Annotated in this window: 51 protein-coding genes (1 of these 51 running past the window's edge); 27 read left to right on the top strand and 24 right to left on the bottom strand. The window is 60.3% G+C overall.

All coding sequences use genetic code 11. From position 1 onward, the window contains the following. Positions 1–325 precede the first annotated feature (325 nt). Entirely contained in the window at positions 326–1,525 is a 1,200-nt protein-coding gene (tyrS, locus tag BT125_RS06585) for a tyrosine--tRNA ligase (RefSeq protein WP_072405743.1), read from the bottom strand. 213 nt (positions 1,526–1,738) lie between these two features. Between tyrS and BT125_RS06590 the strand changes: the two genes are divergently transcribed. Then, a complete protein-coding gene (locus BT125_RS06590) occupies positions 1,739–3,157 on the top strand; it encodes a peptidoglycan DD-metalloendopeptidase family protein (RefSeq protein WP_072405744.1) in 1,419 nt (472 codons plus the stop codon). Between the two features lie 3 nt (positions 3,158–3,160). Beyond that, a complete protein-coding gene (locus BT125_RS06595) occupies positions 3,161–4,252 on the top strand; it encodes an anhydro-N-acetylmuramic acid kinase (RefSeq protein WP_072405745.1) in 1,092 nt (363 codons plus the stop codon). Positions 4,253–4,320: 68 nt separating this feature from the next. Here BT125_RS06595 and erpA read toward each other — a convergent pair whose 3' ends face one another. Further along, a complete protein-coding gene (gene erpA / locus BT125_RS06600; RefSeq protein WP_003177727.1) occupies positions 4,321–4,671 on the bottom strand; it encodes an iron-sulfur cluster insertion protein ErpA in 351 nt (116 codons plus the stop codon). Positions 4,672–4,777: 106 nt separating this feature from the next. Then, positions 4,778–5,812, bottom strand: coding sequence for an N-acetyl-gamma-glutamyl-phosphate reductase (gene argC, locus BT125_RS06605; protein ID WP_072405746.1), 1,035 nt, complete (start codon positions 5,810–5,812; stop codon positions 4,778–4,780). 134 nt (positions 5,813–5,946) lie between these two features. On the opposite strand from argC, the gene hemJ reads away from it, so the two are divergent. The 6 genes from hemJ (at position 5,947) to coq7 (ending at position 10,390) form a co-directional block, all read left to right on the top strand. Then, positions 5,947–6,378: a protoporphyrinogen oxidase HemJ gene (gene hemJ / locus BT125_RS06610; RefSeq protein WP_003206117.1), complete on the top strand. Its 432-nt coding sequence runs from the start codon at positions 5,947–5,949 to the stop codon at positions 6,376–6,378. 35 nt (positions 6,379–6,413) lie between these two features. Then, a complete protein-coding gene (locus BT125_RS06615) occupies positions 6,414–7,382 on the top strand; it encodes an NAD(P)H-dependent flavin oxidoreductase (protein WP_072405747.1) in 969 nt (322 codons plus the stop codon). A 51-nt stretch (positions 7,383–7,433) separates the two neighbouring features. Further along, positions 7,434–8,396: a DUF805 domain-containing protein gene (locus BT125_RS06620; RefSeq protein WP_072405748.1), complete on the top strand. Its 963-nt coding sequence runs from the start codon at positions 7,434–7,436 to the stop codon at positions 8,394–8,396. A gap of 62 nt (positions 8,397–8,458) precedes the next feature. Beyond that, entirely contained in the window at positions 8,459–9,247 is a 789-nt protein-coding gene (locus tag BT125_RS06625) for an SDR family NAD(P)-dependent oxidoreductase (RefSeq protein ID WP_072405749.1), read from the top strand. Positions 9,248–9,328: 81 nt separating this feature from the next. Then, positions 9,329–9,667 (top strand): histidine triad nucleotide-binding protein, encoded by a 339-nt coding sequence (locus BT125_RS06630; protein ID WP_072405750.1) that lies wholly within the window; start codon positions 9,329–9,331, stop codon positions 9,665–9,667. A gap of 75 nt (positions 9,668–9,742) precedes the next feature. Further along, complete coding sequence (gene coq7, locus BT125_RS06635) at positions 9,743–10,390, top strand: 2-polyprenyl-3-methyl-6-methoxy-1,4-benzoquinone monooxygenase (RefSeq protein ID WP_060740380.1); 648 nt, start codon at positions 9,743–9,745, stop codon at positions 10,388–10,390. A gap of 132 nt (positions 10,391–10,522) precedes the next feature. Here the strand turns inward: coq7 and BT125_RS06640 are convergent, their stop codons facing one another. Beyond that, positions 10,523–10,945 (bottom strand): OsmC family protein, encoded by a 423-nt coding sequence (locus BT125_RS06640; RefSeq protein WP_003206127.1) that lies wholly within the window; start codon positions 10,943–10,945, stop codon positions 10,523–10,525. Positions 10,946–11,177: 232 nt separating this feature from the next. On the opposite strand from BT125_RS06640, the gene crp reads away from it, so the two are divergent. Further along, on the top strand, positions 11,178–11,822 hold the full coding sequence (crp, locus tag BT125_RS06645; protein ID WP_003206128.1) for a cAMP-activated global transcriptional regulator CRP: 645 nt from the start codon (positions 11,178–11,180) through the stop codon (positions 11,820–11,822). Here the strand turns inward: crp and BT125_RS06650 are convergent. From BT125_RS06650 to BT125_RS06665, 4 genes are read right to left on the bottom strand one after another with little or no spacing between them, the layout of a single operon-like run. Then, on the bottom strand, positions 11,819–12,520 hold the full coding sequence (locus BT125_RS06650) for a lipoate--protein ligase family protein (protein WP_072405751.1): 702 nt from the start codon (positions 12,518–12,520) through the stop codon (positions 11,819–11,821). The genes crp and BT125_RS06650 overlap by 4 nt on opposite strands. 3 nt (positions 12,521–12,523) lie before the next feature. Continuing rightward, positions 12,524–13,360, bottom strand: a complete 837-nt coding sequence (gene trpC, locus BT125_RS06655; protein WP_072405752.1) for an indole-3-glycerol phosphate synthase TrpC — start codon at positions 13,358–13,360, stop codon at positions 12,524–12,526. Beyond that, positions 13,357–14,406, bottom strand: coding sequence for an anthranilate phosphoribosyltransferase (trpD, locus tag BT125_RS06660; RefSeq protein ID WP_072405753.1), 1,050 nt, complete (start codon positions 14,404–14,406; stop codon positions 13,357–13,359). The genes trpC and trpD overlap by 4 nt, the downstream gene beginning before the upstream one ends. Before the next feature lie 9 nt (positions 14,407–14,415). After that, positions 14,416–15,009, bottom strand: coding sequence for an aminodeoxychorismate/anthranilate synthase component II (locus BT125_RS06665; protein WP_060740375.1), 594 nt, complete (start codon positions 15,007–15,009; stop codon positions 14,416–14,418). A 409-nt stretch (positions 15,010–15,418) separates the two neighbouring features. Here BT125_RS06665 and estP point away from each other — a divergent pair, with 409 nt between their 5' ends. Then, positions 15,419–17,326, top strand: coding sequence for an esterase EstP (gene estP / locus BT125_RS06670; RefSeq protein ID WP_072405754.1), 1,908 nt, complete (start codon positions 15,419–15,421; stop codon positions 17,324–17,326). A 171-nt stretch (positions 17,327–17,497) separates the two neighbouring features. Here the strand turns inward: estP and trpE are convergent, their stop codons facing one another. From trpE to BT125_RS06720, 10 genes are all read right to left on the bottom strand, one after another. Then, positions 17,498–18,979, bottom strand: coding sequence for an anthranilate synthase component I (gene trpE / locus BT125_RS06675; protein ID WP_072405755.1), 1,482 nt, complete (start codon positions 18,977–18,979; stop codon positions 17,498–17,500). 70 nt (positions 18,980–19,049) lie between these two features. After that, complete coding sequence (locus tag BT125_RS06680) at positions 19,050–19,868, bottom strand: phosphoglycolate phosphatase (RefSeq protein ID WP_072405756.1); 819 nt, start codon at positions 19,866–19,868, stop codon at positions 19,050–19,052. Beyond that, a complete protein-coding gene (rpe, locus tag BT125_RS06685; RefSeq protein ID WP_060740371.1) occupies positions 19,865–20,539 on the bottom strand; it encodes a ribulose-phosphate 3-epimerase in 675 nt (224 codons plus the stop codon). Before rpe ends, BT125_RS06680 begins: the two co-directional genes overlap by 4 nt. Before the next feature lie 78 nt (positions 20,540–20,617). Then, positions 20,618–21,766 (bottom strand): iron-containing alcohol dehydrogenase, encoded by a 1,149-nt coding sequence (locus BT125_RS06690; RefSeq protein WP_072405757.1) that lies wholly within the window; start codon positions 21,764–21,766, stop codon positions 20,618–20,620. Between the two features lie 203 nt (positions 21,767–21,969). Next, a complete protein-coding gene (locus BT125_RS06695; protein WP_072405758.1) occupies positions 21,970–22,794 on the bottom strand; it encodes an ABC transporter permease in 825 nt (274 codons plus the stop codon). A gap of 14 nt (positions 22,795–22,808) precedes the next feature. Continuing rightward, entirely contained in the window at positions 22,809–24,056 is a 1,248-nt protein-coding gene (locus BT125_RS06700; protein WP_072405759.1) for an ABC transporter permease, read from the bottom strand. Positions 24,057–24,257: 201 nt separating this feature from the next. Beyond that, the gene (locus tag BT125_RS06705; protein ID WP_072405760.1) at positions 24,258–25,301 is read right to left on the bottom strand and encodes an ABC transporter substrate-binding protein; all 1,044 of its coding nucleotides are present in this window, start codon (positions 25,299–25,301) and stop codon (positions 24,258–24,260) included. Between the two features lie 49 nt (positions 25,302–25,350). Beyond that, positions 25,351–26,475, bottom strand: a complete 1,125-nt coding sequence (locus BT125_RS06710; protein ID WP_072342484.1) for an ABC transporter ATP-binding protein — start codon at positions 26,473–26,475, stop codon at positions 25,351–25,353. Positions 26,476–26,824: 349 nt separating this feature from the next. Continuing rightward, positions 26,825–27,454, bottom strand: a complete 630-nt coding sequence (locus tag BT125_RS06715; protein WP_003177702.1) for a response regulator — start codon at positions 27,452–27,454, stop codon at positions 26,825–26,827. Between the two features lie 121 nt (positions 27,455–27,575). Further along, complete coding sequence (locus BT125_RS06720; protein WP_072405761.1) at positions 27,576–29,972, bottom strand: PAS domain-containing sensor histidine kinase; 2,397 nt, start codon at positions 29,970–29,972, stop codon at positions 27,576–27,578. A 74-nt stretch (positions 29,973–30,046) separates the two neighbouring features. Between BT125_RS06720 and BT125_RS06725 the strand changes: the two genes are divergently transcribed. Further along, positions 30,047–31,039 (top strand): alpha/beta hydrolase family protein, encoded by a 993-nt coding sequence (locus BT125_RS06725; RefSeq protein ID WP_072405762.1) that lies wholly within the window; start codon positions 30,047–30,049, stop codon positions 31,037–31,039. Positions 31,040–31,216: 177 nt separating this feature from the next. On the opposite strand, the gene BT125_RS06730 is transcribed toward BT125_RS06725, so the two are convergent. Genes BT125_RS06730 through BT125_RS06740 form a run of 3 tightly spaced genes read right to left on the bottom strand, consistent with a single transcriptional unit; the run spans position 31,217 to position 33,679 of the window. Then, positions 31,217–31,984, bottom strand: coding sequence for a TerB family tellurite resistance protein (locus BT125_RS06730; protein WP_072405763.1), 768 nt, complete (start codon positions 31,982–31,984; stop codon positions 31,217–31,219). 1 nt (position 31,985) lies between these two features. After that, positions 31,986–32,657, bottom strand: coding sequence for an N-acetylmuramate alpha-1-phosphate uridylyltransferase MurU (murU, locus tag BT125_RS06735; RefSeq protein WP_072405764.1), 672 nt, complete (start codon positions 32,655–32,657; stop codon positions 31,986–31,988). Continuing rightward, the gene (locus BT125_RS06740; RefSeq protein WP_072405765.1) at positions 32,654–33,679 is read right to left on the bottom strand and encodes an aminoglycoside phosphotransferase family protein; all 1,026 of its coding nucleotides are present in this window, start codon (positions 33,677–33,679) and stop codon (positions 32,654–32,656) included. Before BT125_RS06740 ends, murU begins: the two co-directional genes overlap by 4 nt. Before the next feature lie 130 nt (positions 33,680–33,809). Between BT125_RS06740 and BT125_RS06745 the strand changes: the two genes are divergently transcribed. The 11 genes from BT125_RS06745 to BT125_RS06795 all read left to right on the top strand — a co-directional run bounded on the left by BT125_RS06745 (position 33,810) and on the right by BT125_RS06795 (position 47,899). Continuing rightward, positions 33,810–36,608 carry an LPS-assembly protein LptD gene (locus BT125_RS06745; protein ID WP_072405766.1) on the top strand — a complete coding sequence of 933 codons (2,799 nt, stop codon included), beginning with the start codon at positions 33,810–33,812 and terminating at the stop codon, positions 36,606–36,608. Beyond that, on the top strand, positions 36,589–37,905 hold the full coding sequence (gene surA / locus BT125_RS06750; protein ID WP_139271692.1) for a peptidylprolyl isomerase SurA: 1,317 nt from the start codon (positions 36,589–36,591) through the stop codon (positions 37,903–37,905). Before BT125_RS06745 ends, surA begins: the two co-directional genes overlap by 20 nt. Next, a complete protein-coding gene (pdxA, locus tag BT125_RS06755) occupies positions 37,902–38,891 on the top strand; it encodes a 4-hydroxythreonine-4-phosphate dehydrogenase PdxA (RefSeq protein ID WP_072405768.1) in 990 nt (329 codons plus the stop codon). The genes surA and pdxA overlap by 4 nt, the downstream gene beginning before the upstream one ends. Continuing rightward, positions 38,888–39,706: a 16S rRNA (adenine(1518)-N(6)/adenine(1519)-N(6))-dimethyltransferase RsmA gene (rsmA, locus tag BT125_RS06760; protein WP_072405769.1), complete on the top strand. Its 819-nt coding sequence runs from the start codon at positions 38,888–38,890 to the stop codon at positions 39,704–39,706. The genes pdxA and rsmA overlap by 4 nt, the downstream gene beginning before the upstream one ends. A gap of 116 nt (positions 39,707–39,822) precedes the next feature. Then, positions 39,823–40,203: a Co2+/Mg2+ efflux protein ApaG gene (gene apaG, locus BT125_RS06765; protein ID WP_053125932.1), complete on the top strand. Its 381-nt coding sequence runs from the start codon at positions 39,823–39,825 to the stop codon at positions 40,201–40,203. Further along, positions 40,203–41,078 (top strand): symmetrical bis(5'-nucleosyl)-tetraphosphatase, encoded by an 876-nt coding sequence (locus BT125_RS06770; RefSeq protein WP_072405770.1) that lies wholly within the window; start codon positions 40,203–40,205, stop codon positions 41,076–41,078. The genes apaG and BT125_RS06770 overlap by 1 nt, the downstream gene beginning before the upstream one ends. A gap of 32 nt (positions 41,079–41,110) precedes the next feature. Beyond that, positions 41,111–41,440, top strand: a complete 330-nt coding sequence (glpE, locus tag BT125_RS06775) for a thiosulfate sulfurtransferase GlpE (protein WP_072405771.1) — start codon at positions 41,111–41,113, stop codon at positions 41,438–41,440. Between the two features lie 299 nt (positions 41,441–41,739). Further along, entirely contained in the window at positions 41,740–43,662 is a 1,923-nt protein-coding gene (locus BT125_RS06780) for a PrkA family serine protein kinase (protein WP_053125937.1), read from the top strand. 113 nt (positions 43,663–43,775) lie between these two features. Continuing rightward, positions 43,776–45,047, top strand: a complete 1,272-nt coding sequence (locus tag BT125_RS06785) for a YeaH/YhbH family protein (RefSeq protein ID WP_003206179.1) — start codon at positions 43,776–43,778, stop codon at positions 45,045–45,047. Beyond that, positions 45,044–46,609: a SpoVR family protein gene (locus tag BT125_RS06790; protein ID WP_072405772.1), complete on the top strand. Its 1,566-nt coding sequence runs from the start codon at positions 45,044–45,046 to the stop codon at positions 46,607–46,609. Before BT125_RS06785 ends, BT125_RS06790 begins: the two co-directional genes overlap by 4 nt. Positions 46,610–46,672: 63 nt before the next feature. Further along, positions 46,673–47,899, top strand: a complete 1,227-nt coding sequence (locus BT125_RS06795; protein WP_072405773.1) for a multifunctional CCA addition/repair protein — start codon at positions 46,673–46,675, stop codon at positions 47,897–47,899. A 139-nt stretch (positions 47,900–48,038) separates the two neighbouring features. Here BT125_RS06795 and folK read toward each other — a convergent pair whose 3' ends face one another. After that, the gene (gene folK / locus BT125_RS06800; protein ID WP_072405774.1) at positions 48,039–48,557 is read right to left on the bottom strand and encodes a 2-amino-4-hydroxy-6-hydroxymethyldihydropteridine diphosphokinase; all 519 of its coding nucleotides are present in this window, start codon (positions 48,555–48,557) and stop codon (positions 48,039–48,041) included. Then, positions 48,548–48,901: a dihydroneopterin aldolase gene (gene folB, locus BT125_RS06805; protein WP_039590767.1), complete on the bottom strand. Its 354-nt coding sequence runs from the start codon at positions 48,899–48,901 to the stop codon at positions 48,548–48,550. The genes folK and folB overlap by 10 nt, the downstream gene beginning before the upstream one ends. Positions 48,902–48,975: 74 nt before the next feature. On the opposite strand from folB, the gene plsY reads away from it, so the two are divergent. Then, positions 48,976–49,545, top strand: a complete 570-nt coding sequence (gene plsY / locus BT125_RS06810) for a glycerol-3-phosphate 1-O-acyltransferase PlsY (RefSeq protein ID WP_060740351.1) — start codon at positions 48,976–48,978, stop codon at positions 49,543–49,545. A gap of 8 nt (positions 49,546–49,553) precedes the next feature. Here the strand turns inward: plsY and tsaD are convergent, their stop codons facing one another. Then, complete coding sequence (gene tsaD / locus BT125_RS06815) at positions 49,554–50,579, bottom strand: tRNA (adenosine(37)-N6)-threonylcarbamoyltransferase complex transferase subunit TsaD (protein ID WP_072405775.1); 1,026 nt, start codon at positions 50,577–50,579, stop codon at positions 49,554–49,556. 199 nt (positions 50,580–50,778) lie between these two features. On the opposite strand from tsaD, the gene rpsU reads away from it, so the two are divergent. The 4 genes from rpsU to BT125_RS06835 all read left to right on the top strand — a co-directional run. Then, positions 50,779–50,994 carry a 30S ribosomal protein S21 gene (rpsU, locus tag BT125_RS06820; protein WP_002551877.1) on the top strand — a complete coding sequence of 72 codons (216 nt, stop codon included), beginning with the start codon at positions 50,779–50,781 and terminating at the stop codon, positions 50,992–50,994. A gap of 478 nt (positions 50,995–51,472) precedes the next feature. After that, a complete protein-coding gene (dnaG, locus tag BT125_RS06825) occupies positions 51,473–53,431 on the top strand; it encodes a DNA primase (protein WP_072405776.1) in 1,959 nt (652 codons plus the stop codon). A gap of 67 nt (positions 53,432–53,498) precedes the next feature. Next, complete coding sequence (gene rpoD, locus BT125_RS06830) at positions 53,499–55,346, top strand: RNA polymerase sigma factor RpoD (protein WP_060740348.1); 1,848 nt, start codon at positions 53,499–53,501, stop codon at positions 55,344–55,346. A 126-nt stretch (positions 55,347–55,472) separates the two neighbouring features. Then, a protein-coding gene (locus tag BT125_RS06835) for a bifunctional diguanylate cyclase/phosphodiesterase (RefSeq protein ID WP_072405777.1) crosses the window boundary here: on the top strand, positions 55,473–57,671 show its 5' portion. The gene runs 1,545 nt beyond the window's last position; 2,199 of the gene's 3,744 nt are visible here — the first part of the coding sequence; it begins with the start codon at positions 55,473–55,475; the stop codon falls past the right edge of the window.

The following is a 57,671-nucleotide window of genomic DNA, read 5'->3' on the forward strand; positions in this document are numbered from 1 at the left end:
AGAAATCTTCAAAGTTTCGCTTCGGAAACCTCAACAACTTCAACCACTTGCGCTTCCGATCTCTCGTTAGCGGGAGGCGAATTCTACAGCGTTACTCGCTGCTGTCAACACCTCTTTTTCACCGCTTTCGACCGAGAAGATCGAACCGCCGATAGAGCCAAACAACACCGCCCTACCTGCTCCTTCCGGACTTCGATGAACTGAAGCCCTGCACCTTCGAAACCTACTTAACTCGTTGAATCTCAAGGAGTTTTCCGTTTCGACTGCGCCGGAAGTGGGGCGAATTATAGACTTCCAGAATCTGCCGTCAACCCTTAATTTCGCTTTATTCAGATTTCAGCGTGATACGTGCGAAAGCCTTCTTGCCGGCCTGGCATACATGAGTAGAGCCCAGCTCATATACATAGGCGCGATCCACAACCTCACCATCTATGCGCACACCACCCGAACCCAAGAGATCTCGCGCCACTGCCGCATTCTTGACCAGGCCAGCCTTATTGAGGACCGCCGCAATTGGCATATTCTCGGCAGCAGTCAACTCGATCTCTGGCAGATCATCCGGCAGCTCGCCATCCTTCATACGATTACCCGCCGCACGATGGGCATTGGCCGCAGCCTCCTCACCATGGAAACGCGCAACGATCTCTTCAGCCAGCTTGATCTTGATGTCCCGCGGATTGGCCCCGGCCTCTACATCAGCACGGAACGCATTGATCTCATCCATGGACCGGAAGCTCAACAACTCGAAGTAACGCCACATCAGCACATCAGGAATGGAGACCAGCTTGCCGTACATGACGCCTGGCGCTTCCTGGATGCCCACGTAGTTGCCCAACGACTTGGACATCTTCTTCACGCCATCCAGGCCTTCCAGCAATGGCATGGTCAAGATGCACTGCGCCTCCTGACCATAACCACGCTGCAACTCACGCCCCATCAACAGGTTGAACTTCTGGTCGGTACCGCCCAGCTCAACGTCCGCGCGCAACGCGACCGAGTCATAACCCTGAACAAGCGGGTAGAGGAACTCATGGATGGCGATCGGCTGATTGGTTGTATAGCGCTTGTCGAAATCATCGCGCTCAAGCATGCGAGCCACGGTGTATTGGGACGTCAGGCGAATGAAATCCGCCGGCCCCATCTGATCCATCCAGGTGGAGTTGAATGCCACCTCGGTCTTGGCCGGATCAAGAATCTTGAAAACCTGAGTTTTATAGGTCTCGGCGTTATCGAGAACCTGCTCGCGGGTCAGCGGCGGACGAGTAGCACTCTTGCCACTCGGATCACCAATCATCCCGGTGAAGTCACCTATAAGGAAGATGACCTGATGCCCCAGATCCTGGAACTGGCGCAGCTTATTAATAAGCACGGTATGACCCAGGTGCAGATCGGGCGCCGTCGGATCGAAGCCAGCCTTGATGCGCAGCGGCTGCCCGCGCTTGAGCTTTTCGATCAGCTCGGACTCGACCAACAGTTCTTCCGCACCACGTTTGATCAGCGCTAGCTGCTCTTCAACCGACTTCATAACAGACCCGTAAGGCTCAGATTCAAAGGGCCCCAACCATACAAGATCGCGCACCAAATACAAGGTTTGCCCGGCGCACGGACGCCGATCCACAGAACAGAGCGTTCGCGGGCTTGCTTCGCAGGGGTTTTGGTTATATTTTATACAGTTATTTCATCTTCATCATGTCATTCATCTTTTCCAATTCATCTTTTTCAAAAGTCAAAATTACTTATGACCACAGAACCGTCTAAAGCGCCGCCGCTTTACCCAAAGACCCACCTGCTTGCCGCCAGCGGCATCGCAGCCCTCCTAAGCCTGGCACTCCTGGTGTTTCCCTCCAGCGATGTTGAAGCCAAAAAGACGACTCTGAGTCTTGAACTGGAAAGTCCTGCTGAACAACTGACACAAGAACAAGACGCCGCCGAAGCCGTTCAAGCCACAAACGAACCGGCCGCCTCTCCTTTTGTGCAGATTGAAAACAGCCCGGAAGACACTGCCCAGACCGCCGTTCAGGTAGAAGCGCCTGTTACCCAGGAAAAGAAAGGACCGGAACACCGCGAAGTGATCGTTGCCAAGGGCGACACGCTTTCCACCCTCTTCGAAAAGGTTGGCCTGCCCTCCACATCGGTTCACGAAATCCTCGCCAGCGACAAGCAAGCCAAGCAATTCACTCAACTGCAACGCGGTCAGAAACTCGAATTCGAACTCAATCCAGACGGACAGCTGAACAATCTGCACACCAAGCTGAGCGACCTGGAAAGCATCACCCTGACCAAAAACGACAAGGGTTATGTATTCAACCGTGTCACCGCCAAGCCCACCGTTCGCTCGGCCTACGTCCATGGCGTCATCAACAGTTCATTGTCCCAGTCAGCTGCACGCGCCGGCCTTTCCCATAGCCTGACCATGGACATGGCCAGCGTCTTTGGCTACGACATCGACTTCGCCCAGGACATTCGCCAGGGTGACGAATTCGACGTCATCTATGAGCAGAAAGTGGTCAATGGCAAGAGCGTCGGCAACGGCCCGATTCTTTCCGCGCGCTTCACCAACCGCGGCAAGACATACACCGCGGTGCGCTACACCAACAAGCAAGGCAACAGCAGCTACTACACCGCCGACGGCAACAGCATGCGCAAGGCCTTCATCCGTACACCGGTTGACTTCGCCCGCATCAGCTCGAAGTTTTCCGCCGGCCGCAAGCATCCGATCCTGAACAAGATCCGCGCCCATAAAGGTGTCGACTACGCCGCCCCCCGTGGTACGCCCATCAAGGCGGCCGGCGACGGCAAGGTATTGCTGGCCGGACGTCGCGGCGGTTATGGCAATACCGTGATCATCCAGCACGGCAATACCTATCGCACGCTGTACGGCCACATGCAGGGTTTCGCCAAAGGCGTGAAGACTGGCGGCAGCGTCAAGCAAGGCCAGGTGATCGGATACATCGGTACCACCGGACTGTCCACCGGCCCGCACTTGCACTATGAGTTCCAGGTCAACGGCGTCCATGTCGATCCGCTTGGCCAGAAGTTGCCGATGGCCGACCCGATCGCCAAGGGCGAGCGAGCGCGCTTCCTGGCGCAAAGCCAACCCTTGATGGCTCGCATGGATCAAGAGAAAGCCACCATGCTGGCCTCGAGCAAGCGCTAAGCCATGGCGCTCTATATCGGTGTGATGTCCGGGACCAGCCTGGATGGCTTGGATATCGCACTGATCGAACTGGCCCCGGCGATCAAATTGATTGCCACGCACTACATCCCCATGCCCGCCACCCTGCGCGCCGAATTACTCGAACTGTGCAGCAGCGGGCCCGATGAAATCGCCCGCTCCGCCATTGCCCAGCAAAGCTGGGTAAAGCTGGCCGCCCAGGGTATCCATACCCTACTCGACGAACAGAAACTCAAGCCTGGAGACATCACGGCGATTGGCAGCCACGGCCAGACCATCCGCCATGAACCCGCCCGTGGGTTTACCGTGCAAATCGGCAATCCGGCCCTGTTGAGCGAATTGACCGGCATCGCCGTCGTCAGCGATTTCCGCAGCCGTGATGTCGCCGCTGGCGGACAAGGCGCTCCACTGGTACCGGCGTTTCACGAAGCACTGTTCGAGGAACGAGCTGGTAATCGTGCCGTGTTGAATATCGGCGGCTTCAGCAATCTCAGCCTGATAGAGCCCGCAAAACCTGTAGCCGGTTTCGACTGTGGTCCAGGCAACGTATTGCTCGATGCCTGGATACATCAACAACGAGGCGACCATTTCGACTGTGACGGCCATTGGGCTGCCAGCGGAAAAGTCGAGCCAGCCCTGCTCAAGGCCCTGCTCAGCGATCCTTTCTTCGTCACGAAGGGGCCGAAAAGTACCGGCCGCGAGGTATTCAACCTGCCTTGGCTGAGCCAGCATTTGTCGCAGTTGCCAACCTTCGCCCCGGAAGACGTACAGGCGACGCTGCTCGAACTGACCGCCCTGACCATCGTCGAATCACTGCAGCATGCCCAATCGAATACCCAAGAGTTGCTGATTTGCGGCGGCGGTGCGCACAACCAGGCGCTCATGAAGCGCCTGGCTGAGTTGCTGCCGGGTACCAAGGTCAGCAGTACGGCGGTGTATGGCGTGGACCCGGACTGGGTCGAAGCCATGGCTTTCGCCTGGCTCGCCCATTGCTGCCTTGAAGGCATTCCGGGCAATCGTCCGAGTGTCACTGGCGCCCGTGGCTTGCGCGTACTCGGCGCCATCTACCCGGCCTGAGATCAAGATTACGGACAAAAAAAAGCCGCAGGGCCGTAAGGCACTGCGGCGTTTTTATTGGAGCCGTCTCAGATCGAGAACGAAGAACCGCACCCACAGGTCGTGGTGGCGTTAGGGTTCTTGATCACGAAACGCGACCCTTCCAAGCCTTCCTGATAATCCACCTCGGCACCTGCCAGGTACTGGAAGCTCATCGGATCGACCACCAGGCTGACCCCTTCGCGCTCGACGATGGTGTCGTCTTCGGCCACTTCCTCATCGAAAGTGAAGCCGTACTGGAAACCGGAACAACCGCCACCCGTAACAAATACGCGCAGCTTCAAACGATCATTGCCCTCTTCATCGACCAGGCTCTTCACCTTGTGCGCGGCACCGTGGGTGAATTGCAAAGCCGTGGGGGTGAAGGTTTCGACGCTCATGCTGAATATCTCCCGGCGCTTACGCCGCCATAATGCGTGATGGCGGGCATTATCCGCTTCTCCTACAAAATCGGTCAACTATTTGCGGGGCTGCGGCAAACTGCTTTTACGGCAACATCCCCGCATGGGACAGCCCCAGGCGCTCATCCAGCCCGAACAGAATGTTCAGGTTCTGCACCGCCTGGCCGGACGCGCCCTTGACCAGGTTATCGATGACCGACAATACCACCACTAGGTCACCGTCCTGCGGGCGATGCACGGCGATCCGGCAAACGTTCGCACCGCGCACGCTACGGGTCTCCGGATGGCTGCCGGCTGGCATTACGTCGACGAACGGTTCGTCGGCGTAACGCTTCTCAAACAATGCCTGCAGGTCCACCGAACGATCGACGACGGTCGCATAAAGGGTGGAATGGATGCCACGAATCATCGGCGTCAGGTGCGGCACGAAGGTCAGGCCGACGTCCTTGCCCGCTGCCCGGCGCAACCCCTGGCGAATTTCCGGCAGGTGGCGATGCCCCTTGACCGCGTACGCCTTCATGCTTTCCGACGTTTCGGAATACAGCGAGCCGACACTGGCGCCACGCCCGGCACCGCTGACACCGGACTTGCAGTCGGCAATCAGACGCGAAGTATCGGCAAGACCGGCCTCAAGCAACGGCAAGAAGCCCAACTGTGTAGCGGTTGGATAGCAACCCGGTACGGCGATCAGTCGAGCCTGCTTGATTTTCTCGCGATTGACTTCCGGCAAGCCGTATACCGCCTCCTCGAGCAGCTCCGGTGCACCGTGGGGCTGGCCGTACCATTTGGCCCACTCATCGGCGTCCTGCAGACGGAAGTCCGCCGACAGGTCGATCACCTTGGTTCCAGCGGCCAGCAGTTCACCGGCCAGGGCGTGGGCGACACCGTGGGGCGTGGCGAAGAACACCACATCGCAGGCGCCGAGGGTCTTGACGTCCGGAACGCTGAACGCCAGGCCGTCGTAATGGCCTCGCAGGTTCGGATACATGTCGGCGACGGCCAGGCCGGCCTCGGATCGGGAGGTGATGACCACCACCTCAGCCTGCGGATGCTGTGCCAGAAGACGCAGCAGTTCGACACCGGTGTAACCCGTGCCGCCGACGATACCGACCTTGACCATAAACCTGCCCTCAACGAACCCACTGGAAAGCCGTCGATGATAGGGGCCGCAGGGCGTGGCGACAACCGTCAAGGTGACGTGTGGCCGCTCTAACCTCTACTATCGAGCTACCGTGAATCGAGGAATAACTAAAAATGCTCTATCTGTGGCTCAAAGCACTTCACATTGTCAGCATGGTCTGCTGGTTCGCTGGCCTGTTCTACTTGCCTCGCCTGTTTGTCTATCACGCCCAAAGCGAAGACAGTGTCAGCAAAGAACGCTTCAGCGTCATGGAGCGCAAGCTGTACCGCGGCATCATGGGCCCGGCGATGATTGCCACCTTGGTATTCGGCATCTGGTTGCTCAGCCTCAATGCCGGCGCCTACTTCACCCAGGGAGGCTGGATGCACGCCAAGTTGACCCTGGTCGTGCTGCTGATCGGTTACCACCATATGTGCGGCGCCCAGGTAAAGCGCTTCGCCCGTGGCGAAAACACCCGCAGCCATGTCTTTTATCGCTGGTTCAATGAAGTGCCGGTTCTGATATTGCTGGCTATCGTAATTCTGGTCGTCGTTCGACCGTTCTAACCTCCAATCAGCCTCCATTATCCGGGGTACTTCCAATGTCGTTGCCCGCTCTGCTTGAACAACGCTTGCGACTGCCCGTCGTGGCGGCGCCAATGTTCCTGATTTCCAATCCACAACTGGTACTGGCCTGCTGCCGCAATGGCATTGTCGGCAGCTTTCCGGCGTTGAACCAGCGCGAAAGTAGCGGCTTCAAGGCCTGGCTGGAAGAAATCGAAGCAGGCTTGGCAACCCTGGAAAACCCGGCGCCCTACGCGGTAAACCTGATTGTTCATCACAGCAATCCGCGACTTCAGGCCGACCTGGCCATCTGCATCGAACACAAGGTGCCGATTGTCATCACCAGCTTGGGTGCGGTGAAAGAGTTGGTGGACGCGGTTCACGGTTACGGCGGCCTGGTGTTCCATGACGTGACGACCCGACGGCATGCCGAGAAAGCCGCCGAAGCCGGTGTCGATGGCTTGATCGCCGTTGCTGCTGGCGCAGGTGGGCACGCCGGGACCTGGAGCCCGTTTTCACTGATTGCCGAGATCCGGCAGTTTTTCGATAAGACCCTGCTGCTGGCAGGATGCCTGAACCACGGCCATCAGATCCTGGCCGCACAATTGCTCGGCGCGGATCTGACCTACTTCGGTACGCGCTTTATCGGTACGAGCGAAAGCCACGCACCTGACGCTTATAAAGAGATGTTGCTCACATCCAGAGCCGCAGACATCGTGCATACTCCCGCTGTATCCGGGGTACCGGCCAGTTTCATGCGCCAGAGTCTGGAGAACGCCGGTTTCGATCTGGCCGCCCTGCAGAACAAAGGCCAGGTGGATTTCGGCTCGAAACTCAAACCGCTGAACGATGAAGCCAAGGCCTGGAAAACCGTATGGTCCGCTGGCCAGGGCGTGGGTGAAATCGATGATTTGCCCAGTGTCGATCAGTTGGTGGCACGCCTGGATGAAGAATACCGTCAGGCACAAGCCCGGGCGGCGCAGCTTGGTGGGCAATGGCCCCGCTGAATCAGCCTGAACAAAACAACTCATCAACTTTAAGAGACAAGGATGCCGGGCATGAGCGAAACCCGTTTCAACATCGTATTTGACGGCGGCCTGATGCCGGGCGTCGATACCACCACCGCCAAGCTCAACCTCGCCGAGCTGTTCAAAAGCGATGTCAGCGCCATTGAACGACTGTTCACCGGTCGAAAGGTAGCTCTCAAAAGCAACCTGTCCCAGAGCGAGGCGCAGCAGTATCTGGAAGCGCTCAACAAGAGCGGAATCGATGCCAGGATCGAAGCCGAACCCGTCGTCCAACTGAACCTTGACGAGGTACAGGAGGCATCACGGCAACCGAGCGGACGCCATCCCGATTCGATCGTCGAGCCCGCCTCGCCATACGCGCCTCCCCGCGCCGAAGTCGGTGAAGCGCTTGCCGAGTACGGCACACTCAAACCCTTCAGTTTCGACGGGCGTATCGGCCGTCTACGCTACCTGGCCTGGACCATGGTATTGACCCTGGCCCTACTGCCCTTGGTCGGCATAGGCTTCTGGCTGTCCACGGCCTGGCTGCTGGCTTCCGACTCGGTCGCGGGACTCATCGTCGGCGGCCTGCTCGCCGCAGTCGTCGTGCTAGCCTTTGCCTTCGTGAGCATCCAGTTCAACGTCCAGCGCCTGCATGATCTCGGTTGGTCGGGGTGGTTGTGGCTGATCAACCTGGTTCCGTTCGTGGGCAGCATCTTCCCCTTCATCCTAATCATCGCTCCGGGCAATACCGGCGCAAACCAGTACGGCCCGCCGCCGCCGCGCAACACCACAGCGGTCAAATTGCTGGCCTCGCTGTGGCTGGTGATGATCGTCCTGATTTTCATGGCCACCTTTGCCGGCATCTTCGGGGCCCTTCAGGAGGACTACGACAGCAGCAGCCTGAGCAGCTATGAAAGCAGCGAGTCCAGCAACGAAACCTCTGAAGAGCCCGCCGTCGAGGCAGCCGAGCCCGCTCCGCCTTCTGTAGACTATGAAGAAGAGGAACAATAAGCGCGCTTCATGCCGGTGACAGCGCAGTCAACTGGCGGCGGGCTATTGCGATGGAGAACTGCATGACCCGTTACGCACTGATCACTGGCGCTTCCAGCGGTATCGGCCTGGCCATGGCCGAAGCGCTGGCCCGGCGCGGCCGCAACCTGATACTGGTGGCTCGACAGCGTGATCGGCTGGAAAGTATTGCAATCGAACTGACTCAGCGGTTCGGCGTGGAAGTATTGTTCCGGGCCTGTGACCTGGGCGAACCGCTGAGGCTTTCAGGCTTTCTGCTGGAACTGGAGGAAAGCGAGCGGCAGATCGATCTGCTGGTCAATTGTGCTGGCATCGGCACCAGTGGGCCGTTCCTGGGCCAGGACTGGATGACCGAGCAGGACCTGATCGAAGTCAACATCCTCGCCCTGACACGGCTTTGTCACGCCATCGGTAATAGCATGGCGCTACTCGGCGGCGGCCAGATCCTCAACGTTGCCTCGATCGCCGCATTCCAACCCGGCCCCTGGATGAGTACTTATTACGCCAGCAAGGCCTATGTACTGCATTTTTCCGAAGCCCTGCGAGTTGAACTGAAGAAATGCGCGATCAAGGTCTCGGTGCTTTGCCCTGGGCCGACCCGGACCGGCTTTTTCGCCAAGGCGCAGATGGACGAACAGAAACTCATCGACAGCAAGTTGCTGATGAGCCCGGAGGAAGTTGCCCTGTACGCCGTACGCGCACTGGACAAGAACCGCGCCATCATCATTCCTGGACGCCGCAATCGCTGGCTGGCCGTACTGCCGCGACTGGGATCGCGATGGCTGGTCCGGACCATCGCCGGCATGATCAACAAGGCTTACTGCCCACGCTGATTCCTTCATGTTGAACAACCAGGCGCCCCAACGGAGCCTTCACGACACCCGAGCTCGACGAACCCAACGGAGAAAACAGCTGTGGATACTCTGTTTACCAAGATCATCAACCGGGAAATCCCGGCAAAGATCATCTACGAGGATGACCAGGTATTGGCCTTCCACGACATCGCCCCGCAGGCACCCGTGCATTTTTTGGTCATTCCGAAAAAACCGATCCGTACGCTCAATGACCTCACCGAAGAAGACAAGGGCCTGGCCGGGCACATTCTGTTCACTGCCCAGCGCCTGGCACTGGAGTTGGGCTGTGAAGAAGGTTTTCGCGTGGTGATGAATTGCAATGAACTGGGAGGGCAGACGGTCTATCACATTCATATGCATGTGCTGGGTCAGCGCCAGATGCACTGGCCGCCGGGCTGATACCCCTGACCCAACGCAAATTTTCGGCGGCCGATTGGGTTAAACTGGCCGCTGTGATTTTTCCCGGAGGTAAGCATGACTACCCAACGTCACTACTCGCCGATTGACCGTCTATTGCTGCAAGCCGATACCGCGATGCGCACCCTGCTGCCCTTCAGTGGCCAGCCGTACCGCCCATCACCGGCTATCGTGCAGCCGGACGCGCAACTGAGTGACGAGCAAACCCGCCATGTCGCCGGATTGATGCGTATCAACCACACCGGCGAAGTCTGTGCCCAGGCGCTTTATCAGGGCCAGGCGCTGACAGCGAAGCTGCCCCAGGTGCGTGAGGCAATGGAACACGCCGCCGAGGAAGAAATCGACCATCTGGTCTGGTGTGAACAACGCATTCGCCAACTGGGCAGCCACACCAGCGTCCTGAACCCGCTGTTCTACGGGATGTCATTCGGGATCGGCGCCGTCGCTGGCCTGATCAGCGATAAAGTCAGCCTCGGCTTCGTTGCCGCGACCGAGCATCAAGTGTGCAAGCACTTGAACGAACACCTGGAGCAACTGCCGGCCGAGGATGAAAAGTCCCGGGCAATCCTCGAGCAGATGCGCGTGGATGAAGAACACCATGCAGAAAGTGCGCTTGACGCCGGCGGCTTCCGTTTTCCGGCCCCGGTGAAGTTCGGCATGAGCCTGCTGGCCAAGGTCATGACCAAGAGCACTTATCGGATTTGACGGAGATAGGGGGCTGGAAAACCCATCCCCACTGCAACGCCAATGAAAAAGGCGACTTCCAGCGGGAGTCGCCTTTTTCTTTAGTTCAGGATTTCAACGCGGCGAGTTGCGGGCTTCGCCATTGAGATCGACTCAACCCAATTCGATGATTTCATAATCGTGGGTGATTTCGACTCCGGCGGCGCCGAGCATGATCGAAGCCGAGCAGTATTTCTCGGCGGACAGCTCAATGGCCCGCTTGACCTGGGCTTCCTTCAAGGCTCGCCCCTTCACCACGAAGTGCATGTGGATCTTGGTGAATACCTTTGGATCTTCGGTAGCACGTTCCGCTTCCAGAAACGCTTCGCAGCTTTCGACGGCCTGGCGGGACTTTTTAAGAATGCTGACCACGTCGAAATTGCTGCAACCGCCGACGCCCAACAGGAGCATTTCCATCGGCCGAACACCCAGGTTCCGACCACCGGCCTCTGGCGGGCCGTCCATGACGACCACATGACCACTGCCTGACTCACCGAGGAACATGGCTTCGCCAGCCCATTGGATGCGTGCCTTCATCGCCAAGACTCCACTGTTAAAAAAGGGTCGCCAGCTTAGCACAGCGCTTCGCCATGACCGCTCTTCGTCTTAGGAGCCCGTCCCGTCAGCCTGTAGGTAAATTCTCAAATCTATTGAGGACGCCTCTGTTAAGCTGGCGCCAACTCACTGGCGTATGGCCATCTTTAGCAGTAGCTATTCGCCTTCATAAAAAACCAAACCACTACACCGCGCAGTCTTTCGGGATACAACCATGGTTGCCATTACTCCCACGTTCAAGATCAAGAATCTCGACAAGCTCTTGATGCATTGCCAGCGCCGCCGCTACCCAGCCAAACACAACATCATTTGTGCGGGAGATCGTTCCGAGACGCTGTTTTTCATCATCAAGGGCTCGGTCACTATCCTGATAGAGGATGATGACGGTCGGGAAATGATCATCGCCTACCTCAATTCCGGAGATTTTTTCGGTGAGCTGGGGTTGTTCGAACAGGCGGGCAAGGAACAGGAACGCAGCGCCTGGGTGCGGACCAAGATTGAATGTGAGGTTGCGGAAATCAGCTACGCCAAATTCCGAGAACTGTCCCTGCAAGACCCGGACATTCTTTACGTCCTCAGCGGACAAATCGCACAGCGCCTGCGCAACACCACCCGCAAGGTCGGCGATCTCGCATTTTTCGACGTCACCGGGCGTGTCGCACGTTGTCTGTTGGAGCTGTGCAAGCAGCCCGATGCCATGACCCACCCGGACGGCATGCAGATCAAGGTGACCCGCCAGGAGATTGGCCGGATTGTCGGTTGCTCGCGTGAAATGGTCGGTCGCGTACTCAAGGACCTGGAAGAGCGCAACCTGGTCAACGTCAAAGGCAAGACCATGGTGGTGTTCGGAACGCGTTAAGCACCCAGCAGTTGAGTCTGTAATTCCCGGTACAGCGCCTCGAGTCGCTCCAGTGCGTGAGGCGCCGGGAATTTTTCACGCAAGGCAATGTGGCTCTCGGCACGCACTCGCTGTTCCAGGCCACAGGCCTCATTGAAGCGATTGACTGCCGCGACCATGGACTCACGCTCGTTCTCCAGCAAAAGCGCGCCATGCACCAGACCCACCGGACGTTGCCCCCCCTTGCTCTGGCGCCAGCGCTGAGCAGTGCCGACCATTTTCCGGCCGTCGAGGTTGACGTTGAAGCGCCCGTCGCAAAAAGCCCCGTCCACTTCTCCCAGCGAAGCCACCCCGCCCAATTCATCCAACAATTGGCAGATGGGGTCGCACAACCGGCGATATCCGGTTTCGATGCGGCCGTGGTCGCCTTCGCTGCGCGGTGGCGCGTAGACCAAGGCGATATTGACGGTAGCGGCCGATTGCGGCACCGGCTCGCCACCGGTTTCACGTAGCAGGACTGGCCAGCCATGGGCGGCCGATACTTCACTGGCGTGTTCGAACCCCGGCAGCCGACTCAAGCGACGCGGCATGACCAGCGCACGGTCATTGGGCTGCCAGAACAGCAGGCCGAACTCGGCGTCGCCCGCGCAGATGCTGGCCAACAGGTCCTGTTCGGCTTGCAGGCCAGCTTCGACGGTGAGGGAAATCACAGGCGACATGGATCAGTCCAGCGTCGAGCTGCTCACTGGCAGGCCTCGTTCAGGAAAGAACAGTCGCTGCAATTCAGTCCCCGGATTCTCGGCCCGCATGAACGCCTCCCCCACCAGGAACGAATACACATCGCTGACTTCCATCAACTCGACATCGGCCCGGTTGAGGATGCCGCTTTCGGTGATGACCAAGCGATCACGCGGGATGCGAGGCAACAGGTCCAGGGTGGTTTCCAGGCTGACTTCAAAGGTGTGCAGGTTGCGGTTGTTCACGCCGACCAGTTTGGTATCGAGGGTTTTCAGGGCTCGCTCCAACTCGTCGCCATCATGGACTTCCACCAGGACATCGAGCCCGACGCTCTTGGCCACGGCCGCCAGCTCGGCCATTTTCACGTCATCCAGGGCAGAGACGATCAAAAGCACGCAATCGGCGCCCAGCGCACGCGCCTCGACGATCTGGTACGGGTCGATCATGAAGTCTTTGCGGATCACCGGCAACTTGCATGCCGCCCGTGCCTGCTTCAAGTAGTCATCGGCCCCTTGGAAAAAGTCGACGTCGGTCAGCACCGAGAGGCAGGTCGCACCGCCCTTCTCATAGCTCCGTGCGATGTCGGCCGGGACGAAGTGTTCACGAATTACGCCCTTGCTGGGAGAAGCCTTCTTGATTTCGGCAATGACCGCCGGCTGTTTTTTCTTGGCCTGATCCATCAGCGCCTTGGCAAAACCGCGCGGCGCATCCGCTGAACGCGCCAGGTTTTCCAGCTCGGCCAGACTGACGCGCGCGCGGCGCTCAGCCACTTCCTGGGCCTTGCGAGCCAGAATGTTTTCCAGAACCGTTGGCACGCTCATCCTTCGTTCTCCACTTTGAATACGGCGGTAAATGCACCCAACTCTTCGAGTTTTTCCCTGGCCAGGCCAGTGTGCAGCGCATCATGGGCCAGTTCCACGCCTTGCTTGAGGCTGCTGGCGTGGTCGGCGGCGTACAACGCAGCGCCGGCATTGAGCACGATCATCTCGGCGGCTTTCTGGCCATTCTCGGTCTTGCGGCGACCCAGGGCATCGCGGATCAACTCCAGCGACTGGGCCGGGCCATCGACCGCCAGGCCATGCAAACTCTGGCTTTTCATGCCGAGGTCTTCAGGTTCGACCCAATACTCGCTGATCTGATCATTTTTTAGTTCGGCCACGAATGTGGGCGCCGCCAGGCTGAATTCATCCAGGCCATCTTTCGAATGAACCACCAGCACGTGTTTGCTGCCCAGGCGTTGCAGGACTTCGGCCAATGGCCGGCACAACGCCTGGCTGAACACCCCAACCACTTGATGCTTCACGCCGGCCGGATTCGTAAGCGGGCCGAGCATGTTGAACAGTGTCCGCAGGCCCAGGTCACGGCGCGGCGCGGCGGCGTGTTTCATGGCAGTGTGATGGGTCTGGGCAAACATGAAACCAATGCCGACATTGTCGATGCAGCGCGCCACTTGAATCGGCGTCAGGTTCAGGTAGACGCCGGCTGCCTCCAGCAAATCGGCACTGCCGCTCTTGCCTGAGACCGCGCGGTTGCCGTGCTTGGCAACGGTGCAACCGGCCGCCGCGACCACAAACGACGAGGCGGTGGAAACGTTGAAGATATTGGCGCCATCACCACCGGTGCCGACCACATCGACCACGCCGTCCAGCGTCTTGAGTTCGACCTTGTCCGCCAGTTCACGCATCACCGACACCGCGCCGACGATTTCATCGATGCTCTCGCTCTTCATGCGCATGGCCATCATGAACGCGCCGATCTGCGCATCCGTGCATTGGCCGGTCATGATTTCGCGCATCACATCGCGCATCTCGTCGGTGCTCAAGTCGAGATGGCCGACGATACGGCTCAGGGCTGTCTTGATATCCATGAAAAGTCCTTAGCGCGTGCCGCCGGTTTGTTTGAGGAAGTTGGCGAACAGCTCGTGGCCCTGCTCGGTGAGAATAGACTCGGGATGAAATTGCACACCCTCGATATTAAGTGTCTTGTGGCGCAACCCCATGATCTCATCGACCGAGCCGTCTTCAAGCTGGGTCCAGGCCGTCAATTCCAGGCAATCAGGCAGCGTTTCGCGCTTGACGATCAAAGAGTGGTAGCGAGTTACGGTAAGCGGACGATTCAGTCCTTCGAACACGCCCTTGTCCTCGTGGAATACCGGGCTAGTCTTACCGTGCATGACTTGTCGGGCGCGCACGACATCGCCACCGAACGCCTGGCCGATCGACTGATGCCCCAGGCAGACACCCAGGATCGGTAGCTTGCCGGCGAAATACTTGATGGCGTCGATGGAAATGCCCGCTTCGGTCGGCGTGCACGGGCCGGGGGAAACCACGATGCGCTCAGGCTTGAGGGCTTCGATTTCGGCAATGGTCAGTTCGTCGTTGCGCACGACTTTGACCTCGGAGCCCAGCTCGCCAAGGTATTGCACAACGTTGTAGGTAAAAGAGTCGTAGTTATCGATCATCAGCAACATGGCTAAGCAACCTATTGAATTCACTGACTTTAAACACAGCCTTCAGAGAGTGACCCGCACGCTGCTGCGCTTGGCGAGGCGATTGATGCCCCGGCGAAGCGGTTCTACAGCGGGTAAAGAAGGCAAATCGGTACAGGTCCGGCGAGGCCGGCGGAGAATGTTCAGGCGCGCCAACGCCAACGGGCGTGTGCCTTGATCATTTGATCCAGAAGTTTGCTGGCAATCGACACAGGGGAAGTCTCGTTCATACGTTCCGGCACAGTAGCTTAGCTGGACGGAGCACGCAATATGACCGTTCCCGAAGGGCTTTGAAACAATCGCGACGTTCCGGATAGATGGCAAAACGCCGGAAGTTTTTGGTACTGTCGTTTCGTTTTCTAACAACAAAAAGATAAAAACGGACTTTCCCATGATCAAAAAGACGTTGTTCGTACCGATTGCCGGTTGCCTGCTGGCGATGGCTTGCGCCCAGGCGAGCGCCGCTCCCAACCCGTACTCCAAATTCATTGTGTTCGGCGACAGCCTCAATGACGCGGGCCAGTTCGCCGACCCGAATGGCCCGCCCGGCTCGACCGAGCGCTATACCAACCGAACCGGTCCGATCTATACGGACGGCAGCGGTGAAGCCTATTCGGCCAACTCCACCCAACTGCTGGGTGGGCGCCTGGGTTATTCCGCCGACGAGACCGCCGCCTCCACCTCGGCGGTCCGCGCCGACCAAGGGCTGGCAGACGGCAATAACTGGGCGGTGGGCGGTTATCGTACCGACCAGATCCTCGAATCGATTACCGGTGTATCCGACACCGGCGAACGCAGCCGTCCCGGCTATCTGCAATCCAATGGCCTGCGGGCCGATCCGAATGCGCTGTATTACCTTTCCGGTGGCGGTAACGACTTCCTTCAAGGCCGGGTACTGAACACCGCGCAAGCGAACGCCGCCGCGGACCGCCTGGCCGACAGCGTCCAGGTACTGCAGACGGCCGGTGCCCGCTATGTGATGGTCTGGCTGTTGCCCGACCTGGGCCTGACGCCGGCCCTCAACGGCGGCCCCTTGCAGGACACCTTTTCGCAGTTGGGCAATCAGTTCAACCAACAATTGATCACACGCCTGCAAGGCATCGACGCTGAAATCATTCCACTGAACATTCCGCTTCTGCTGAAAGAAAGCTTCGCCGATCCGGCAAGATTCGGCCTCGCCACCGGCGAGAATCTCACCGCAACCTGCTTCAGCGGCAACGGCTGCACGGAAAATGCCACCTATGGCATCAACAGCGCCACGCCAGACCCCAGCAAGCTGATCTACAACGACGCGGTCCATCCAACCGAAACCGGGCAAAAACTGATCGCCGACTATGCTTTTTCCCTGCTTGCGGCGCCCTGGGAACTGACATTGCTACCGGAAATGGCCCACTCGACCCTGCGTGCTCACCAGGATGAGTTGCGCAGCCAGTGGCAATCGGACTGGGAGGACTGGCAGGCGGTCGGCCAGTGGCGAGCCATCGTGGCAGGTGGCGGCCAACACTTGGACATGGACAGCCAGGGCAGCAGCGCCAGCGCCGACGGCAGCGGCTACAGCCTCAACGTCGGCGGCAGCTATCGCCTCAATGAGGCTTGGCGCGTAGGTGTCGCCGCCGGTCTCTACCGCCAGGACATGGAAGCAGGCCATAACGATTCGGAGTACAAGCTCAACAGCTACCTGGCCACCGCCTTCGCCCAGTTCCAGCAAAACCGCTGGTGGGCCGATGCGGCACTGACTGGCGGCAAGCTCGACTACGACAACCTGGAACGCAAGTTCGACCTGGGCGTCAACGAAGCGCAAGAGAAAGGCGACACCGACGGCCATCTCTGGGCATTCAGCACGCGGGTGGGCTACGACATTGCCCAGCCGGGCAGCGAATGGCACCTCTCGCCGTTTATCAGTGCTGACTATGCGAAGGTGGAAGTCGATGGCTACTCGGAAAAGAGCAACCGCTCCACGGCTCTGACCTTCGATGACCAGACCCGCGACTCGAAACGCCTGGGCATTGGCTTGCAGGGCAAATACAACATCACCCGGCAGACCCAGGTGTTTGGCGAATATGCCCACGAGCGCGAGTACGAAGACGACACGCAAAAGGTCAACATCGCCCTCAACAGCCTGCCAGCCAACGATTTCACGCTGGAAGGCTACACGCCACAGAGCCACCTGAATCGCCTGAGCCTGGGGGTCAGCCACAAGTTGACCAACGACCTGGCGCTGCGGGGCGGTTATACGTTGCGCAAGGATGATGACCTGACCCAGCAAGGGGTGAGCCTGGGCGTCAGCCTGGACTTCTGATCGAGGAGAGCCTGTGGGAGCGAGCTTGCTCGCGATAGCGGGCTGTCAGTCGACCTATGGGTTGCATATGACGGCCTCATCGCGAGCAAGCTCGCTCCCACATTTCTGATCGAGTCGCTGAAGGAACTGTGGCGAGGAAGCATGCTCCCTCGCCACAGTTATTGGAGGCCTTCAGTCGTTCGAGGTCTGCTCGGCCAGCGCCACGGCGCGGAACATCGCCCGGCGTTTGTTCAAGGTTTCTTCCCATTCCAATGCCGGCACCGAGTCGGCGACGATGCCGCCGCCGGCCTGCACGTGCAGTTCGCCGTTCTTGATGACCGCGGTGCGAATGGCAATCGCGGTGTCCATGTTGCCGTTCCAGGCGAAATAACCCACGGCCCCGCCGTACACCCCCCGCTTGACCGGCTCCAGTTCGTCGATGATTTCCATCGCGCGGATTTTCGGCGCGCCGGACAAGGTGCCCGCCGGCAGGATCGCCCGTAAGGCGTCCATGGCCGTCAGCCCGGCCTTCAACTGGCCTGTGACGTTGGACACGATGTGCATCACGTTGGAATAGCGCTCGATGACCATCTTCTCGGTGAGTTTCACCGAACCGATTTCCGAGACCCGCCCGGTATCGTTGCGCCCCAGGTCGATCAGCATCAGGTGCTCGGCGATTTCCTTGTCGTCCGACAGCAGGTCTTCTTCCAGCGCCCGGTCGGCCTCCTCCGTGGCACCACGGGGGCGAGTGCCGGCGATCGGGCGCACGGTGATCAGGTTGTCTTCGACTCGCACCAGCACTTCTGGCGAACTGCCGACGACATGGAAGTCGCCGAAGTTGAAGAAGTACATGTAAGGCGTCGGGTTGAAGCAGCGCAGCGCCCGGTAGAGATCGATGGGCGCGGCTTTGAAGTCGATGGACATCCGTTGCGACGGCACCACCTGCATGCAGTCGCCGGCGAGGATGTATTCCTTGATGGTATCGACAGCCCGTTCGTAATCGTCCTGGGTGAAACTGGAACGGAACACCGGGTCGGCCGCCGACTGCTTGCTGAAATCCAGGCCCGGACGCGGCGTGATCGGTTGACGAAGTTTTTCCAACAGCGCCTGCAGGCTTTTCTGACCTTGCTCGTAGGCATCTTCCCGGGACGGGTCGGCCAGGACGATGGCGTGCATCTTGCCGGCGAGGTTATCGAAGACCACGACGGCGTCGGAGACCATCAGCAAGATATCCGGCACGCCCAAGGGATCGGGGTTCGGGCAGGTGCCCAGGCGTTTTTCCACGTAGCGTACGCAGTCGTAGCCGAAATACCCCACCAGGCCACCGTTGAAACGCGGCAGGCCGGAAATGGTCGGCACGTTGTAGCGGGCCTTGAAGGTTTCGACGAATGCCAGCGGGTCTTCGACGTCGAGGCTTTCGATTTCGACGCCGTCGTGGGTCACGCTGATGCGATGGTCATGGACCCGCAGCACCGTACGGCACGGCAGGCCGATGATGGAGTAACGGCCCCACTTTTCCCCGCCCTGTACCGATTCGAGCAGGTAGGAGTTGGGCTGGTCGGCCAGCTTGAGATAGATCGAAAGCGGCGTATCGAAGTCGGCCAGGGTTTCGCAGGCAAGGGGGATGCGGTTGTAGCCGGCAGCGGCTAGACGCAGGAATTCTTCACGGATCATGGGGTGCCTCGTGGCAAGAGGAGCTGACAGTCAGGTATGCAAACGCGCCGGATAACCGGCCAGGATCACGTCAGGCGCGCCAACGCCAGCGGGCCAGGGCCTTCATGACTTTCATCCAGAGCTTGCGAGTGACCACCACGATGGCGTTTCCAGAAGAGGATTGAACAGCGTCGGGCAACGTTATCTCAGCGGCCGGGTCCAGGCAACCGGGAATTAACAGGCGCAAATCGTCGATTACCAGCGTCGGAAACTCTTCGGCGATGGGCCGGCCGTGGTTATAGCCGTAACTCAGCCCCACGCATTTGACCCCTGCCGCCTTGGCCGCCAGCACATCGCTGCGCGAGTCGCCGACGAACAAGGATTGCGAGGCCGGGATGTTGGCCATTTTCATCACGAAGAACAGCGCGGCAGGGTCAGGTTTTTTCTGTGGCAAGGTATCGCCACCGATGATCCAGCGGAAATAGCGGCCGATTTTCATCTGGTCCAGCAGCGGCGCAACGAAGCGTTCCGGCTTGTTGGTAATCAGGGCCATTTCCACGCCCTGCTTTTTCAGCCACTTGAGCGTGGAGCGTACACCGGGGTAGACCACCGTCAGCTCGTGGTTGCCTTCGTAGGCTTCGTTGAACAGCTCGAGCGCCCGCTCGGCCTCGGCGTCATCGACGCCCTGGGCATCGATGTGATTGGCCAGGGCGCGGCGCACCAGCATGGGCGCACCGTTGCCCACCCAGTGGCGCACCGAGTCGATGCCAGCGGACGGACGCCCAAGCTTGAGCAGCATACTGTCCACGGCCGCCGCGAGGTCCGGGACCGAATCGACCAATGTGCCATCGAGGTCGAACATCACCAGACGCGGCAAGCTGCCGGGGAACAGCTGCTCGAAGCCGCTCATGGGCGGGCCAGGGCCAGTTCGGCGCGCATTTTTGCAATCACCTCGTTGTAGTCAGGGGCGTTGAAAATCGCTGAGCCCGCGACGAACGTGTCGGCGCCGGCCGCGGCGATTTCACGGATATTGTTTACGTTCACGCCACCGTCGATTTCCAGACGGATGTCACGCCCCGAGGCATCGATCAGCGCCCGGGCTTCGCGCAGCTTGTCGAGGGTGCCCGGGATGAATTTCTGCCCGCCGAAACCAGGGTTGACACTCATCAGCAGGATCATGTCGACCTTGTCCATCACGTACTTGAGCACGTCCAGGGGCGTTGCCGGGTTGAACACCAGGCCGGCCTTGCAACCGCCCTCGCGGATCAACTGCAGGGAGCGGTCGATGTGCAACGTGGCTTCAGGATGGAAGGTGATGTAGGTGGCACCGGCTTCGATGAAATCACCGACGATGCGGTCCACCGGGCTGACCATCAGGTGCGCGTCGATCGGCGCGGTGACGCCGTACTTGCGCAGCGCCGCGCAGACCATCGGGCCGATGGTCAGGTTGGGTACGTAGTGGTTGTCCATGACATCGAAGTGCACGATGTCGGCCCCGGCGGCCAGAACGTTGTCCACTTCCTCGCCCAGGCGGGCGAAGTCGGCGGAGAGAATCGACGGAGCAATAGCGAAGGGCTGCATGACGCACCTGTTTTGAGCGAAATCACGATGGCGCGCATTGTATACCTCAAGATTTGGCGCGCCCACCGTGACCGTCGATCAATACGCCGCGCGGTAGATCTTCTCGATGTCGCTGGCGGTCAGCTTGCGTGGGTTGTTGCGCATCAACCGCTCGATCCCCACGGCCTCCAGGGCCATGGAGGGAATCACGTCCTCGGTCACGCCCAAGCTACTCAGGCCCTGGGGGATTTCCACGGCGGCGCACAAGGCAACCATGGCTTCCACGGCTTCGTCGGCGGCCTCCATATCGCTCAGATGGGCCGTCCTGATACCCATGGCTTCGGCGATGTCACGCATGCGCTCGACGCACGCCATCTTGTTCCACGCCATGACGTACGGCAGCAACAACGCATTGGCGACACCGTGAGAAACGTGAAAGCGCCCACCTAACGGATAGGCCAGCGCGTGTACCGCGCCAACGCCGGCGTTGCCGAAGGCCATGCCGGCCATCAGGCTGGCGGTGGCCATGTCCTCACGGGCTTGCAGATGGGCGGGGTTGGCGTAGGCCTTGGGCAACGCCTTGCTGATCAGCTTGACTGCGCCGATAGCCAGGGCATCGGTGATCGGCGAAGCATTGAGCGACAGGTAGGCCTCGATGGCATGGACCAGCGCATCGACACCACTGGAAGCCGTTACGCCACGGGGGCACGTGAGGGTCATCTGTGGGCTGACCAGCGCCACGTCCGGCAACAGAAAATCGCTGACGATGCCTTTTTTCAGCTGCGCGGCCTTGTCGGAGAGGATCGCCACGTTGGTGACTTCCGAACCGGTACCGGCGGTGGTGGGAATGGCAATCATGGGCGGGCCTTTGCGCGGCACCTGATCGACGCCAAACATATCTTGCAACTCGCCGTGGTACCCGGCATAGACGCCCACACACTTGGCAATGTCGATGGCACTGCCGCCGCCCAGGCCGATCAGGCCATCATGACCACCATCGCGGTAGGCTTGCATGCAATCCTCGACGATGGCGATTTCCGGGTCCGGCATGACCCGGTCGAAAATCTCGTAGTCGCGCCCGCCCAGATGTTGCAGGGCCAGCTCCACGGTGCCGGACTGGACCAACGCCGCATCGGTCACGATCAGCGGGTTGTCGACGTCCAGGCGCGTCAACTCGGCGGCCAGTTGCTCGATGGCAGCGGCACCGGTGATCAGTTTATGGGCGATCTTGAATGAGGAAAGACTCATGTGCGCGGCCTCTTGTTCGAGTGTGGGCTGGCACAAGAATAGCTCGGTATTGGGGGTTGTCTGCTATTCAGCTTATGAATACACCTCAACCCCATTGTGGGAGCGGGCTTGCTCGCGAATACGGCGGCACATTCAACATTTATGTCGACTGGCACACTGCATTCGCGAGCAAGCCCGCTCCCACACTGGATCCATGTAAGACGTTATACCTGGGCCGTGCGCAACTTCTCGCTACGCCCACGCAACCATTCCAGGGTCAGCAGCAGGATCACCGAGAAGGCAATCAGCAGCGTCGCCGCCGCGGCGATGGTGGGGCTGAGGTTCTCGCGGATGCCGCTGAACATCTGCCGTGGCAACGTTGCCTGCTCGGGGCCGGCCAGGAACAGGGTCACCACCACTTCATCGAACGACGTCGCGAAGGCGAACAGGGCGCCGGAGATTACGCCCGGGGCGATCAACGGCAAGGTCACCCGACGAAACGCCGTCAGTGGCGAAGCCCCGAGGCTGGCGGCGGCGCGGACCAGATTGTGATTGAACCCCTGCAAGGTCGCCGACACGGTGATGATGACGAACGGCACGCCCAGCACGGCGTGGACCACGATCAGCGAGAGGAAACTGTTGCCCATCCCCAGCGGTGCGAAGAACAGGTAGCTGGCCACGCCGATGATCACCACCGGCACCACCATGGGCGAAATCACCAGGGCCATCACCAGCGCCTTGCCCGGAAAGTCACCCCGGGTCAGGCCGATCGCCGCCAGCGTGCCAAAGATCATCGCCAGCAACGTCGCCGCTGGAGCCACGATGATGCTGTTCTTCAACGCCCGCATCCATTCGGCCGAGGCGAAGAAATCGTGGTACCACTGCAGCGAAAAACCTTGCAGCGGGTACACCAGGAAGCTGCCGGAGTTGAACGACAGTGGAATGATCACCAGCACCGGCAGAATCAGGAACAACAGGATCAGCCCGCAGAGTGTGCGCAAGGTGTAGTACCACACCCGTTCGATGGGAGACATGTAAGGACTCAGCATTTTTCGATCTCCCCTTAGCTCAGGCGCAGGCGACTGGCACCCACCAGCCGGTTGTAAATCAGGTAAAGCACAACGGTCGCCAGCAACAGCAGGCCGCCGAGCGCCGTGGCCATGCCCCAGTTGATACTGGTGTTGGTGTAGAACGCGACGAAATAGCTGACCATCTGGTCGTTCGGGCTGCCCAGCAGCGCCGGCGTGATGTAGTAGCCGATGGCAAGGATGAACACCAACAGACAACCGGCGCCGACACCGGCATAGGTCTGCGGGAAATACACCCGCCAGAAACTGGCGAACGGATGGCAGCCCAGGGAAATCGCCGCCCGCATATAGGTGGGCGAGATGCCCTTCATCACGCTGTAGATCGGCAGGATCATGAACGGCAGCAGGATATGGACCATGGAGATGTAGACACCGGTGCGGTTGAACACCAGCTCCAGGGGCTTATCGATGATGCCCATGGCCATCAGGCCACTGTTGATCAGGCCGCCCGACTGCAGCAGCACGATCCATGCGGCGACGCGCACCAGGATCGAGGTCCAGAACGGTAGCAACACCAGGATCATCAACAGATTGCTTTGGCGCGACGGCAGGTTCGCCAGCAGGTAGGCCAGCGGATAGGCCAGCACCAGGCAGATCGCGGTGATGACCAGGCCCATCCAGAACGTACGGGTGAAAATATCCAGGTAAATCGCCTGGTCGGGAGTCGCCGGGGCCAGTTCCCCCAGGTCATCGATGCGGTGGTCGACGGCCGCCAGCAGGTAGTACGGGGTGACATTACTGGTGTTGCGGCGGATCACCTGCCAGTACGCCGGGTCGCCCCAACGCTCATCGAGGTTTTCCATGGCTTCTTTATAGGAAGCCGGCTCGGTGGCAAACGGCAACGCCCGAGCAGTCTTGGTCAGCAGGCTGCGATAGCCGGCCAGTTCCATGTTCAGGCGCTTGGACAAGTCGCCCAGGGTCTGATTCTTGCGGGCTTCGGCCAGGTCTTCACTGGCAGCCTTGTACACCGGCTCGCCCGGCAAACCGCGCCCGTCCCAGGCCGCGACGGCAGCGACCGTGCGTGGCATGGCGCCCACCACTTCCGGGTTGCTGACGCTTTTGAACAACAGCGCCACGATCGGCACCAGGAACACCAGCAACAGAAACAGCACCAGCGGCGCGATCAAGGCCTGGGCCTTCCAGCGGTTGACCCGCTCGGCGCGCTTGAGCCGTTGCTTGAGGGTGGGGCTGGTGCCCGCGTTCAGTGGAACGGCGATGGCCATGGCGAACTCCGCAAATCTTTTTATCGTTACAGGGGCGGCGGGCCGCCTCTGTTCTTTTGAAACACCCGATTGGAGCAAGCACCTGTGGGAGCGAGCTTGCTCGCGATGGCTACGGCACATTCAACATTGATGTGTCTGACAAACCGCTATCGCGAGCAAGCTCGCTCCCACAGGGATCTCATCCAGCTTCAGACCGTCGGGTTACTTGGCCGCCCAGGAGTTGAAGCGCTGCTCCAGTTGCTCACCGTTGTCAGCCCAGAAGCTCACGTCGATCTGCACCTGATTGGCGATGTTTTCCGGGGTGGTCGGCATGTCTTTCAGGACATCCTTGGCCAGCAACGGCACAGCCTGGGTATTGGCCGGGCCGTAGGCGATGTTTTCCGAGTAGGTCTTCTGCTGCTGCGGTGCAACCGAGAAGGCGATGAATTTCTTCGCCGCTTCGGCGCGGGTCTTGTCCAGGCCGCGCGGGATGGCCCAAGCGTCGAAGTCGTAGATACCGCCGTTCCACACCACTTTCAGGTTGCTTTCTTTCTGTACCGCAGCGATTCGGCCGTTGTAGGCCGAGCTCATGACCACGTCACCGGAAGCCAGGTATTGCGGCGGCTGGGCGCCGGCTTCCCACCACTGGATATTCGGCTTGAGCTCGTCGAGCTTCTTGAACGCACGGTCCTGACCATCCTTGCCGGCCAGCACTTTATAGACATCTTTCGGCGCTACGCCGTCGGCCATCAGGGCGAATTCCAGGGTGTACTTGGCGCCTTTGCGCAGGCCGCGCTTGCCCGGGAATTGCTTGGTGTCCCAGAAGTCTGCCCAACTGGTCGGCGCGGTCTTGAGTTTGTCGGCGTTGTAGGCCAGCACGGTCGACCACACGAAGAAACCTACGCCGCAAGGCTGGATGGCGCCCTTGACGTAGTCTTCGGCCTTGCCGAACAGGGCTGGGTCCAATTGCTCGAACATGTCTTCGTCGCAACCACGGGATAATTCCGGAGACTCGACCTCCACCAGGTCCCAGGAAACACTCTTGGTATCGACCATGGCCTTGACCTTGGCCATTTCGCCGTTGTACTCACCAGCCACGATCTTGCCGTTGCCGGCGGCTTCCCACGGTGCGTAGAAGGCTTTGACCTGAGCCGCCTTGTTCGCCCCGCCGAAAGACACCACGGTCAGGTCCGGGCCCGCCGCCATCGCGCTTGCCGCACCCATCATGCTCAGTGTCAGGGCTGTGAACTTCAGGGATCTCAACATTTATTGTTCTCTCCACGTGCAGGGTTGGTGTTGGTACAGCAGGGGGCGATCAATTCGCCTCTAGAAGGGGATCGAGCGCACGCACATGCTCGACTTGCCAGCCAAGCGGAACCACGTCGCCGACGGCGAGCGCGGGATCGAGCTCGGCAATCGGTTGCTTCACAAAGAAGTCGTTCTTGCCACAGACTTCCAGGCGAACCCGGACGTGGTCGCCCAGATAGATGAATTCCGCCACCCTCCCTGAGAAGCGGTTGACACATTGTTCGCTGACGCCGTTGAGGCTCACCCGCTCCGGACGGATCGACAGGGTCACCGGCTCGCCGGGCTGACCGACATTCACCGCCAGGGCCTCGACTTTCTCGCCGCGCGCCAATTCCACCAGGCAACGATCGCCGGTGTGGCTGTGCAGGCGACCGTTGAGACGGTTGTTTTCACCGATGAAGTTGGCGACGAAAGTGTTTTTCGGCTCTTCATACAGGGTGCGCGGTGGAGCGATCTGCTGGATTTCACCCTGGTGGAACACCGCCACGCGGTCGGACATGGTCAAGGCTTCGCCCTGGTCGTGGGTCACGTAGACCACGGTCACGCCAAGGCGCTGGTGCAGGTGCTTGATTTCCATCTGCATGTGTTCACGCAATTGCTTGTCCAGCGCACCCAGGGGTTCGTCCATCAGCACCAACTGCGGCTCGAACACCAGCGCCCGGGCCAGGGCCACCCGTTGTTGCTGGCCGCCGGACAACTGCGCCGGGTAGCGTTGGGCGAAGCTGTCCAACTGGACCATGCTCAGGACACGCTTGACCCGATCGCTCACGTCGCTCTTGTTCAGCCCTCGCACGGTCAGCGGGAACGCAAGGTTCTCGGCGACAGTCATGTGCGGGAACAAGGCGTAGTTCTGGAACACCATGCCGATGTCGCGCTTGTGCGGCGGCACATTGTTGATCGAGCGCCCGGCCAGCAGGATCTCGCCAGCGGTTGGGGTTTCAAACCCGGCGAGCATCATCAGGCTGGTGGTCTTGCCGGAGCCGGAAGGCCCGAGCAGGGTCAGGAATTCGCCTTTGCGAATGTCCAGGTTGAGGTCTTTGACGATCAGGTTCTCGCCGTCGTAGCTCTTCTGCACACCACGAAAGCTGACCAGCACATCGCTGGCCCCCGCGCTTGAATCGACCTGGCTCATACCCGCACCTTTTGTTTTGATGACTGCTTGTGAATCAAGCCTAGTGGACCCTGGGGTCCGCGCAAATCGGGGCGCAGGAGAGAATCGCCTCAGCCGGATGGAAGACTCGGGGTAGGGATTGCCCTACAAGGATGGCGGGATTGGGTAAATGCAGCGGCGCGTTTTAAGCGGCAAGCCGCAAGCAGGGGCAAAAAGCGCTGTCGGGGTGTGTCGCAAATGGATATGCCGAGACAAAACCCTGTGGGAGCGGGCTTGCTCGCGAATGCGGCGTGACAGTCAATACAGATGTAACTGAAGCACCGCATTCGCGAGCAAGCCCGCTCCCACAAGGGGGATACTGCGGTGGGGCTTAGAGCAACTTGTGCTCCATCGCATATTTCACCAACTCGGCCAATGAGGTGATGTTGAGTTTCTGCATCAGCCGCGCCTTGTGGGTGCTGATGGTCTTGCTGCTCAGGGCCAGTTGCTGGGCGATGTCGTTGACGTTGGCGCCCTGGGCCAAGCGTTCGAAAACCGAGAATTCGCGTTCGGACAATAGCGAGTGTAGCGGTCGCGTATCAGTCAGACCGACTTCGAAGACCATGCGATCGGCCAGGTCCGGATCGATATAGCGCCCGCCGGCCGCGACCTTGCGAATCGCCATGAGCAGCAGGGCCGGGTCGCTGTCCTTGGTTGCGTAGCCCGCAGCGCCGACCTTCAGGGCACGGGCGGCCATTTGCGCCTCGTCATGCATCGACAGTACCAAGATGGCCGGCGGATTGTTCAACGCACGAATCCGCGGGATCGCCTCCAGGCCGTTGACGCCCGGCATGGAGATATCCAGCAGCACCACTTCACAGGGCACATGGCGCAGGGTCTCGAGCAACTGTTCGCCATTGCTCGCCTCCCCCACCACCAGCAGATCCTTGGCCAGGCCGATCAACTGCTTGATGCCTTCGCGGACGATGGTGTGGTCTTCAGCTACCAGTACACGGATCACATGCTTCTCCAGATTCAGGATCTCATCGCGAGCCAGCTCGATCCCACACGGTTTGTGTACATCTCAATCAATGTGGGAGCGAGCTGGCTCGCGATAGCGTCAGCCCAGGCAACCCAAACCATCAGGCCTCATTCAACGGCACCCGCACCGACAGGGTGGTGCCCTCCCCTGGCTCACTGTCCAGGGTCAACTGTCCACCCATGATCAGCACCCGTTCACGCATGCCGACCAGTCCAAAGGACGTTGGCCGGCTTGTATCGGCAATAAATCCTACACCGTCGTCGCTGACGATCAGACATAAATCAGCGCCTTGTTGAACCAGCGTCAACTCCACAGTATGCGCCTGGGCATGGCGCATCACGTTGGTCAGTGCCTCTTGGAGAATCCGAAACAAGCCGATGGCCTTGGCGTCGCTCAGGGGCGGCAGGTTGTCCGGCACCTGCACCAGGCAAGGAATCTGCGTTCGCGCCTCGAAGCGCCGGGCCTGCCATTCGATAGCCGAGGCGATGCCGGCATCCAGGATTGGCGGGCGCAACGCCGTCGCCACGTCCCGCACCAGTTGGAACAACTGCGCAATCAGGCGCTTCATGCTGTTCAGTCGCTCATGCAGGCCCGGGTCGAGTTGCGCGTAGGCCAATTCACACATGGAAGTTTCAAGCTTCAACACCGTCAGCATCTGGCCCAGCTCGTCGTGGACTTCCCGGGCAATGCGCGCTTTTTCCTCTTCCCGCACGCTTTCCAAGTGCGCCGACAACTCGCGCAACTGCTCCCGGGAACGGGCCAATTCCAGTTCGATGCGCTTGCTGTCGGTGATGTCCCAGACGATACCGTCCCAGACATAGGCGCCATCCTCGAGACGCCGGGTGATCGCCTTGATCTCGGCCCAACGCTCCTGGCCTTCGCGGGTCAGGATACGGCCCTGCCATGACCAGTCACTGTCGGTATCCAGCGCCTGGTCCTGGGTGCGGTGATAATCGGCCTTGTCCTGCGGATGCACCAGACTACGCAGCCCTGTGTCGCTGCGGGCCAGGATTGCTGGGGAATAGCCCACCAGGCTTTCGCTGCCTTCGCTGATGTAGGCAAAGTCGATCTGGCCGGTCACCGGCGCCCGCTCCAGGCGAAAGACCAGGCCCGGCACATTGGCGGCGATGCCTTGCAGCCGCGCCTCGCTTTCGCGCAACGCCGCCAGCGCACGTCGGCGCTCGGTCACATCATTGAGGTAGACCACCAGGTATTCGGCGTCGCGAAAACGCAGGAAGCTCAGGGAAACGTCGGTTGGCAGGATACTGCCATCGGCTCGCACGCACTCGGTTTCGAAGCTCTGCGGCCCCTCTTCACTGGCCCGGGCACGCTTCCACAGGTTCAACCAGCGGTCCATGTGCAAGCCAGGCTCGAAGTCGATCAACGGCCGGTCGATGATGGCGCCCGGGGCGTAGCCGAGCATGGTTTCGGCCGCTCGGTTGGCATAACGCACGTGGCTGTCCCAATTGACCCACAGGATGCCGACCGTGCTTTGATCGATGGAGAACTGGGTCAGACGCAAGGCCTCTTCGCTGGCTGCACGCTGGGCGATGTCCTCCCTCGCGGCACGCAGGCGGCGCTCCAGTGCGCGTTGCTGGCGGCGCTGCCAGAACACAATGGCGACGCTGCTGAGCAGCAGGGCCAGGATCAACAGGGTCAGGTTCTGCCAGAAACCCGGGGTCTCGGTCAGGCGCGGGTATTTTGGCTTGAGCCAACGACTGTGCAGTTGCTCCAGCTCCTTGGCCGGGATTGCCTGCAAACCTCTGTCGATGATTTCTGCCAGCTCCGGCCAGTCCCGGCGTGTGGCAACCCGTAGCAACTGCGGCAGGCCAATGTCGCCCACCACCGCCAGCTCGGCGAATTCGGGTTCGACCATCAACCGACCCAGTTGCGCCTCGTCGACCACCGCGTACCGGGCCTGCTGGGTCAGCAGCAATTGCAGGGCCTCGCGCTCCATCGGCACGCCCTGCAGGTTCAGCGTCGGGTAGTTGCTGCGCAGGTAATCGGCCGTGGCACTGGGCATGCGCACCGCGACGCGGGCCTGGGCGTCGAGTTTTTCCAACTCCACCCCCTCGGCGCCTTTCTGCGCACCGACGATCAACTGCGGCACGCGCATGTAGGGATCGGAAAACTGCCAGAGCTTGAGCCCGCCCGGGGATTGGGTCAGGCCCGGAGCGATGTCCACCTCACCGGCACGCACCGCGGCTTCCAGTTGCGCCACGTCCTGGAAGTTGCGCCAGGTCAGCTCGACGTTCAGCGCCTTGCCCAGCCACTGCATCAACTCGACATTGGTGCCGGACAAACGCTGCAAGCGCCGGTCATATTGCGCATAGGGCGCCTGCAAGACCAGGCCGACCCGCCACTGCGGATGTTGCACCAGCCATTGGCGCTGCCCTGCATTCAATTGCACCCCAGGCGCCGACGGCGCGGGCGCGGCCCACGCCATCAAGGGAAGCCATAAACAGCCGATAACCCACAGGCAGCAAAAACGCATCATTGAAGTCTCATGCACTGACAAATACTGACCAACCCATTAGGCTGCCGGAAATACTTCTGGTCATGGAATATCCGATGCCCTCTGTTTATCGCCTGGCGTTGCCAGCATTGTGCCTATCGCTGATCCTGCCAAGTGCCTTTTCTGTCCAGGCCAGCGAAACGGCCCCCACCGCCGAGCAACCTGCCGAGGAAAAATCTGTCGAGCGCCAGCCTTTGCTCGAGCGTAGTCAGGAAGAAGCGGCCGCATTGGGGCGAAAACTCCCGCCCCAGGAACAGCAACAGTTGCAGACCGGCAGCGACACTTTCCTGGCACTGTGGAAACCGGCCAACACCAGTGATCCCAGAGGCGCGGTCATTATCATCCCCGGCGCCGGCGAAACCGCTGACTGGCCTCAAGTCGTCGGCCCATTACGCAAAAAATTGCCCGATGTTGAATGGAGCAGCCTGAGTATCACCCTGCCGGACCTGCAAAGCGATGTCATCGCACCGCGCGTGGTGGAAGCCACGCCCGAGACCAAGCCGGCCGATACGGCTGCCGCGGCACCGGACGCTACCACTTCGGCGCCGATCGAACAGGTCGCCGGCGGCGAAGCCGATGCGGTGGATCCGGTCGTTGCGCAAACCGATGAAGAACATGCCAAGGCGGACGTCGAGCGCATCTTCGCCCGCATCGATGCGGCGCTGGCCTACGCCGAACAGCAAAGCGCACGTCGTATCGTACTGCTGGGCCATGGCACGGGCGCCTATTGGGCCGCGCGTTACTTGAGTGAAAAGCAGCCTTCGCAAGTCGAACGCTTCGTGATGGTGGCTGCGCAGACGCCGATCACTGCCAAGCCCGGCCTGGCCGAACTGACCCCGACCTTGAAACTGGCGACCGCCGATATTTTCTACATGGATAAGCCGCTGGATCGCAACGAGGCGCTGGAGCGCTTGCAGGCAAGCAAACGCTTGAAAGGTTCGACCTTCAGCCAGGTGTCCCTCAAGGCCCTGCCGAACCCGGCGGCGGAGCAGGAGCAGCTGTTTCGTCGGGTTCGGGGTTGGTTGAATCCGCAGAAGACAACGGAGTAAGGCTTACAACTGGCCAAGCCGAACACTAACTTTGTGGCGAGGGGATTTATCCCCGCGGGGTTGCGCAGCAACCCCAAAGCCCGTGCGACAACACAATCTGATGGCGAGTGCTGGGGACTTGAGCGGGGATAAATCCCCTCGCCACAGTGGTTACCTTCCTCTCTACTGTTATCCCTTCTACCGAAAATCCCGCCGCTCGCGAATCAACCGATAGGCGTTATGCAGCTCTCGGGTTTTGTCGGTAGCTTCACGCACCTGCAAGGGCGTCGCCCCGCTGCCGGCAATCTTGTCCGGGTGATGACGGCTGAGCAGCCGCCGGTAAGCACGCTTGATCTGCGACGGCTCGCTGGTGGCCGAAACCCCCAGCAAGCGCAACGCCTCCTGATAGGTCACGCCGACGTTGGGCCGCGACAGTTTCTGCGGTTCGTAATCAGCCGCCAGCGCCTGGACCTGTTGCGGCGTCCAGCCCAACCAACGGCCCCATTGGGCCACCAGCTCTCGCTCGCCGACACCGGCACGTCCGTCGGCCCAGACCATCCGCCAGCAAGCGCGCAATACCCCTTCAGCCGCATGGGGCTGGACGGCCAGGCGACGCATGTAACCGCGCAACCGATCGTTTCCGGACTTGCCTCGGTTGAACGCCGCGATCGCCCGGCGCTGCGCCGATTCACTCAAGTCCAACGCCCGCATCTCCTGGCGAGCTTGCTGGATGTGGCCGTCGACCACGCGCCCATCGCATTTGGCCAGACGCCCGAGCAATACAAACAACAACTCATCGTTGCGCAACGCCGGGCGGCCGCCCAGCCGTTCGCGTATTTGCGCCCAGCCCTGCAAGTTCAGGCGCCGGTCCAGCGCCTGCCCCAACAACGCGCCAAGCATGGCCCCCGGAATGCTGGCGATGGCAAAGCCCGCCCCGGCTCCAATCAGAGTCCCTGGCCACCACATATCAACCGCTCGCTTCTATCAAGGTTTCGACCTGCGCCAAACGCTCATGGGTGCCGACATCGACCCAATGCCCTTTCAGATGCTCGCCACAGACGCTCCCCTCGGCCATGGCCGTGCGCAACAGCGGTGCGAGCTTGAAGGCACCGCCTGTGCAACCGTCGAACAACCGTGGGTGCAGGACGGCGATGCCGCTATAGGTCAGGTTGTCGGCAGGCGTTCGCCCATCGTGAACTTTTCCGTCGGCCAGGATGAAATCACCGTTCGGGTGATGCTCGGGATTATCAACAAGCACCAGGTGCGCCAGCCCTTTGAGCGGCCTGCGCAACAGGCTGAAATCGTAGTCGGTCCAGATATCGCCATTGACCACCACAAACGCGTCATCGCCCAGCAACGGCAAGGCCCGGAAAATCCCTCCCCCGGTCTCAAGCGGCTCGCCTTCGGGTGAAAACCGAATGCTCACGCCAAAACCCGAACCGTCCCCCAAGTGATCTTCGATCTGCTGACCGAGCCAGGCGTGATTGATCACGATCTCGCTGAACCCGGCCTTGGCGAGCGCCCGCAAGTGGTATTCGATCAAGGGAACGCCACCCACGCGAATCAATGGCTTTGGCGTGGTCAGGGTCAAGGGGCGCATGCGCTCGCCCTTGCCCGCTGCCAGGATCATCGCCTTCATGCCGTTGCTCCGGTCGACTGTCGCAGGCTGCCAAGCAGCTCATCGAGCGGTGCCAGTTCCGGGCGCCGGGCGATGACCGCTTCTATATAAGCAAAGAAACGCGGCACATCACCGAGGTAACGTGGTTTGCCATCACGGTGGCAGATGCGCGCAAAGATCCCGATGACCTTGAGGTGACGCTGCACGCCCATCAAGTCGCTGGCCCGCAGGAAATCCTCGAGATCCGGCTGGACGGGAATGCCAAGGGCGCTAGCCTGCTGCCAGTAACGCTCCAGCCAACCGCGCACACGCGCCTCCGGCCAACTGAGGAAGGCATCCTTGAACAGGCAGGTCACGTCATAGGTCACCGGACCATAGACCGCATCCTGGAAGTCCAGCACACCGGGGTTCGGTACGCTGAGCATCAGATTGCGCGGCATGTAGTCGCGGTGCACCAGCACTTTGGGCTGGGCCAGGGCGCTGTCGATCAACAGCTCGCTGGCCTGTTGCCAGAGTTGCTGCTGGGCCGGATCGAATTCGATACCCAGCTCGCGCTTGACGTACCACTCGGGAAACAATTCCAGCTCCCGACGCAGCAACGCGACATCGTAGCTCGGCAACGGCGCGACCATCGGCAATTGCTGGAAAGCCAACAAGGCTTGCAAGGCATCGCCGAATAAATCGTCGGCATTTTCGCCGTCGATCACGTCCAGGTAGGTCTGATTGCCCAAGTCATTGAGCAAAAGAAAGCCGCGCTCAAGGTCCTCGGCGTAAATTTTTGGCACGTTGATGCCGGATTTCGCCAGTAAAAAAGCAATATCCACGAAGGGTTTGCAGTTTTCCTGGGGCGGTGGCGCATCCATCACGATCAAACTGCGCCCCTCGCCCTCCCAGCGGAAATACCGCCGGAAACTCGCGTCACTGCTGGCGGCGGTCAACGTGGCCGGGGGTACGGTGCCCCAGCCCTGTTGAGTGAAAAGGATCGGCAGTTGTTCATCGAGCCATAGTTTCAGGTGTTGCAAGCGTACATCTTGGTCGGGCATTGCAAGGGTCTCCGACGGCGCTAGCCGTCAAGCGGGTCATGCTTTATTATCCAGCATCTTTTTCAGACCATCGAGAGGCGTGCGGCCCACACCGCGGGCAGATGGCACGCAGGAAGCCCGGACTAATAAGATGGCATTGAAATCCCCCGCGTTTCGTAAAAAATTTCCGTTGCTGGTCACCGGCAGTCTGCTGGCCCTGCAACCCCTGGCCTCTTCATTCGTCGTCGCGGCGCAGCAGTATGACTGCTCCGTCTCTGCTTCGGGTGCCTGGGACTGTGCGCCCAAGACACCGGCCGCCGCGTTGCCGCCGCGTCCCGTGCACGACGGCAGTGCGGTTTCCGACAGCGGCGCGGCGCCAGCCGACAGCAGCTCGGGCGAGGAAGCCGGCGAAAAGCCGATGCTCGTTACCGAAGCCAAGGGCCGCGGCCTGAAGTCGCGCAGTGCAGACTACAGCCACCTGGATTGGGTTCCACGAGAGAACCTCACCCCGGCGCAACTGGCTGAGACCGGTCCTTACTGCGCCGGTGCCTACATCGAGCCGACGCGTCCTGGCATGAATGACAAGACCGCCAAGAGCGATGCGCCCACGTTCCTCGGCGCCAAGGCGTCACGCTATCAGCAGGAAGAACAGGTGGCGACCCTGGCCGGTGACGTGGTCATGCGCCAGGGCAGCATGCAGGTCGAGGCCGACGAGGCCAGCCTGTACCAGGCCGAGAACCGTGGCGAGCTGAGCGGCAACGTGCGGGTTCGCGACAACGGTGCGCTGATCGTCGGCGACCACGCCGATGTACAGCTGGACACCGGCGAAGCCAAGGTCGACAACGCCGAATACGTGATGCACAAGTCGCGCATCCGCGGTAACGCGCTGTACGCCAAGCGTGCCGAGAACGCGATCATCCGCCTCAAGGATGGTACGTACACCACGTGCGAACCGGGCAGCAACGCCTGGACGCTCAAGGGCAACAACATCACCCTGAACCCGGCCACCGGCTTCGGCACCGCGACCAACGTGACGCTGCGGGTCAAGGACTTCCCGGTCCTGTACACGCCGTACATCTACTTCCCGATCGACGACCGTCGCCAGTCCGGCTTCCTGCCGCCGACCATCGGCAGCAGCAGCGACACCGGCTTCCTGCTGGTCACCCCGTACTACTTCAACCTGGCGCCGAACTACGACGCCACGTTGTACCCACGCTACATGGCCAAGCGTGGCTTGTTGATGGAAGGCGAATTCCGCTACCTGACCAAGTCCAGCGAAGGTCAGTTCGGTGCCGCATACCTCAACGACGAAGACGATGAGCGCAGCGGGCAGAGCGACTACGACAAGACCCGCTACATGTACAACTGGCAGCACAAGGGCGGCCTCGATTCGCGCGTGCTGACGGAAGTCGACTACACCAAGATCAGCGATCCGTACTATTTCCAGGATCTTGAAAGCGATCAGATCGGTATCGAGTCCAATGATTACGTCAATCAGCAAGGCGCAGTCAGCTATCGCGGCGACAGCTACACGGCGCGGGTGAATGCCCAGGCCTACCAGATGGCAACGATTTCGAAGATCACCCCTTACAACCGCTTGCCTCAGATCACCTTCATCGGTGAGCTGCCGCAACACCCGTATGGACTGGATCTCGCCTACAAGACAGAGCTGGTGCGGTTTGATCGTGATCTGCGAACCGGCGCCTACACCGACGAAGACGGTAACTCCGAGCCGAGGCTGGACTCCAACGTTCGCGGACTGGCACGGGCTAACGGTACTCGCCTGAATCTGGCGCCGGTGATGAGCCTGCCGATGGAAGCCACCTACGGCTTCATCACGCCGTCGCTCAAATACCAATACACCCAATACGATCTGGATCTGGACGGCATTGGCAAATCCCAGATCGCCGCGCAGTCCGCCGAGACGGATCGTCTGCGCGGCACGTACAGCGGCAGCCAGAGCCGCGGCGTCCCAATCGCCAGCATCGATAGCGGCCTGTATTTCGACCGTGATACCCAGTGGTTTGGCACCAACTATCGCCAGACTCTGGAACCACGCCTGTTCTATCTCTACGTACCTGAGAAAGACCAGAGCGATATCCCTGTGTTCGACACCGGCGAGTACACCTTCAGCTACTCCTCGCTGTTCCGTGACAATCGTTTTTCGGGCTCCGACCGTGTCGGCGACGAGAACAAATTGTCGCTGGGCATAACCAGCCGCTGGATCCAAGAAAACGGTTTCGAACGCCAGCGCATCAGCGTCGGCCAGGCCTTGTACTTCAAGGATCGCGAAGTCCAGCTGCCGGGCATCGACTTCAAAACGCGCGAAGACGCCAAATCGGATGTATCGCCTTACGCCCTGGAGTATGAGTTCCGCTGGAACCGCGATTGGCGCACCACGGCTACCTATAACTGGGACCCGGACACTCGCAGCCCTCGCTCGGGTAGCGCGATGTTCCACTACCAGCCTGAAGACAACCCGAACAAGGTCATCAACGCCGGTTATCGCTATCGCAACGACCAGGTCCGCTACGACCAGACTACCGGTCAATGGTCCGTGGGCGGTGGCGACTACGGCACGCCTGGCCAGCCTGGCTACGTGAAGGACTACTACAAGATCCAGCAGCACGACTTCTCGGTCATCTGGCCGATCGTGCCGCAGTGGAACGCCATCAGCCGCTGGCAGTATGACTACAACCGCAACCGTACCCTGGAAGCCTTCGGTGGTTTCGAATACGACAATTGCTGCTGGAAACTGCGCCTGATCAACCGTTACTGGGTCGACTACGAAGAGTTCAGTCAAGCCGCCCCGGAAAACGAAAAAGGCGACCACGGCATCTTCCTCCAAATTGTTCTGAAGGGACTCGGCGGCCTGACCGGCGCCAAGGTAGAGAGCTTCCTCGACAAAGGCATCCAAGGTTATCGTGAACGTGAAGACCAAGCTTTCTGATTGTCTGCGTCCGCTGATGCTGGGCGCGCTGTTCCTGGGTACCGCGGCCAACGCCGCGGTACAGTCCATCGATAAAGTGGTGGCCATCGTTGACAACGACGTGGTCATGCAGAGCCAGTTGGACCAACGTGTCCATGAAGTGCAGCAGACCATCGCCAAGCGCGGCGGAGGCCTGCCGCCTCCGGGTGTGCTGGACCAGCAAGTGCTCGAACGCCTGATCGTCGAAAACCTGCAACTGCAGATCGGCGAACGCTCCGGCATCCGCATTACCGATGAAGAGCTGAACCAGGCCGTTGGCACCATTGCCCAGCGCAATAACATGAGCATCGAACAGTTCCGCGCCGCCCTGGCTCGCGACGGCCTCTCCTACGAGGACGCCCGCGATCAGATCCGTCGCGAAATGATCATCAGCCGTGTGCGCCAGCGCCGTGTCGCCGAACGCATCCAGGTGTCGGAGCAGGAAGTGAAGAATTTCCTCGCCTCCGACCTGGGCAAGATGCAGCTTTCCGAAGAGCTGCACCTGGCGAACATCCTGATTCCTACCCCGGAAAGCGCCAACTCCGAAGCCATCCAGAGCGCTTATCGCCAGGCAATGGATGTCTACCAGCAGCTCAAGCAAGGCGCTGATTTCGGCCAGATGGCCATTGCCAAGTCGGGCAGCGACAACGCCCTGGAAGGCGGCGACATGGGCTGGCGCAAGCCCGCTCAACTGCCACCTCCATTCGACCGCGAACTGAGCGCCATGGCCGTGGGCGACATCACCCAGCCAGCACGTACCCCAGGCGGCTTCATCATCCTGAAAGTGCTGGAAAAGCGCGGTGGCGGAACCCAGGTTCGTGACGAAGTGCATGTCCGCCACATCCTGATCAAGCCAAGCGAGATTCGCAGCGAAGCCGAGACCAAGCGCCTGGCGGAAAAACTCTACGACCGCATCGAAGCGGGCGAGGACTTCGCCGAACTGGCGAAGAGTTTCTCCGAAGACCCGGGGTCGGCCCTCAACGGCGGCGATCTGAACTGGGTTGACCCCAATGCACTGGTTCCCGAGTTCCGCCAGGTCATGGCCGATACGCCGCAAGGCCAACTGTCCAAGCCGTTCAAGAGCCCGTATGGCTGGCACGTACTGGAAGTCCTTGGCCGTCGCGCCACCGACAGCACCACCCAGGCGCGCGAACAGCAGGCGATGACCGTATTGCGCAACCGCAAATATGACGAAGAGCTGCAAACCTGGCTGCGTCAGATTCGCGACGAAGCCTACGTTGAGATCAAACTTCCTGGTGCAGACCAGGCAGCGCAGTGAAACCCAAGCGTTTCGCGCTGACACCCGGCGAACCAGCCGGCATCGGTCCCGACTTGTGCCTGCTGCTCGCCTCGCACCTCCAGCCGCATCCTCTGATTGCCATCACCAGTCGCGACCTGCTCCTTGAACGGGCCGCGCAACTGGGGGTGGTTGTCGACTTGCTGCCGGTATCGCCAGGCGCTTGGCCGGACGTCCCGGCACCCGCCAACAGCTTGTATGTCTGGGATACGCCTTTGGGCGCGCCAGTCGTCACTGGGCAACTGGACAAGGCCAACGCGGCGTTCGTCCTCGATACCCTGACCCGTGCCGGCCAAGGCTGCCTGGACGGGACGTTCGCCGGCATGATCACCGCTCCGGTGCACAAGGGCGTGATCAACGAATCCGGGATTGCCTTTTCCGGACATACCGAATTCCTGGCGGACCTGACCCATACGGCGCAAGTGGTGATGATGCTCGCCACCCGCGGCCTGCGCGTGGCTTTGGTGACCACTCACCTGCCCTTGCGGGACATCGCCGACGCCATCACCTCGGAACGCCTGGAGCGGGTTACCCGCATCCTGCACGCCGACCTTCAGGAAAAATTCGGCATCGCCCGGCCACGCATCCTGGTCTGTGGGCTCAATCCCCATGCCGGCGAAGGCGGGCACCTGGGCCGTGAAGAAATCGACATCATCGAACCCACTTTGGAGCGCTTGCGCAGGGAGGGCATGGACCTGCGTGGCCCGCTGCCTGCCGACACTCTGTTTACCCCCAAATATCTGGAGCACTGCGATGCGGTGCTGGCGATGTACCACGACCAGGGCCTGCCCGTGCTGAAGTACAAAGGCTTCGGCGCGGCAGTCAACGTGACGCTGGGCCTGCCAATCATCCGTACCTCCGTGGACCATGGCACCGCCCTGGACCTGGCCGGCAGCGGCAAGATCGATACCGGCAGCCTGCAAGTCGCCCTGGAAACCGCCTACCAGATGGCCGAGACCCATTTATGACCGAGCAATACCAACACCGCGCGCGCAAGCGCTTCGGCCAGAACTTCCTGCATGACGCCGGCGTGATCGATCGCATCCTGCGCTCCATCCGGGCCAAGCCCGACGACCGCCTGCTGGAAATCGGGCCGGGCCAGGGCGCCCTGACCGAGGGCCTGCTCGACAGCGGCGCGCAACTGGACGTGGTGGAACTGGACAAGGACCTGATCCCGATCCTCAACCAGCAGTTCGCCGGCAAGAGCAATTTCAACCTGCACCAGGGCGACGCACTGAAATTCGACTTCAATAGCCTGAACGCCGCGCCTAACAGCCTGCGGGTGGTGGGAAACCTGCCATACAACATCTCCACACCGCTGATCTTCCATCTGCTGAGCAACGCCAGCCTGATCCGTGACATGCACTTCATGCTGCAGAAAGAAGTGGTCGAGCGCCTCGCCGCCGGCCCTGGCGGTGGCGATTGGGGTCGACTGTCGATCATGGTCCAGTACCATTGCCGGGTCGAACACCTGTTCAACGTTGGTCCGGGTGCATTCAACCCGCCGCCGAAAGTCGATTCGGCCATCGTCCGCCTGGTACCTCATGCCGTCCTGCCGAACCCGGCCAAGGATCATCGCCTGCTGGAGCGGGTGGTGCGCGAAGCGTTCAACCAACGCCGCAAAACCCTGCGCAACACCTTGAAACTGTTGCTCAGCAGCGCCGAAATCGAAGCCGCCGGCGTCGACGGCAGCCTGCGCCCCGAGCAATTGGACCTGGCGGCTTTCGTACGCCTGGCCGACAAGCTCAGCGAACAGGTCGCCCCGCAAGCCGACGCCAACTGAACGGGTGACAAGCGCTATCGGGCAGTACGCCAGTCTGGTCTACTACCCGATACTTGGCCTAGACTGATCTCCTGAGTCGCGCCCGCGTCCCGCTTCGTTTTTAAGGCCTTATTTGCATGTCTGATCCTCGTTACCAGGTCGACGTCAGCGTCACCACCCGTTTTCTGGCAGAACAGTCGCAACCCGAGCATGACCGCTTCGCCTTCGCCTACAGCATTACCGTGCGCAACAATGGCTCCTTGCCCGCCAGGCTGCTGTCGCGGCACTGGGTGATCACCGACGGCGACGGCCATGTCGAAGAAGTGCGTGGTGAAGGCGTGGTCGGCCAGCAGCCGCTGATCGACGCCGGTAAAAGCCACAGCTACAGCAGCGGGACCGTGATGACCACCAAGGTCGGCACCATGCAGGGTACCTACCAGATGCTGGCCGAGGACGGCACACGCTTCGACGCTGTCATCAAGCCCTTTCGCCTGGCCGTACCCGGAGCGCTGCACTAATGGCCACGTATGCGGTCGGCGACCTGCAAGGCTGCCTCGACCCGCTCAAGTGCCTGTTGGAACGGGTCGCCTTCGATCCCCAGAAAGACACGCTGTGGCTGGTGGGTGACCTGGTCAACCGTGGCCCGCAATCCCTTGAAACGTTGCGTTTTCTCTACAGCATCCGCCAGTCCCTGGTGTGCGTGCTAGGCAACCACGACCTGCACCTGTTGGCCGCCTGGCAGAACATCGAACGCCTGAAAAAATCCGACACCTTGACGGAAATCCTCGACGCCCCCGATTGCGTTGAACTGCTGGAATGGCTGCGCCAGCAAAAGCTCATGCATTACGACGAGCCACGCAATCTGGCGCTGGTCCATGCCGGCATCCCGCCTCAGTGGTCCCTGCGCAAGGCGCTCAAGTGCGCCGGCGAGGTGGAACAGGCACTGCGCGACGACAATCTGTTCGCGCCCTACCTGGACGGCATGTATGGCAACGAGCCGGTCAAGTGGGACAATGACCTCACCGGCAGCGCCCGCCTTCGCGTCATCACCAACTATTTCACGCGCATGCGCTTCTGCACCCGCGACGGCAAGCTCGATCTCAAGGGCAAGGAAGGCATCGAGACCGCCCCCCCCGGCTACGCCCCCTGGTTCAAGCACAGCGAGCGCAAGACCCGTCACCTGAAAATCATTTTCGGGCACTGGGCGGCACTGGGAGGTCAATGCGACGAACCCGGCGTCTTCGCCCTCGATACCGGCTGTGTGTGGGGCAGCGCCATGACACTGATGAACGTCGACACGGGCGAGCAACTGCGTTGCGATTGCGATGAACAGGGCCACGCCAGAATCCATCACCCGACCACTGCACCATTGCCAGCCGGCACCGCCGTTTGACCGGCGTTGCGCTCAAGCTACAGGAGTCCCTCATGACCGAATTCAAACGCATCCCCCCGGAACAGGCCCAGGCCCTGCGCGAGCAAGGCGCGGTCGTCGTCGACGTTCGCGACCCAGCCACGTTTGCGGCCCTGCACATCAGCGGCGCCAAGCATCTGGATAACCATTCCATCGCCGACTTCATCCGCGCCGCCGACCTCGATGCACCGACCGTCGTGGTCTGCTATCACGGCAACTCCAGCCAGAGCGCAGCCGCCTATCTGATCAGCCAGGGCTTCACCGACGTCTACAGCCTGGACGGTGGTTTTGAGTTATGGCGCACGACCTATCCCGCAGAAACAGCGCAAGGCGCCGCCGAATAATTTTTTATGCCGGCCAAGCCCGCGTGAACCGTGGGCTTGAGCGATGGCGGACGAACGGTCTGCCACAACTAATTACGTATTCCACCTTTACCTCCGTGATTCCGAACTATCCTTAGCCTCAGGCCATCCAAAACAGGGGAGAGCCGGTACACCGGCGCGCGGGTCATCGGGAGTCAGCTTTCAGGAGCCTGCATTCTTGAAAGCATTCTGGGGGGTAAACGGCAACTGGGTTCCCAGCGGCTGTCCAGCATCGACTGATTGATCCGACACCGGCTCCACGTATCGAGCGAGGTGACGTCATGAGCATTTTTAGCCACTTCCAGCAACGTTTCGAGTCCACGCGGCAAGAGGAATACTCGCTGCAGGAATACCTCGAACTCTGCAAGCAGGACCGCAGTGCCTATGTGTCGGCTGCGGAGCGTCTGTTGCTGGCCATCGGAGAACCGGAGCTGCTGGATACCTCGACCAACTCGAGGCTTTCGCGCATCTTCTCCAACAAGGTGATTCGCCGCTATCCGGCCTTTGCGGACTTCCACGGGATGGAAGAATGCATCGAACAGATCGTGTCCTATTTCCGCCATGCCGCCCAAGGCCTGGAAGAGAAGAAACAAATCCTTTATCTGCTCGGCCCCGTGGGTGGCGGTAAATCGTCCCTGGCCGAAAAACTCAAGCAGCTGATTGAAAAAGTGCCCTTCTATGCCATCAAGGGCTCGCCAGTGTTCGAATCGCCCTTGGGGCTGTTCAATGCAACAGAGGACGGCGCAATCCTCGAGGAAGACTTCGGCATTCCACGCCGCTACCTCAATACCATCATGTCGCCATGGGCGACCAAGCGCCTGGCCGAATTCGGCGGTGATATCAGCCAGTTCCGGGTGGTCAAGCTCTACCCTTCGATCCTCAACCAGATCGCAGTAGCCAAGACCGAGCCTGGGGACGAGAACAACCAGGACATCTCGGCACTGGTGGGCAAGGTCGATATCCGCAAACTGGAAGAATTCCCACAGAACGACGCCGACGCCTACAGCTATTCGGGTGCGCTGTGCCGGGCCAACCAGGGCCTCATGGAATTCGTCGAAATGTTCAAGGCACCTATCAAGGTGCTGCACCCGCTGCTGACCGCCACCCAGGAAGGCAACTACAACAGCACCGAGGGCCTGGGGGCCATTCCGTTCACCGGCATCCTGCTGGCGCACTCCAACGAGTCGGAATGGCATACTTTCCGCAACAACAAGAACAACGAAGCCTTCATCGACCGGATCTATATCGTCAAGGTGCCGTACTGCCTGCGAGTGACCGACGAGGTGAAGATCTACGACAAGCTGCTGTTCAACAGCTCGCTGTCCAAGGCTCATTGCGCCCCCGACACCCTGAAGATGCTGGCCCAGTTCACGGTGCTGTCGCGTCTCAAGGAGCCGGAAAACTCCAACATCTATTCGAAGATGCGTGTGTACGACGGTGAAAACCTCAAGGACACCGATCCAAAGGCCAAGTCGATCCAGGAATACCGCGACAACGCCGGCGTCGATGAAGGGATGAACGGGTTGTCCACACGCTTCGCGTTCAAGATCCTGTCCAAGGTCTTCAACTTCGACCCCCACGAAATTGCCGCCAACCCGGTTCACCTGCTGTATGTGCTGGAACAGCAGATCGAACAGGAGCAGTTCCAGGCCGAAACCCGCGAGCGTTACCTGCGCTTCCTCAAGGAATACCTGGCCCCACGCTACATCGAGTTCATCGGCAAGGAAATCCAGACGGCTTACCTGGAGTCCTACAGCGAATACGGCCAGAACATCTTCGATCGCTACGTGCTGTACGCAGACTTCTGGATCCAGGACCAGGAATATCGCGACCCGGAAACCGGCGAAATACTCAATCGCGTGGCACTCAACGAGGAACTGGAGAAAATCGAGAAACCGGCGGGCATCAGCAATCCGAAGGATTTCCGCAACGAAATCGTCAACTTTGTGCTGCGCGCCCGTGCCAACAACAACGGCAAGAACCCAACCTGGCTCAGCTATGAAAAGCTGCGGGTGGTCATCGAGAAGAAGATGTTCTCCAACACCGAAGACCTGCTGCCCGTCATCAGCTTCAACGCCAAGGCCAGCAAGGAGGACCAGCAAAAACACAACGACTTCGTCACACGCATGGTCGAACGTGGCTACACCGACAAACAGGTACGACTGCTTTCCGAATGGTACCTGCGGGTACGGAAATCGCAGTAAGCAGCGGCAAGCTTCTAGCTACAAACTGCAAGGGCGTGGCGTCGAGCCCAAGGCTCGACGCCACGCCCCTTACGGCTTGAGGCTTACGACTTGAAGCTCCCCTGGAGGGGCCTATGAGCTATGTGATCGACCGACGCCTTAATGGCAAGAACAAGAGCACGGTGAACCGCCAGCGGTTTCTGCGGCGTTACCGTGACCACATCAAGAAGGCCGTCGAAGAGGCGGTCAGCCGGCGCTCCATTACCGATATGGAACACGGCGAACAGATCAGCATCCCTGGCCGCGACATCGACGAGCCGGTGCTTCACCATGGTCGCGGCGGCAAACAGACCGTCGTGCACCCTGGCAACAAGGAATTCACCAGTGGCGAGCACATCCCCCGCCCCCAGGGCGGCGGTGGCGGCAAGGGCCCTGGCAAGGCCGGCAATTCCGGCGAAGGCATGGATGAGTTTGTCTTCCAGATCACCCAGGAGGAATTCCTGGAGTTCATGTTCGAGGACCTGGAGCTGCCGAACCTGGTCAAGCGCAACCTGACCGGTACCGACACCTTCAAGACGGTGCGTGCCGGTATCAGCAATGAAGGCAACCCATCACGCATCAACATCATCCGCACCCTTCGTTCAGCCCATGCCCGGCGTATCGCGCTGTCGGGTAGCAGCCGGGCCAAACTGCGCGAAGCCAAGGAAGAACTGGCTCGCCTGAAACGCGAAGAACCCGACAATTTCGGCGATATTCAGGACCTGGAAGCGGAAATCGAAAAACTCAGCGCACGCATCCACCGCGTCCCGTTCCTCGATACGTTCGATCTCAAATACAACCTGCTGGTGAAACAGCCAAATCCCAGCTCCAAGGCGGTGATGTTTTGCCTGATGGACGTTTCCGGCTCCATGACCCAGGCCACCAAGGACATCGCCAAGCGCTTCTTCATCCTGTTGTACCTGTTCCTGAAGCGGAACTACGACAAGATCGATGTGGTGTTCATCCGCCACCACACCAGCGCCCGGGAAGTGGACGAAGAGGAGTTCTTCTACTCCAGGGAAACCGGGGGCACCATTGTCTCCAGCGCCCTGAAGCTGATGCAGGAAATCATGGCCGAGCGCTACCCTGCCAACGAATGGAACATCTATGCGGCCCAGGCCTCGGACGGTGACAACTGGAACGACGACTCACCGATCTGCCGTGACATCCTGATCAACCAGATCATGCCGTTCGTCCAGTACTACACCTATGTGGAAATTACTCCACGGGAACACCAGGCCTTGTGGTACGAATATGAACGGATTGCCGAAGCATTTTCCGACACATTTGCCCAACAGCAACTGGTCTCGGCCGGGGATATCTACCCGGTCTTCCGTGAACTCTTCCAGCGCAGGTTAGTGACATGACCGCCAAAAAAGAGCAGAAACGCCAGCCCATTTCCACCGGCTCCGAATGGACGTTCGAGCTGATCAAGGCCTACGACCGCGAAATCAGCCGTATCGCGGACCGTTATGCCCTCGACACCTACCCGAACCAGATCGAGGTGATCACTGCCGAGCAAATGATGGACGCCTACGCGTCGGTCGGCATGCCGCTGGGCTATCACCACTGGTCCTACGGCAAGCACTTTCTCAGCACCGAGAAATCCTACAGCCGCGGTCAGATGGGGCTGGCCTATGAGATCGTGATCAATTCCGACCCTTGCATCGCCTACCTGATGGAAGAGAACACCATCTGCATGCAGGCCTTGGTGGTGGCGCATGCCTGCTACGGGCACAACAGCTTCTTCAAGGGCAACTACCTGTTCCGTACGTGGACCGATGCCAGTTCGATCATCGATTACCTGGTGTTCGCCAAGCAGTACATCATGCAATGCGAGGAGCGCCACGGTATCGACGCCGTGGAGGACCTGCTGGACTCCTGCCATGCCCTGATGAACTACGGCGTGGACCGCTACAAACGACCGTATCCGATTTCCGCCGAAGAAGAACGCCGGCGCCAGAAGGACCGCGAAGAACATCTGCAAAAACAGATCAACGATCTTTGGCGCACCATTCCCAAGGGTGCGGACAAGTACAGCGAAAAAGACAATGCCCGCTTCCCTGCCGAGCCCCAGGAGAACATTCTCTATTTCATTGAAAAACATGCGCCGCTGCTGGAGCCGTGGCAGCGGGAAATCGTGCGCATCGTGCGCAAGATCGCCCAGTATTTCTATCCACAGCGCCAAACCCAGGTAATGAACGAAGGCTGGGCCACGTTCTGGCACTACACGCTGATGAACGACCTGTACGACGAAGGCCTGGTCACCGACGGTTTCATGATGGAGTTCCTGACGTCACACACCAGCGTGGTGTTCCAACCTGGCTTCGACAGCCCGTACTACAGCGGCATCAACCCTTACGCACTGGGTTTCGCCATGTACCGCGACATCCGGCGCATGTGCGAAAACCCTACCGAGGAAGATCGTCGCTGGTTTCCGGAAATCGCCGGTTCGGACTGGTTGTCTGCCATTAAATTCGCCATGAGCAGCTTCAAGGACGAAAGCTTCATCCTGCAGTACCTTTCGCCCAAGGTGATCCGCGACCTGAAACTGTTCAGCATCCTGGATGACGACCAGAAAGATGACTTGGTGGTACCTGCCATTCACGATGAGAGCGGCTATCGCATCATCCGCGAAACCCTGGCAGCGCAATACAACCTGGGCAATCGCGAGCCCAACGTGCAGATCTACAGCATCGACCGCCGCGGAGATCGCTCACTGACCCTGCGCCATCAGGCGCACGACCGCAAACCGCTGGGCGACTCCACCGATGAAGTGCTCAAGCACCTGCATCGCCTCTGGGGCTTTGACATCCATCTGGAAACCCTGCAAGGCGACCAAGTGATGAAAACCCATCATGTACCTCCCAGAGGCGAACAAGCCGAGGGCGATTATGGCCGTCTGGACTTGGCCGTCATTCATCTTTGATCCCGTTTTCGCCTCCGGACGTCTGACGCAAAGGTTATCCTGTCGGACCAACGGAGGTTTTTTATGCAGATCTATAAAGTTGGCGGTGCCGTACGCGATCGCCTGCTGGGCATTCCCATCACCGACATCGATCGGGTCGTCGTGGGAGCCACCGCCGAGGAAATGCTCGCCAAGGGTTTTCGCCCTGTGGGGGCCGACTTTCCAGTATTTCTAGACCCGAAGACCGGCGAGGAATACGCCCTCGCCCGCACCGAGCGCAAGAGCGGCCGCGGCTATGGCGGCTTCGTGTTCCATGCCAGCCCTGAAGTCACCCTGGAGGAAGACCTGGTCCGCCGGGACTTGACCATCAACGCCATGGCTGAAGATGACCATGGCAACCTGACCGATCCGTACCACGGCCGGCGGGATCTCGAAGCCCGGGTGCTGCGTCACGTTTCCCCCGCTTTCGCCGAAGATCCGCTCCGAGTCCTGCGGGTTGCCCGCTTTGCCGCGCGTTATGCGCCGCTGGGCTTCAAGGTGGCGGACGAAACCCTAGAGCTGATGCGCCAGCTCAGCGAGTCCGGTGAACTGGAGGCGTTGACGGCCGAGCGCAGCTGGAAAGAGATTTCCCGCGCCCTCATGGAAAAGCAACCACGGGTATTTATTCAGGTCTTGCGCGACTGCACAGCACTCAAGGTCTTGATGCCCGAAGTCGACGCACTGTTCGGCGTGCCACAACCTGAAGCCCATCACCCGGAAATCGATACCGGTGTCCATACCCTGAGCGTGTTGGAGCAGGCGGCACTGCATCAACAGCCGCTAACGGTCCGCTGGGCCTGCCTGCTCCATGACTTGGGCAAAGGCCTGACGCCCCAGCACGAATGGCCGCGACACATCGCCCATGAGCACACGGGCTTGAAGCTGATCAAAGCCGTCAACGAGCGCTTCAAGGTGCCACGCGACTGTCAGGAACTGGCGTTATTAGTGGGCCAATACCATACCCATGGTCATCGCGCGCTTGAGCTGAAGGCTTCTACCTTGCTTGAGCTGTTGCAGAGTTTTGATGTGTACCGCCGACCTCAGCGCTTCGAGGAATTCATCGCGGCCTGCGAGATGGATGCGCGGGGGCGCAAGGGGCTCGAAGACAGAAGCTATCCACAGGCTGAGTATCTGCGCGGCGCGGCGGCAGCGGCTTGCGGAGTGGCAGTCCAACCCTTGCTGGAAAAAGGCTTCAAAGGTCCGGAACTGGGTGAGGCGATCAAGCGCGAGCGACTCAAGGCATTGAAAGCCTACAAGGAAGCGGCGAGCTGAGTCAGTTTACATTTGCGATGGAGTGCCCACAGTCATCGCGAGCAAGCTCGCTCCCGTAGCGACTCTCAGTGGACTCATGTCTTGTGTTCGACTGAAATCCACTGTGGGAGCGAGCTTGCTCGCGATGGCGGCAGGCGCCTCACAACAGGCTGGACGGCGTAAGCGGCTGGCCCCGCCACTCAAACGCCACTGGCGCCAGCACCTGATCAATCTGCGACTCATCCCACAACGTAGCGAAGCTTTTGCCTACGCCCGGATGAATCCGATCCGGCGCGATCAACGACAAAGGCCACAGGACGAAGGCGTTCTTGAGGATTTCCGCACGCGGCAGAATCAGCCCATCGAAGTTGCCGACCTGTTCGCCATACAACAACACGTCGATATCCAGTGGCAGTCCCTTGCGGTCTGGCGCATAGCGACCGTTGTCCGCCTCGATGAACTTGAGGCGACGGTCCAACTCCATCAGCGGCAGGTCCGTGAAAGCCGACACGACGAAGTTGAAGAACGGCCCGCTCTTGATTCCCACTGGCTGGCTCTCGAACACGGCCGAACAACGCATGTCCACGAGGAAACCGGCCAAGGCCTCAAGACCGGCGCACAAATGGGTTTCGCGCTCGATATTACTGCCGAGCCCGAGAAAAACCTGAGTCAGCGACATCCGCGCTCGATCTCCACGCCAACGCCACTGGCAGCCGGTACGGCGCCAGGCTTGGTCACTTTCAGACGCAGCCAGGTGATCTTGAACTCATCCATCAACTCCTGGGCCAGCCGTTCGGCGAAGGTCTCGACCAACTGGAACTGAGCTTGCTCGGCAAACGCCTGGATGCGCGACGACACGCTGGCATAGTCGAGCGCCAGGGTCAGGTCGTCGCCCGCGGCGGCCGGGCGGTTGTCCCAGGCGAAGCTCAGGTCAAGCCGCAGGCACTGTCGGATGCCTCGCTCCCAGTCGTAGGCACCGATTACCGTGTCGACTTCCAGACCCTCGATAAACACTCTGTCCAAGCACTCTTCTCCGCAGCACGACAAGGGCGCGATGCCCCGTTAGAATCAGGGCGTCCTCGCCCGGAATAGTTAGCATGTTTTGGTTACTGGCGATTCTCGCCTACCTGCTCGGCTCGCTGTCCTTCGCCATTTTGCTCAGCCGCCTGACCGGTCGTCCGGATCCGCGAATGAGTGGCTCAGGCAATGCCGGCGCCACCAACATGCTGCGCCTGGCCGGACGCAAGCTCGCCATCCTGACCCTGCTGGGCGACCTCTGCAAAGGTCTTGTCCCGGTATTGATCGCCAGCCTTGCAGGGCTCTCGTTGCAGCAACAGGCCTGGATCGGCGTCTGCGCCGTCATCGGCCACTTGTTCCCGCTGTACTTCCGCTTCCGTGGCGGCAAGGGTGTCGCCACCGCCGCCGGCATGCTGCTGGGCCTGTACCCGCCCGCCGCCCTGCTGGCTGTCTGTGCCTGGCTGCTGACGTTCTACCTGACCCGCACCAGTTCCCTGGCAGCGCTGATCGCCACACCGCTGACCCTGCCATTGCTGGCCTGGCAGGAACCGGCGGCCTTGCTGCCAATGACCGTGCTGGTTGCACTGATCGTCTGGCGCCACCGGGGCAATCTACGCGACCTGTTCGCCGGGCGCGAACGGCATTTTTAAATGCCGTTTCACAGGGGTGCCAACTGCTCCATGGGCCAGCGCGCCTGCACGCTGATTGCCAGGCTTTCCTGCTGGCCGGCCTGCAAACGCTGGCAACCGGCAAAGGCAATCATCGCGCCGTTATCTGTGCAGAACTCCGGCCGGGCGTAGTAAACGTCGCCCTTCATGTCACCGAGCATTTTCTCCAGCGATGTCCGCAAGGCCTTGTTCGCACTCACGCCCCCGGCGATCACCAGGCGCTTGAGCCCGGCCTGCTTCAGGGCGCGCTTGCACTTGATGGTCAAAGTCTCCACCACGGCCTGCTGGAACGCCAGCGAGATGTCGCAACGGGCTTGCTCACTGTCGTCCCCGGCGCTGACGCATTGTTGCCAGGTGTTCAGGGCGAAGGTCTTGAGCCCGCTGAAACTGAAATCCAGGCCGGGGCGGTCGCACATCGGCCGCGGGAACACGAAACGCCCATCGACCCCTTGCATCGCAAGCCGGGAAATTTCCGGCCCACCTGGATAATTGAGCCCCATCATTTTCGCCGTCTTGTCGAATGCTTCGCCGGCGGCATCGTCGAGGGTTTCGCCGAGCAGTTCGTATTGGCCGATGCCATCGACCCGGATGAGCTGTGTATGGCCCCCCGATACCAACAAAGCGACGAACGGGAATTGTGGTGGTTGCGACTCCAGCATCGGCGCCAGCAAGTGGCCTTCCATGTGATGCACACCCAGGGCCGGAATACCCCAGGCAAAGGCCAGCGCCTGGGCACAGGAAGCGCCTACCAGCAACGCGCCCACCAGGCCCGGGCCGGCGGTGTAGGCGATGCCATCGATCTCGGTCGGCATGCAGCCGGCTTCGGCCAGGACCTGACGGATCAAGGGCAGCATGCGCTTGACGTGATCGCGGGAGGCAAGCTCGGGCACCACCCCGCCGTAGGCGCGGTGCAGGTCGATCTGGCTGAACAGCGCATCGGCCAGCAGGCCGCGCTCACTGTCGTAAAGTGCGACACCGGTTTCGTCGCAGGAGGTTTCTAATCCCAGTACTAGCATGGGTTTGCGCCTTGTAGAGGCTGAATTCGAAGGCGCGCATAATAGTCGCCGCATTGTGCCCCGACCAGCGGTTTTCGATCAGAGGCTTTGCATTCCGAGCGATGAGGGGTTAACATCCGCAACCCTTAAAAACCGACGTCTTCAAGTGCTCTTTTGCCGCGAGGATGTTGACCCCGGTAATGAATGAAGGTAGCTCTGGATGCCAGCCGTCAAAGTAAAAGAGAACGAACCCTTCGACGTAGCTCTGCGTCGTTTCAAGCGCTCCTGCGAAAAAGCCGGTGTTCTGGCTGAAGTTCGTAGCCGCGAATTCTACGAGAAGCCGACTTCTGAGCGTAAGCGCAAGGCAGCAGCCGCTGTTAAGCGTCACGCCAAGAAAGTTCAGCGCGAACAGCGCCGCGCCGTACGTCTGTACTAATACACAGACGTCCGTAGCAAGCTTCTGCCAAGCCCGGCCTTCAAGCCGGGCTTATGGCATTTGCGGAATAACGCTTGATGCTTCACCGTCAAAGCCGCAGACGCGACCAAGACAACCGCTTCACCGCGTCAGACCTGGCTCTTTTGCCAGCGGTGCACGTCTTTCCTGACGAGCCTTCCAAGGCTACCGACGAGCACACCCTGATTCCTCTAACGACGATCAGCCCAAGGCACCTGCCTGCGTGCCCGCTTCATGAGCTATCCGAGGCCTGACCGGCCGTTACCGGACTCAGCGCAACACATTCAAACAGTCGAATACTGATAGTTATTAACGTCAGTGGATTATCGGCAGATACACTTCCCGACAGCGATGATGCAGACGACCCGGTCGAGCCACCGATTCAGCGTGCCTCAAACCCAGACCCGGTTACGCCTGCCGATTTCGGGTCCATATTTCGCGCAGTGATGATGAGAACGCCATGGCCGGGCTGATTCCCCAGAGCTTTATTGACGACCTCCTGAACCGCACCGACATCGTCGACGTGGTCAGCTCTCGCCTGCAAATGAAGAAAGCAGGCAAGAACTACACGGCCTGCTGCCCGTTTCACAAAGAGAAAACGCCCTCTTTCAGCGTCAGCCCCGACAAGCAGTTCTACTATTGCTTCGGTTGCGGCGCGGGCGGCAATGCCCTCGGCTTTATCATGGACCACGACAACCTGGACTTCCCCCAGGCCGTCGAAGAACTGGCCAAAGCCGCCGGCATGGAAATTCCCCGCGAGGAAAGCGGTCGACCACACAAACCGCGCCAACCGACCGATTCACCGCTCTACCCACTGCTGACGGCGGCGGCCGATTTCTATCGCCAGGCCCTCAAGAGCCATCCGGCGCGCAAGGCCGCGGTGGATTATCTCAAGGGCCGCGGCCTGACTGGCGAAATCGCCCGGGATTTCGGCCTCGGCTTCGCCCCGCCCGGCTGGGACAACCTGTACAAGCATCTAAGCAGCGACACGCTGCAGCAGCGCGCCATGATCGACGCAGGCCTGCTGATCGAAAACGCCGAAACCGGCAAGCGCTACGACCGCTTTCGCGACCGGGTCATGTTTCCGATCCGCGACACGCGCGGGCGGATCATCGCCTTTGGCGGCCGGGTGCTGGGCGATGACAAGCCCAAGTACCTGAACTCTCCGGAAACCCCAGTGTTCCATAAGGGCCAGGAACTCTACGGCCTGTACGAAGCGCGCAAGAACAACCGCAATCTCGACGAAATCATCGTCGTCGAGGGCTACATGGACGTGATAGCCCTGGCCCAGCAAGGCCTGCGCAACGCCGTCGCGACCCTGGGCACAGCCACCAGCGAAGAGCACATGAAGCGCCTGTTTCGCGTCGTGCCCAGCGTGCTGTTCTGCTTCGACGGCGACCAGGCCGGTCGCAACGCCGCCTGGCGCGCACTGGAGGCTACCCTGCCGTGCCTGCAGGACGGCCGGCGGGCACGTTTCCTGTTCCTGCCCGAGGGCGAAGACCCGGATACCCTGGTGCGCTCCGAAGGGACCGACGCGTTCCGCGCGCGGATCAACCAGCACGCACAACCGTTGGCCGACTATTTTTTCCAGCAGTTGACCGAAGAAGCCGATCCACGCTCCCTCGAAGGCAAGGCCCACATGGCCACCCTCGCGGCACCGCTGATCGACAAGGTGCCCGGCGCCAACCTGCGCACGCTCATGCGCCAGCGCCTGACCGAGATCACTGGCCTCAACAGCGAAGCGGTCAATCAACTGGTGCACAGCGCCCCCCAAGAGGCGCCGCCGGCGTATGACCCAGGTATCGATTACGACGCGATGCCGGATTTCGCCGACTATCATCAACCCCAGCAGGATTACCCCCCCCAGCAGGAATGGACGCCGAAAAAACCCGGCAGCGGCGGCAAGAAATGGGACAAGAAACCCTGGGACAAGAACGGCAAGCGCGGCGATCGCGACCAGCCACGTGCCCCGCGCGTGCCGGCCGCCGTCGAACCCCCAACACTGGCCGCCTTGCGCACCTTGCTGCATCACCCGCAACTGGCGGAAAAAGTAGAGGACGCAGGGCACTTCGCCGCCGAGGACCACAGCAATACGCAATTGCTGGTCGCTCTCCTTGAAGCCGTGCAGAAGAACCCCAAGCTAAACTCTTTCCAGTTGATCGCGCGGTGGCACGGTACCGAGCAGGGACGCCTCTTGAAGGCTTTGGCCGAGAAGGAATGGCTGATTGATGGAGACAACCTTGAACAACAGTTTTTCGACACCATTACTAGCTTGTCCGCCCGCCAACGCGAGCGAAACCTGGAACAACTTCTGCGAAAAGCTCGCCAGAGCGAGTTGACCAGCGAAGAGAAAAACCAATTGCGCGACTTACTCAGCCGCAATGTTTGCGCATCAAACCCGACCTCAACTGGCGCGTGAGGTCACAGCTCAGGTATAATCCTCGGCTTGTTTTTTGCCCGCCAAGACCTTCAGTGGATAGGGTGTTATGTCCGGAAAAGCGCAACAGCAGTCTCGTATCAAAGAGTTGATCCTATTGGGTCGTGAGCAGGGCTACCTGACTTACGCGGAGGTCAACGACCACCTGCCGGAGGATATTTCAGATCCGGAACAGGTGGAAGACATCATCCGCATGATCAACGACATGGGGATCAACGTATTCGAGGTTGCTCCAGATAAGGATGCCCTTATGCTGGCCGACGCCGATACCGACGAGGCGGCCGCTGAAGAAGCGGCCGCAGCGTTGGCAGCGGTCGAGACCGACATTGGTCGCACCACGGACCCCGTGCGCATGTACATGCGTGAAATGGGTACGGTAGAGCTCCTCACACGTGAAGGCGAAATCGAAATCGCCAAGCGTATTGAAGAAGGCATCCGTGAAGTGATGGGCGCAATCGCGCACTTCCCAGGCACGGTTGACCATATTCTCTCCGAGTACACCCGCGTCACCACCGAAGGTGGCCGCCTGTCCGACGTCCTGAGCGGCTATATCGACCCGGACGACGGCATTGCGCCGCCTGCCGCCGAAGTGCCGCCGCCGATCGATGCGAAAGCCGTCAAGGCCGACGACGACACCGATGACGACGACGCCGAAGCGAGCGACGACGAGGAAGAAGCCGAAAGCGGTCCGGATCCGGTCATCGCCGCACAGCGTTTCGGCGCCGTGGCCGACCAGATGGAAATCACCCGCAAGGCGCTGAAGAAGCACGGCCGCAACAACAAGCAGGCGATTGCCGAGCTGTTGGCGCTGGCCGAGCTGTTCATGCCGATCAAACTGGTGCCCAAGCAATTCGAAGGCCTGGTCGAGCGTGTTCGCAGTGCCCTTGATCGCTTGCGTCAGCAAGAGCGCGCGATCATGCAGCTTTGCGTGCGTGATGCCCGCATGCCACGCGCTGATTTCCTGCGCCAGTTCCCGGGCAACGAAGTCGACGAAAGCTGGACCGATGCACTGGCCAAGGGCAAGAGCAAGTACGCTGAAGCCATTGCCCGCCTGCAGCCGGACATCATTCGTTGCCAGCAGAAGCTCAGTGCGCTGGAGGCCGAGACCGGCCTGAGCATCGCCGAGATCAAGGACATCAACCGTCGCATGTCGATCGGCGAGGCCAAGGCCCGTCGCGCGAAGAAAGAGATGGTCGAAGCGAACTTGCGTCTGGTGATCTCCATCGCCAAGAAGTACACCAACCGCGGCCTGCAATTCCTCGACCTGATTCAGGAAGGCAATATCGGCCTGATGAAGGCGGTGGACAAATTCGAATACCGTCGCGGCTACAAGTTCTCGACTTATGCCACCTGGTGGATCCGTCAGGCGATCACTCGCTCGATCGCCGACCAGGCCCGCACCATCCGTATCCCGGTGCACATGATCGAGACGATCAACAAGCTCAACCGCATTTCCCGGCAGATGCTGCAGGAAATGGGTCGCGAACCGACGCCGGAAGAGTTGGGCGAACGCATGGAAATGCCTGAGGACAAGATCCGCAAGGTATTGAAGATCGCCAAAGAGCCGATCTCCATGGAAACCCCGATCGGCGATGACGAAGACTCCCATCTGGGGGACTTCATCGAAGACTCCACCATGCAGTCTCCGATCGATGTCGCCACTGTCGAGAGTCTCAAGGAAGCGACTCGCGAAGTACTCTCCGGCCTCACTGCCCGTGAAGCCAAGGTACTGCGCATGCGCTTCGGCATCGACATGAATACCGACCACACCCTTGAGGAAGTCGGTAAGCAGTTCGATGTAACCCGCGAGCGGATTCGCCAGATCGAAGCCAAGGCGTTGCGCAAACTGCGCCACCCGACGCGAAGCGAGCATCTGCGCTCCTTCCTCGACGAGTGACCTTCAAAACCCCCGGCCCTGCCGGGGGTTTTTTCATATGCAGATAAAATCCCCTTCGTTACGCTCCCCACCCCCTGTTGCCCGTCTACACTCGAAACATCCTCCCCAAGCCATGACGAGACAGTGATGCCCAGACTGACGGCCGCGCTTTTGCTGTCATTGATCACCTGGACCGCAACAGCTGGCGCGTTGACGCTCACCGATGAGGAGCTCCGCTGGCTCAAGGACCACCCCGACCTGCGCCTGGGTGTCGACGCCTCATGGCCGCCGTTTGAGTTTCGCGACGACCAAGGCCGCTATCAGGGCCTGGCCGCCGACTACATCGAGATCATCCGTGAACGACTGGCCGTCAGGCTCACGCCCATCGAGCCGGCCAGCTGGACTGCCGTGCTGGAGCAGGTCGTACAGGGCAAGATCGACCTGTTGCCTGGCATCATGTCCACTCCGGAACGCCAGAATTACCTGGCATTTACCCGTCCCTACCTGGATTTCCCCATTGTCATCCTGGCCCATCGCGGTGGCGCCCAGCCCCAGAACCTCAAGGAGCTGTATGGGCTGAAAATCGCCGTGGTGGAAAACTACGCGCCTCATGAGTTGCTGCGTAACCATCATCCCGACCTGAACCTGGTGGCGCTGCCCAACGTCAGTTCAGCCCTGCAAGCACTGGCAACCGATGAAGTGGACGCGGTGGTGGGCGATCTGGCTTCCAGTGTCTGGAGCTTGCGCCAACTCAAACTCGAAGGCCTTTATGTCAGCGGGGAAACGCCTTATCGCTATCAACTGGCAATGGCCGTCCCTCGAGACAACAAGGTATTGGTGGGCATCCTGGACAAAGTCCTGGCAGACATGAACCCGGCCGAAGTCGCCGAGATCCAACAGAAGTGGGTCGGTAATGTGCACGACTATCGCCGGATTTGGTCCGACTTACTGTCTTACGGCCTGCCTACGCTGCTACTCCTGGTCGGCATACTGGCGGTGGTGATTCGCATCAATCGCCGGCTCAGTTCGGAAATCGCCCGCCGCGTCGAGCTTGAGCAGGAGCTGCGCAGCAGCGAGTACCATTACCGTGGGCTGGTGGAAAGCCTGTCGGCCATTGCCTGGGAGGCAAGGGTCAGCGATTTCACCTACAGCTACGTGTCGCCTCACGCCGAAGACCTGTTGGGTTATCCCCTCGCCCATTGGCTGGTCCCAGGCTTCTGGCGCACCATCATTCATCCGGCCGACCTGATCCGCGCCCAGACCTACTGCGAACATGAAGTGCTGGCGGGTCGCGATCACTGCATCGATTACCGGGTTATCACCGCCGATGGTCGCTGCCTGTGGGTACGTGACATTGTCAGCCTGATCAAACACGGGCACGAGCCGCTGATACGTGGGTTGATGATCGATATCAGCGAAGCCAAGCGCACCGAGGAAGCACTGCGTCTTTCGGAGCAGAAATTTGCCTCGGTGTTCCGCCAGTGCCCGGACATCCTGGTGATTGCACGGCTGTTGGACGGCTGCCTTCTGGAGGTCAACAAGGCCTTCGAAGAGCAGATCGGCCTGAGTGCCGCAGAAGTGGTGGGGCGCAACGCAACCGAACTGAATATCTGGGGCATCCAAGGCGTGGGACCCAGCCTGCTGCAGCGTTTGCAGGCCGGCAGCATTCGCAACCTGGAAATGCCCTTTCGCCGCAGCAACGGCCAGGTATTCACCGGGCTGATCTCCGCCGAACCCTTCGACCTCGACACGACGCCAGCCTTGGTGGTGGTGGTACGGGACATCAGCCAGCTCAAGGAAACCCAGCAGCAATTGCAGACATCCGAAGAGAAGTTCGCCAAGGCGTTCCACGCCTCGCCCGATGGCCTGCTGCTGTCACGGCAAAGCGATGGCTTGCTGATTGAAGTCAACGAAGGGTTCAGCCGCATTACCGGTTTCAACAGCGCCCTGTCGGTAGACCGCTCCACTCTGGACCTGGGCATCTGGGTCAATCTCAATGAGCGCAAACAGATGCTCGACCTGCTGCAACGGGACGGCTTCGTCAGGGATTTCAGCTGCCATATCCGTCGCAACGACGGGCAGATACGGCTCTGCGAAGTGTCCAGCCGCCCACTGCCCATCGGCAACGAAGACTGCATGCTGACCATCGCCCGGGATATCACCGAACGCCACCTGATGCAGGAAAAACTGCAACAGGCCGCCACCGTGTTCGAAAGCACTGCCGAAGGCGTGCTGATCACCGATACGCAACAGCACATCAGCGCCGTGAACCGGGCCTTCACCGAAATCACCGGCTACAGCGAAACCGAAGCCTTGGGCCATACGCCTCGGTTGTTGGCTTCCGGC

This window comes from Pseudomonas sp. NFACC04-2 (assembly GCF_900119265.1).
Taxonomy (GTDB): domain Bacteria; phylum Pseudomonadota; class Gammaproteobacteria; order Pseudomonadales; family Pseudomonadaceae; genus Aquipseudomonas; species Aquipseudomonas fluorescens_AA.

Coding starts and splice junctions, on each gene's coding strand:
- BT125_RS06700 (WP_072405759.1), bottom strand. CDS start 24,056: ATGGCCATCGCCGTTCCACTGAACGCGGGCACCAGCCCCACCCTCAAG.
- dnaG (WP_072405776.1), top strand. CDS start 51,473: ATGGCCGGGCTGATTCCCCAGAGCTTTATTGACGACCTCCTGAACCGC.
- BT125_RS06650 (WP_072405751.1), bottom strand. CDS start 12,520: ATGTCGCCTGTGATTTCCCTCACCGTCGAAGCTGGCCTGCAAGCCGAA.
- BT125_RS06725 (WP_072405762.1), top strand. CDS start 30,047: ATGCCCTCTGTTTATCGCCTGGCGTTGCCAGCATTGTGCCTATCGCTG.
- BT125_RS06665 (WP_060740375.1), bottom strand. CDS start 15,009: ATGTTGCTGATGATCGATAACTACGACTCTTTTACCTACAACGTTGTG.
- BT125_RS06770 (WP_072405770.1), top strand. CDS start 40,203: ATGGCCACGTATGCGGTCGGCGACCTGCAAGGCTGCCTCGACCCGCTC.
- argC (WP_072405746.1), bottom strand. CDS start 5,812: ATGGTCAAGGTCGGTATCGTCGGCGGCACGGGTTACACCGGTGTCGAA.
- BT125_RS06795 (WP_072405773.1), top strand. CDS start 46,673: ATGCAGATCTATAAAGTTGGCGGTGCCGTACGCGATCGCCTGCTGGGC.
- BT125_RS06780 (WP_053125937.1), top strand. CDS start 41,740: ATGAGCATTTTTAGCCACTTCCAGCAACGTTTCGAGTCCACGCGGCAA.
- rsmA (WP_072405769.1), top strand. CDS start 38,888: ATGACCGAGCAATACCAACACCGCGCGCGCAAGCGCTTCGGCCAGAAC.
- BT125_RS06695 (WP_072405758.1), bottom strand. CDS start 22,794: ATGCTGAGTCCTTACATGTCTCCCATCGAACGGGTGTGGTACTACACC.
- BT125_RS06620 (WP_072405748.1), top strand. CDS start 7,434: ATGAGCGAAACCCGTTTCAACATCGTATTTGACGGCGGCCTGATGCCG.
- BT125_RS06680 (WP_072405756.1), bottom strand. CDS start 19,868: ATGAGCGGCTTCGAGCAGCTGTTCCCCGGCAGCTTGCCGCGTCTGGTG.
- crp (WP_003206128.1), top strand. CDS start 11,178: ATGGTTGCCATTACTCCCACGTTCAAGATCAAGAATCTCGACAAGCTC.
- hemJ (WP_003206117.1), top strand. CDS start 5,947: ATGCTCTATCTGTGGCTCAAAGCACTTCACATTGTCAGCATGGTCTGC.
- tyrS (WP_072405743.1), bottom strand. CDS start 1,525: ATGAAGTCGGTTGAAGAGCAGCTAGCGCTGATCAAACGTGGTGCGGAA.
- BT125_RS06740 (WP_072405765.1), bottom strand. CDS start 33,679: ATGCCCGACCAAGATGTACGCTTGCAACACCTGAAACTATGGCTCGAT.
- estP (WP_072405754.1), top strand. CDS start 15,419: ATGATCAAAAAGACGTTGTTCGTACCGATTGCCGGTTGCCTGCTGGCG.
- coq7 (WP_060740380.1), top strand. CDS start 9,743: ATGACTACCCAACGTCACTACTCGCCGATTGACCGTCTATTGCTGCAA.
- tsaD (WP_072405775.1), bottom strand. CDS start 50,579: ATGCTAGTACTGGGATTAGAAACCTCCTGCGACGAAACCGGTGTCGCA.
- BT125_RS06730 (WP_072405763.1), bottom strand. CDS start 31,984: ATGTGGTGGCCAGGGACTCTGATTGGAGCCGGGGCGGGCTTTGCCATC.
- BT125_RS06590 (WP_072405744.1), top strand. CDS start 1,739: ATGACCACAGAACCGTCTAAAGCGCCGCCGCTTTACCCAAAGACCCAC.
- trpE (WP_072405755.1), bottom strand. CDS start 18,979: ATGATCCGTGAAGAATTCCTGCGTCTAGCCGCTGCCGGCTACAACCGC.
- BT125_RS06640 (WP_003206127.1), bottom strand. CDS start 10,945: ATGAAGGCACGCATCCAATGGGCTGGCGAAGCCATGTTCCTCGGTGAG.
- plsY (WP_060740351.1), top strand. CDS start 48,976: ATGTTTTGGTTACTGGCGATTCTCGCCTACCTGCTCGGCTCGCTGTCC.
- BT125_RS06705 (WP_072405760.1), bottom strand. CDS start 25,301: ATGTTGAGATCCCTGAAGTTCACAGCCCTGACACTGAGCATGATGGGT.
- BT125_RS06720 (WP_072405761.1), bottom strand. CDS start 29,972: ATGATGCGTTTTTGCTGCCTGTGGGTTATCGGCTGTTTATGGCTTCCC.
- BT125_RS06690 (WP_072405757.1), bottom strand. CDS start 21,766: ATGAGTCTTTCCTCATTCAAGATCGCCCATAAACTGATCACCGGTGCC.
- folK (WP_072405774.1), bottom strand. CDS start 48,557: ATGTCGCTGACTCAGGTTTTTCTCGGGCTCGGCAGTAATATCGAGCGC.
- BT125_RS06615 (WP_072405747.1), top strand. CDS start 6,414: ATGTCGTTGCCCGCTCTGCTTGAACAACGCTTGCGACTGCCCGTCGTG.
- trpD (WP_072405753.1), bottom strand. CDS start 14,406: ATGGATATCAAGACAGCCCTGAGCCGTATCGTCGGCCATCTCGACTTG.
- apaG (WP_053125932.1), top strand. CDS start 39,823: ATGTCTGATCCTCGTTACCAGGTCGACGTCAGCGTCACCACCCGTTTT.
- BT125_RS06710 (WP_072342484.1), bottom strand. CDS start 26,475: ATGAGCCAGGTCGATTCAAGCGCGGGGGCCAGCGATGTGCTGGTCAGC.
- BT125_RS06785 (WP_003206179.1), top strand. CDS start 43,776: ATGAGCTATGTGATCGACCGACGCCTTAATGGCAAGAACAAGAGCACG.
- trpC (WP_072405752.1), bottom strand. CDS start 13,360: ATGAGCGTGCCAACGGTTCTGGAAAACATTCTGGCTCGCAAGGCCCAG.
- BT125_RS06745 (WP_072405766.1), top strand. CDS start 33,810: ATGGCATTGAAATCCCCCGCGTTTCGTAAAAAATTTCCGTTGCTGGTC.
- BT125_RS06625 (WP_072405749.1), top strand. CDS start 8,459: ATGACCCGTTACGCACTGATCACTGGCGCTTCCAGCGGTATCGGCCTG.
- rpsU (WP_002551877.1), top strand. CDS start 50,779: ATGCCAGCCGTCAAAGTAAAAGAGAACGAACCCTTCGACGTAGCTCTG.
- rpoD (WP_060740348.1), top strand. CDS start 53,499: ATGTCCGGAAAAGCGCAACAGCAGTCTCGTATCAAAGAGTTGATCCTA.
- BT125_RS06790 (WP_072405772.1), top strand. CDS start 45,044: ATGACCGCCAAAAAAGAGCAGAAACGCCAGCCCATTTCCACCGGCTCC.
- BT125_RS06595 (WP_072405745.1), top strand. CDS start 3,161: ATGGCGCTCTATATCGGTGTGATGTCCGGGACCAGCCTGGATGGCTTG.
- erpA (WP_003177727.1), bottom strand. CDS start 4,671: ATGAGCGTCGAAACCTTCACCCCCACGGCTTTGCAATTCACCCACGGT.
- rpe (WP_060740371.1), bottom strand. CDS start 20,539: ATGCAGCCCTTCGCTATTGCTCCGTCGATTCTCTCCGCCGACTTCGCC.
- glpE (WP_072405771.1), top strand. CDS start 41,111: ATGACCGAATTCAAACGCATCCCCCCGGAACAGGCCCAGGCCCTGCGC.
- murU (WP_072405764.1), bottom strand. CDS start 32,657: ATGAAGGCGATGATCCTGGCAGCGGGCAAGGGCGAGCGCATGCGCCCC.